This is a genomic window from Burkholderia sp. RF4-BP95 (genome assembly GCF_001521985.1).
Lineage (GTDB): Bacteria > Pseudomonadota > Gammaproteobacteria > Burkholderiales > Burkholderiaceae > Burkholderia > Burkholderia diffusa.
Genome location: NZ_LOSX01000072.1, coordinates 1 through 57,671, shown reverse-complemented (window position 1 = coordinate 57,671; position 57,671 = coordinate 1). Strand labels below are relative to the sequence as shown.

Annotated in this window: 51 protein-coding genes (1 of these 51 running past the window's edge); 36 read left to right on the top strand and 15 right to left on the bottom strand. The window is 66.3% G+C overall.

Translation table 11 applies throughout. From position 1 onward, the window contains the following. The 6 genes from cls to dapC all read right to left on the bottom strand — a co-directional run. Nucleotides 1-1,269 carry the 5' portion of a cardiolipin synthase gene (gene cls, locus WS46_RS24270; RefSeq protein ID WP_059692003.1) on the bottom strand. Its footprint begins 171 nt before the window's first position, so 1,269 of the gene's 1,440 nt are visible here — the first part of the coding sequence; the start codon lies at nt 1,267-1,269; its stop codon lies off the left edge, out of view. A gap of 113 nt (nt 1,270-1,382) precedes the next feature. Further along, on the bottom strand, nt 1,383-2,291 hold the full coding sequence (gene prmB, locus WS46_RS24265) for a 50S ribosomal protein L3 N(5)-glutamine methyltransferase (RefSeq protein ID WP_059692002.1): 909 nt from the start codon (nt 2,289-2,291) through the stop codon (nt 1,383-1,385). An 11-nt stretch (nt 2,292-2,302) separates the two neighbouring features. Then, complete coding sequence (gene dapE, locus WS46_RS24260) at nt 2,303-3,442, bottom strand: succinyl-diaminopimelate desuccinylase (protein ID WP_059529300.1); 1,140 nt, start codon at nt 3,440-3,442, stop codon at nt 2,303-2,305. A gap of 88 nt (nt 3,443-3,530) precedes the next feature. After that, the gene (locus WS46_RS24255) at nt 3,531-3,899 is read right to left on the bottom strand and encodes an ArsC family reductase (RefSeq protein ID WP_044847939.1); all 369 of its coding nucleotides are present in this window, start codon (nt 3,897-3,899) and stop codon (nt 3,531-3,533) included. Beyond that, nucleotides 3,899-4,726 (bottom strand): 2,3,4,5-tetrahydropyridine-2,6-dicarboxylate N-succinyltransferase, encoded by an 828-nt coding sequence (gene dapD / locus WS46_RS24250; RefSeq protein ID WP_006478479.1) that lies wholly within the window; start codon nt 4,724-4,726, stop codon nt 3,899-3,901. Before dapD ends, WS46_RS24255 begins: the two co-directional genes overlap by 1 nt. A gap of 45 nt (nt 4,727-4,771) precedes the next feature. Beyond that, nucleotides 4,772-6,004, bottom strand: a complete 1,233-nt coding sequence (gene dapC, locus WS46_RS24245; protein WP_059529303.1) for a succinyldiaminopimelate transaminase — start codon at nt 6,002-6,004, stop codon at nt 4,772-4,774. A gap of 159 nt (nt 6,005-6,163) precedes the next feature. Between dapC and WS46_RS24240 the strand changes: the two genes are divergently transcribed. The 5 genes from WS46_RS24240 (at nt 6,164) to def (ending at nt 14,917) form a co-directional block, all read left to right on the top strand. Beyond that, on the top strand, nt 6,164-7,105 hold the full coding sequence (locus WS46_RS24240) for a DMT family transporter (RefSeq protein ID WP_059692001.1): 942 nt from the start codon (nt 6,164-6,166) through the stop codon (nt 7,103-7,105). Nucleotides 7,106-7,244: 139 nt separating this feature from the next. After that, nucleotides 7,245-10,757 carry a chromosome segregation protein SMC gene (smc, locus tag WS46_RS24235; protein WP_059692000.1) on the top strand — a complete coding sequence of 1,171 codons (3,513 nt, stop codon included), beginning with the start codon at nt 7,245-7,247 and terminating at the stop codon, nt 10,755-10,757. An 85-nt stretch (nt 10,758-10,842) separates the two neighbouring features. Beyond that, on the top strand, nt 10,843-12,138 hold the full coding sequence (locus WS46_RS24230; RefSeq protein ID WP_059529311.1) for a cell division protein ZipA C-terminal FtsZ-binding domain-containing protein: 1,296 nt from the start codon (nt 10,843-10,845) through the stop codon (nt 12,136-12,138). Between the two features lie 173 nt (nt 12,139-12,311). Then, nucleotides 12,312-14,387, top strand: a complete 2,076-nt coding sequence (gene ligA / locus WS46_RS24225) for an NAD-dependent DNA ligase LigA (protein ID WP_059529314.1) — start codon at nt 12,312-12,314, stop codon at nt 14,385-14,387. Then, nucleotides 14,384-14,917 (top strand): peptide deformylase, encoded by a 534-nt coding sequence (gene def / locus WS46_RS24220; RefSeq protein WP_059511077.1) that lies wholly within the window; start codon nt 14,384-14,386, stop codon nt 14,915-14,917. The genes ligA and def overlap by 4 nt, the downstream gene beginning before the upstream one ends. Nucleotides 14,918-15,015: 98 nt before the next feature. Here the strand turns inward: def and WS46_RS34450 are convergent, their stop codons facing one another. The 3 genes from WS46_RS34450 to map are packed head-to-tail and all read right to left on the bottom strand — an operon-like array spanning nt 15,016 to nt 20,367. Continuing rightward, complete coding sequence (locus WS46_RS34450) at nt 15,016-16,899, bottom strand: pseudouridine synthase (protein ID WP_082725390.1); 1,884 nt, start codon at nt 16,897-16,899, stop codon at nt 15,016-15,018. A gap of 16 nt (nt 16,900-16,915) precedes the next feature. Beyond that, entirely contained in the window at nt 16,916-19,492 is a 2,577-nt protein-coding gene (locus WS46_RS24210; protein ID WP_059691999.1) for a [protein-PII] uridylyltransferase, read from the bottom strand. Nucleotides 19,493-19,551: 59 nt separating this feature from the next. Continuing rightward, nucleotides 19,552-20,367, bottom strand: coding sequence for a type I methionyl aminopeptidase (map, locus tag WS46_RS24205; protein WP_012328760.1), 816 nt, complete (start codon nt 20,365-20,367; stop codon nt 19,552-19,554). 388 nt (nt 20,368-20,755) lie between these two features. Between map and rpsB the strand changes: the two genes are divergently transcribed. The 16 genes from rpsB (at nt 20,756) to WS46_RS24125 (ending at nt 36,422) form a co-directional block, all read left to right on the top strand. Continuing rightward, nucleotides 20,756-21,496, top strand: coding sequence for a 30S ribosomal protein S2 (gene rpsB / locus WS46_RS24200; protein WP_006483818.1), 741 nt, complete (start codon nt 20,756-20,758; stop codon nt 21,494-21,496). A 162-nt stretch (nt 21,497-21,658) separates the two neighbouring features. Next, nucleotides 21,659-22,540, top strand: coding sequence for a translation elongation factor Ts (gene tsf, locus WS46_RS24195; RefSeq protein WP_034188848.1), 882 nt, complete (start codon nt 21,659-21,661; stop codon nt 22,538-22,540). A gap of 156 nt (nt 22,541-22,696) precedes the next feature. Further along, a complete protein-coding gene (gene pyrH / locus WS46_RS24190) occupies nt 22,697-23,410 on the top strand; it encodes a UMP kinase (RefSeq protein WP_011885142.1) in 714 nt (237 codons plus the stop codon). Nucleotides 23,411-23,512: 102 nt separating this feature from the next. Continuing rightward, nucleotides 23,513-24,073: a ribosome recycling factor gene (gene frr / locus WS46_RS24185; protein WP_006752152.1), complete on the top strand. Its 561-nt coding sequence runs from the start codon at nt 23,513-23,515 to the stop codon at nt 24,071-24,073. 49 nt (nt 24,074-24,122) lie between these two features. Further along, the gene (gene uppS, locus WS46_RS24180; protein WP_006758563.1) at nt 24,123-24,905 is read left to right on the top strand and encodes a polyprenyl diphosphate synthase; all 783 of its coding nucleotides are present in this window, start codon (nt 24,123-24,125) and stop codon (nt 24,903-24,905) included. Then, complete coding sequence (locus tag WS46_RS24175; protein WP_059691998.1) at nt 24,899-25,720, top strand: phosphatidate cytidylyltransferase; 822 nt, start codon at nt 24,899-24,901, stop codon at nt 25,718-25,720. Before uppS ends, WS46_RS24175 begins: the two co-directional genes overlap by 7 nt. 15 nt (nt 25,721-25,735) lie before the next feature. After that, on the top strand, nt 25,736-26,932 hold the full coding sequence (locus WS46_RS24170) for a 1-deoxy-D-xylulose-5-phosphate reductoisomerase (RefSeq protein ID WP_059529323.1): 1,197 nt from the start codon (nt 25,736-25,738) through the stop codon (nt 26,930-26,932). An 11-nt stretch (nt 26,933-26,943) separates the two neighbouring features. Then, nucleotides 26,944-28,332, top strand: coding sequence for an RIP metalloprotease RseP (rseP, locus tag WS46_RS24165; protein ID WP_059529326.1), 1,389 nt, complete (start codon nt 26,944-26,946; stop codon nt 28,330-28,332). A gap of 64 nt (nt 28,333-28,396) precedes the next feature. Continuing rightward, a complete protein-coding gene (bamA, locus tag WS46_RS24160; protein ID WP_059691997.1) occupies nt 28,397-30,703 on the top strand; it encodes an outer membrane protein assembly factor BamA in 2,307 nt (768 codons plus the stop codon). Between the two features lie 64 nt (nt 30,704-30,767). After that, entirely contained in the window at nt 30,768-31,265 is a 498-nt protein-coding gene (locus tag WS46_RS24155; RefSeq protein WP_059529330.1) for an OmpH family outer membrane protein, read from the top strand. A gap of 16 nt (nt 31,266-31,281) precedes the next feature. Continuing rightward, complete coding sequence (lpxD, locus tag WS46_RS24150) at nt 31,282-32,376, top strand: UDP-3-O-(3-hydroxymyristoyl)glucosamine N-acyltransferase (protein WP_059691996.1); 1,095 nt, start codon at nt 31,282-31,284, stop codon at nt 32,374-32,376. A 129-nt stretch (nt 32,377-32,505) separates the two neighbouring features. Further along, a complete protein-coding gene (fabZ, locus tag WS46_RS24145) occupies nt 32,506-32,973 on the top strand; it encodes a 3-hydroxyacyl-ACP dehydratase FabZ (protein ID WP_006495559.1) in 468 nt (155 codons plus the stop codon). 67 nt (nt 32,974-33,040) lie between these two features. Further along, nucleotides 33,041-33,829, top strand: a complete 789-nt coding sequence (gene lpxA, locus WS46_RS24140; RefSeq protein WP_059529336.1) for an acyl-ACP--UDP-N-acetylglucosamine O-acyltransferase — start codon at nt 33,041-33,043, stop codon at nt 33,827-33,829. Nucleotides 33,830-33,832: 3 nt separating this feature from the next. After that, a complete protein-coding gene (gene lpxB, locus WS46_RS24135; RefSeq protein WP_059529340.1) occupies nt 33,833-35,002 on the top strand; it encodes a lipid-A-disaccharide synthase in 1,170 nt (389 codons plus the stop codon). After that, nucleotides 34,999-35,643: a ribonuclease HII gene (gene rnhB / locus WS46_RS24130; RefSeq protein WP_059691995.1), complete on the top strand. Its 645-nt coding sequence runs from the start codon at nt 34,999-35,001 to the stop codon at nt 35,641-35,643. The genes lpxB and rnhB overlap by 4 nt, the downstream gene beginning before the upstream one ends. Continuing rightward, nucleotides 35,640-36,422 carry an RNA methyltransferase gene (locus WS46_RS24125; RefSeq protein WP_059529345.1) on the top strand — a complete coding sequence of 261 codons (783 nt, stop codon included), beginning with the start codon at nt 35,640-35,642 and terminating at the stop codon, nt 36,420-36,422. Before rnhB ends, WS46_RS24125 begins: the two co-directional genes overlap by 4 nt. A gap of 120 nt (nt 36,423-36,542) precedes the next feature. On the opposite strand, the gene WS46_RS24120 is transcribed toward WS46_RS24125, so the two are convergent. Beyond that, the gene (locus WS46_RS24120; protein ID WP_059450011.1) at nt 36,543-37,358 is read right to left on the bottom strand and encodes a pyruvate, water dikinase regulatory protein; all 816 of its coding nucleotides are present in this window, start codon (nt 37,356-37,358) and stop codon (nt 36,543-36,545) included. A 376-nt stretch (nt 37,359-37,734) separates the two neighbouring features. Between WS46_RS24120 and ppsA the strand changes: the two genes are divergently transcribed. The 3 genes from ppsA (at nt 37,735) to WS46_RS24105 (ending at nt 41,756) form a co-directional block, all read left to right on the top strand. Further along, nucleotides 37,735-40,134, top strand: a complete 2,400-nt coding sequence (ppsA, locus tag WS46_RS24115; RefSeq protein ID WP_059529348.1) for a phosphoenolpyruvate synthase — start codon at nt 37,735-37,737, stop codon at nt 40,132-40,134. A gap of 218 nt (nt 40,135-40,352) precedes the next feature. Then, nucleotides 40,353-40,787, top strand: a complete 435-nt coding sequence (locus WS46_RS24110) for an NfeD family protein (protein ID WP_059691994.1) — start codon at nt 40,353-40,355, stop codon at nt 40,785-40,787. Nucleotides 40,788-40,820: 33 nt separating this feature from the next. Further along, entirely contained in the window at nt 40,821-41,756 is a 936-nt protein-coding gene (locus tag WS46_RS24105) for an SPFH domain-containing protein (protein WP_059529353.1), read from the top strand. 225 nt (nt 41,757-41,981) lie between these two features. Here WS46_RS24105 and smpB read toward each other — a convergent pair whose 3' ends face one another. After that, on the bottom strand, nt 41,982-42,428 hold the full coding sequence (gene smpB / locus WS46_RS24100; protein WP_050012888.1) for an SsrA-binding protein SmpB: 447 nt from the start codon (nt 42,426-42,428) through the stop codon (nt 41,982-41,984). A 98-nt stretch (nt 42,429-42,526) separates the two neighbouring features. On the opposite strand from smpB, the gene WS46_RS24095 reads away from it, so the two are divergent. Further along, on the top strand, nt 42,527-42,964 hold the full coding sequence (locus WS46_RS24095; protein ID WP_059529356.1) for a type II toxin-antitoxin system RatA family toxin: 438 nt from the start codon (nt 42,527-42,529) through the stop codon (nt 42,962-42,964). Between the two features lie 4 nt (nt 42,965-42,968). After that, nucleotides 42,969-43,292: an RnfH family protein gene (locus tag WS46_RS24090; protein WP_059691993.1), complete on the top strand. Its 324-nt coding sequence runs from the start codon at nt 42,969-42,971 to the stop codon at nt 43,290-43,292. A gap of 64 nt (nt 43,293-43,356) precedes the next feature. On the opposite strand, the gene WS46_RS24085 is transcribed toward WS46_RS24090, so the two are convergent. The 3 genes from WS46_RS24085 to WS46_RS24075 all read right to left on the bottom strand — a co-directional run bounded on the left by WS46_RS24085 (nt 43,357) and on the right by WS46_RS24075 (nt 46,457). Further along, nucleotides 43,357-44,340: a DMT family transporter gene (locus tag WS46_RS24085; protein ID WP_059691992.1), complete on the bottom strand. Its 984-nt coding sequence runs from the start codon at nt 44,338-44,340 to the stop codon at nt 43,357-43,359. Between the two features lie 182 nt (nt 44,341-44,522). Continuing rightward, nucleotides 44,523-45,206, bottom strand: coding sequence for a glutaminyl-peptide cyclotransferase (locus WS46_RS24080; RefSeq protein WP_059691991.1), 684 nt, complete (start codon nt 45,204-45,206; stop codon nt 44,523-44,525). Nucleotides 45,207-45,236: 30 nt separating this feature from the next. After that, a complete protein-coding gene (locus tag WS46_RS24075) occupies nt 45,237-46,457 on the bottom strand; it encodes a hypothetical protein (RefSeq protein WP_059691990.1) in 1,221 nt (406 codons plus the stop codon). 113 nt (nt 46,458-46,570) lie between these two features. Here WS46_RS24075 and WS46_RS24070 point away from each other — a divergent pair, with 113 nt between their 5' ends. From WS46_RS24070 to WS46_RS24045, 6 genes are all read left to right on the top strand, one after another. Then, entirely contained in the window at nt 46,571-47,335 is a 765-nt protein-coding gene (locus tag WS46_RS24070) for a DUF899 domain-containing protein (RefSeq protein ID WP_059691989.1), read from the top strand. A 30-nt stretch (nt 47,336-47,365) separates the two neighbouring features. Further along, on the top strand, nt 47,366-48,193 hold the full coding sequence (locus WS46_RS24065) for a DUF2182 domain-containing protein (protein ID WP_059691988.1): 828 nt from the start codon (nt 47,366-47,368) through the stop codon (nt 48,191-48,193). A gap of 276 nt (nt 48,194-48,469) precedes the next feature. Next, nucleotides 48,470-49,930 carry an IMP dehydrogenase gene (gene guaB / locus WS46_RS24060; RefSeq protein WP_059464274.1) on the top strand — a complete coding sequence of 487 codons (1,461 nt, stop codon included), beginning with the start codon at nt 48,470-48,472 and terminating at the stop codon, nt 49,928-49,930. Nucleotides 49,931-49,936: 6 nt separating this feature from the next. After that, nucleotides 49,937-50,524 carry a hypothetical protein gene (locus tag WS46_RS24055; RefSeq protein WP_059691987.1) on the top strand — a complete coding sequence of 196 codons (588 nt, stop codon included), beginning with the start codon at nt 49,937-49,939 and terminating at the stop codon, nt 50,522-50,524. 107 nt (nt 50,525-50,631) lie between these two features. Further along, on the top strand, nt 50,632-52,251 hold the full coding sequence (gene guaA / locus WS46_RS24050; protein ID WP_059529378.1) for a glutamine-hydrolyzing GMP synthase: 1,620 nt from the start codon (nt 50,632-50,634) through the stop codon (nt 52,249-52,251). A gap of 310 nt (nt 52,252-52,561) precedes the next feature. Then, a complete protein-coding gene (locus WS46_RS24045; RefSeq protein ID WP_059691986.1) occupies nt 52,562-53,818 on the top strand; it encodes a tyrosine-type recombinase/integrase in 1,257 nt (418 codons plus the stop codon). A gap of 24 nt (nt 53,819-53,842) precedes the next feature. Here WS46_RS24045 and WS46_RS24040 read toward each other — a convergent pair whose 3' ends face one another. After that, the gene (locus WS46_RS24040) at nt 53,843-54,229 is read right to left on the bottom strand and encodes an AlpA family transcriptional regulator (protein WP_059691985.1); all 387 of its coding nucleotides are present in this window, start codon (nt 54,227-54,229) and stop codon (nt 53,843-53,845) included. Nucleotides 54,230-54,312: 83 nt separating this feature from the next. Here WS46_RS24040 and WS46_RS35610 point away from each other — a divergent pair, with 83 nt between their 5' ends. From WS46_RS35610 to WS46_RS24025, 4 genes are read left to right on the top strand one after another with little or no spacing between them, the layout of a single operon-like run. Beyond that, nucleotides 54,313-54,690, top strand: a complete 378-nt coding sequence (locus tag WS46_RS35610; RefSeq protein WP_156443177.1) for a hypothetical protein — start codon at nt 54,313-54,315, stop codon at nt 54,688-54,690. Further along, on the top strand, nt 54,687-56,024 hold the full coding sequence (locus WS46_RS24035; protein WP_059691984.1) for a YhcG family protein: 1,338 nt from the start codon (nt 54,687-54,689) through the stop codon (nt 56,022-56,024). Before WS46_RS35610 ends, WS46_RS24035 begins: the two co-directional genes overlap by 4 nt. A 50-nt stretch (nt 56,025-56,074) precedes the next feature. Continuing rightward, nucleotides 56,075-56,836, top strand: coding sequence for a TIGR02391 family protein (locus WS46_RS24030; RefSeq protein WP_257130049.1), 762 nt, complete (start codon nt 56,075-56,077; stop codon nt 56,834-56,836). A gap of 16 nt (nt 56,837-56,852) precedes the next feature. Then, nucleotides 56,853-57,428 (top strand): hypothetical protein, encoded by a 576-nt coding sequence (locus WS46_RS24025; protein ID WP_059691982.1) that lies wholly within the window; start codon nt 56,853-56,855, stop codon nt 57,426-57,428. Nucleotides 57,429-57,671 lie beyond the last annotated feature (243 nt).

Here is a 57,671-nt window from a genome sequence, read left to right as displayed (position 1 = left end):
GTTGAGTCGGAACGAGCGGTTGTCGAGATTCGCGCTGCCGATCGCGGCGGCGACGCGGTCGATCAGCACGACCTTCTGGTGCAGGAAGCCGGGCCGGTAGCGGAACACCTTGACGCCCGCGTCGACGAGATCGCGCGCATAGAGCCTGGACGCCTCGAACACGACGTAGTGGTCGCGTCGGCTCGGGATCAAGATGCGCACGTCGACGCCGCGCATCACCGCGAGCTTCAGCGCGGCGATCACCGCTTCGTCGGGTACGAGATACGGCGTCGTGATCCAGATCCGTTCGCGCGCGGCGTTGATCGCCTCGACGAAGAACAGCGAGCCGGTTTCCTGTTTGTCGGCCGGCCCCATCGGCACGGCGAGGCAATGCATCGCGTCGTCGGGCAGCGCCTCCGGCGGTGTGGCGAGCGCCGGCAGCGTCTGCGTGGCCCAGTGCCAGTCTTCGGCGAACACGTACTGAATGCTGGCCACCACCGGGCCGCGGATCTCGATATGGGTGTCGCGCCACGGCGACAGGCGCCGGTTCGCGCCGAGATATTCGACGCCGACGTTGAGGCCGCCGACGAACGCGCAATTGCCGTCGACGACGACGATCTTGCGATGGTTGCGGAAGTTGAGCTGGAAGCGGTTGACGAACTTGCGGTGGGTCGCGAACGGATGGACCTCGACGCCGCCGCGGCGCAGCGTGTCGACGTAGCTGTGCGGCAGGTCGAAGCTGCCGATGCTGTCGTACAGCAGGTAGCAGCGCACGCCGGCCGCCGCGCGGGCGAGCAGCGCGTCGCTCAGCATCTGGCCGAGCGCGTCGTCGCGCACGATGAAGAACTGGACGATTACGTAGTCGCGCGCGGTGTCGATCGCCGACAGGATCGCCGAGAAGGTCGCGTCGCCGTTCACGAGCGTGCGCACCGCATTGCCGCCGACGAACGGCATTCCGCCCAGCCGCGTAAGCGCGAGCACGGCGGCCCGGCCGATCGCGTCGGCGGCCGGCCCGTCGGTTGCGTTCGCATCGGGCCACGGCGCGCGCGGCGTGTGCGTGCGCAGCGCTTCCATCTCGTGGCGCCGCGCGTCGACGTAGCCGGAGAACTTGCTGCGGCCGAGGAACAGATAGGGAATGAGCGTCAGGTATGGCATCGCGGCGAGCGATACCGCCCACGCGATCGCGCCTTGCGACGTGCGCGTGTTCAAGATCGCGTGACACGCCGCGATGATCCCGAGCACATGGATGGCCAGGATCAGGGTGCCGAGGTGTAACCAGTCGAGGGTCATGGGCGCGTGACGGACTCCTGAAGTCGTGCGGCGCGACAGCCGCTTACGCGCATCTTACCCAACCGTGCGGGACAGCGGTGTGCCGTACCGCACGGTTGGGTCGTGGGGTGCCGTCAGGCCTTGCGCGGCAGGTCCGACGCCTGGATCAGGAACACGGCGTCGTCGCCCGCGCTGGTGGGCAGCCACGTGAGCTCGAGGCCGCCGAACGCGGCTTCGACGTGCTCGCGCTCGTTGCCGATCTCGACGACGAGCACGCCGTCGTCGTGCAGCCACTTGTGCGCTTGCCCGATGATGCGTCGCACGATGTCCATGCCGTCGTCGCCGCCTGCGAGCGCCATCTCCGGCTCGTGCCGGTATTCGGGCGGGAGGGCCGCCATCGACGTTGCGTTCACGTACGGCGGATTCGTCAGGATCACGTCGTAGCGCGTGTCGGGCTCGGCGCGGAACGCGGGCAGCGGCGCGTAGAGGTCGCCGTGATGCAGCGTGATGCGATCGTCGAGACCATAGTCGTGCACGTTGATCCTGGCGACTTCGAGCGCCTTCTCGGACAGGTCGATCGCGTCGATCTCGGCATTCGGGAACGCGCTGGCCGCGAGAATCGCGAGGCAGCCGGAGCCGGTGCACAGCTCGAGCACCGCGCCGACCTGTTCGGGATCGGCGACATACGGCTGCAGGCCGTCGTCGAGCAGCTCGCCGATGAACGAGCGCGGCACGATCACGCGCTCGTCGACGTAGAAGCGGTGGCCGTGCATCCACGCTTCATGCGTGAGATAGGCGGCCGGCACGCGGTCGGTTGCGCGTCGTTCGATCACCGCGAGCACTGCCGCGATTTCGTCGGGCAGCAGGCGAGCATCGAGGAACGGCTCGAGCGTGTCGAGCGGCAGGTCGAGCGTGTGCAGCACGAGGTAGGCGGCTTCGTCGTACGCGTTGTCCGAGCCGTGGCCGAACGCGAGCTTCGCCTTCGAGAAGCGCGTGACCGCATAGCGCAGCAGGTCGCGAACGGTTGCAAAAGGTGTCGTCATGCGAGGCTCCGTCAGGCAATCAGTTGTTCGAGCACGCGGCGGTACACGTTCTTCAGCGGGTCGACGAAGCGCACGTCGATGTGTTCGTCGATCTTGTGGATGCTGCCGTTCGGCGGACCGAACTCGATCACCTGCGGGCAGATGCGCGCGATGAAGCGCCCGTCGGACGTGCCGCCCGTCGTCGACAGCTCGGTCGTGAGGCCGGTTTCGGCGCGGATCGCGTTCTCGAGCGCGTTCGACAGGTCGCCGCGCGGCGTGAGGAACGGCAGGCCGCTCACCGACCACTTCAGCGTGTACTCGAGGCCGTGCTTGTCGAGGATCGCATGCACGCGTGCCTGCAAGCCCTCGACGGTGCTCGCCGTCGAAAAGCGGAAGTTGAACATCAGGTCCGCGTGGCCGGGGATCACGTTGGTCGCGCCGGTGCCCGCATGCAGGTTCGACACCTGCCAGGTGGTCGGCGGGAAGTATTCGTTGCCTTCGTCCCATTGTTCGGCGGCGAGTTCGGCGAGCGCCGGCGCGAGCAGGTGGATCGGGTTCTTCGCGAGGTGCGGGTATGCAATGTGGCCCTGCACGCCCTTGACGATCAGTTCGCCCGACATCGAGCCACGGCGGCCGTTCTTCACGACGTCGCCGAGTTCGGCGGTCGACGTCGGTTCGCCGACGATGCAGTAGTCGAGGCGTTCGCCGCGCGCTTCGAGTAGCTCGACGACCTTCACGGTGCCGTCGGTGGCCGGTCCTTCCTCGTCGCTCGTGATCAGGAACGCGATCGCGCCGCGATGGCCGGGGTGGGCTGCGACGAATTCCTCGGACGCGACGACGAACGCCGCGAGCGATGTCTTCATGTCTGCCGCACCGCGGCCGTACAGCTTCCCGTCGCGATGCGCGGGAATGAACGGCGGCGAAGTCCACTGCTCGAGCGGGCCGGTCGGCACGACGTCGGTGTGGCCCGCGAACGCGAGCAGCTTGCCGTCGCGGCCGTCGGTGCCGCGCTTGACGGCCCACAGGTTGGTCACGCCGTGCGACGCGATGGTCTCGCATTCGAAGCCGAGCGCGGCGAGGCGCTCGGTCATGATCTGCTGGCAATGCTGGTCGTCGGGCGTGACGGACGCGCGGGCGATCAGCTGTTCGGTAAGGGCTAGGGTGGCGGACATGGTTCGGACCACTTTCGATAAAAAATGCCGGCGCGGTGGCCGGCAGCGATGGGGCGTCGTGCGCGGCGCGGGCGCAGCGCGGGCGGCCCTAGGCGGCAAACAGCGCCGCGTACTGATCGGCCACGAAACCGAGCGATTTCACGCGGCCGTTGACGACGAGCACGGGGCGCTTGATGACCGACGGCTTGTGGATCATCAGCGCGACCGCGCCGGACTTCGTTTCCGCGGCCGCCTTCATGGCGTCGTCCAGGCCGCGCCACGTCGTGCCGCGCTTGTTCACGAGCGCGTCGAGCGACACGTCCTTCAGCCAGTCCTCGACGAGCGGTGCGCTGACGCCGAGCTTCTTGAAGTCGTGGAACTCGAACTCGACGCCGTGATCGTCGAGCCACACGCGGGCCTTCTTCACGGTGTCGCAGTTCGGAATGCCGTAGACGACCACGGTGCGCGGCTTGGCCATCAGTCGCCTCGCAGCAGCTCGTTCAGGCCGACCTTCGCGCGGGTCTTCGCGTCGACCTTCTTCACGATCACCGCGCAGTACAGGCTGTGCGAGCCGTCCTTCGACGGCAGGTTGCCGGCGACGACGACCGAGCCGGCCGGGATGCGGCCGTAGCTGACTTCACCCGTTTCGCGATCGTAGATCTTCGTGCTCTGGCCGAGGTACACGCCCATCGAGATCACCGAGTTCTCCTCGACGATCACGCCTTCGACGACTTCCGAGCGCGCGCCGATGAAGCAGTTGTCTTCGATGATGACGGGGTTCGCCTGCAGCGGCTCGAGCACGCCGCCGATGCCGACGCCGCCCGACAGGTGCACGTTCTTGCCGATCTGCGCGCACGAGCCGACCGTGGCCCACGTGTCGACCATCGTGCCTTCGTCGACGTATGCGCCGATGTTGGTGTACGACGGCATCAGCACGACGTTCTTCGCGATGAACGAGCCGCGGCGCGCGATGGCCGGCGGCACGACGCGGAAGCCGCCCGCGGCGAAGTCTTCGGCCGTGTAGTTCGCGAACTTCGACGGCACCTTGTCGTAGAACTGCGAGTAGCCGCCGGCCGGCATCGGTGCGTTGTCCTCCAGGCGGAACGACAGCAGCACGGCCTTCTTCAGCCACTGGTGCACGGTCCAGTTGCCGTCGATCTTCTCGGCGACGCGCAGTGCACCCTTGTCGAGTTGCTCGATCGCGTGAGCGACGGCTTCGCGGACGTCGGCGGGCGCGGCCTTCGGCGACAGCTCGGCGCGGTTTTCCCAGGCGGTATCGATGATTTGCTGAAGTTGTTGCGACATGTTCGTTTTCGCAGGAGATGAATGGAATTGATCGGGATGGACGTCCTACCGCGCGAGAGCCCGGCAGAAATCGACGATGCGTTGCGCGCCCTCGACGCATTCGGGGGTGCCCGCGACGAGCGCGATCCGGATGAAATCGCGGCCCGGATTCGTGCCGTGCGCATCGCGCGCCAGGTACGAGCCGGGCAGAACCGTCACATTATAGTCGGCGTACAGGCGGCGGGCGAACTCGGTATCCGACAGGCCGGTGCGCGCGACATTGGCCCACAGGTAGAACGCGGCGTCGGGCAGCTTCACGTCGATCACGTCGGCCAGCATCGGCGTGACCGTGCTGAACTTCTGCAGGTACAGCGCGCGGTTCTCGCGCACGTGCGCCTCGTCGTTCCACGCGGCGATGCTCGCGTGTTGCCAGACCGGCGACAGCGCGGCGCCGTGGTACGTGCGGTAGAGCAGGAATTTCTTCAGCAGCGCGGCGTCGCCGGCGACGAAGCCCGAGCGCATGCCCGGCACGTTCGAGCGCTTCGACAGGCTCGACAGCATCACGAGCCGCTCGAAGCCGCGACCGAGGCGGTGCGCGGCCTCGAGGCCGCCGAGCGGCGGCGCCGCTTCGTCGAAGTAGATCTCCGAATAGCACTCGTCGGATGCGATCACGAAGCCGTGGCGGTCGGACAGCGCGAACAGCTCGCGCCAGTCGTCGAGCGTCAGCACGGCGCCCGTCGGGTTGCCCGGCGAACACACGTACAGCAGCTGGGTGCGCGCCCAGACTTCATCGGGCACGGCCGCGTAGTCGCACGCGAAGTTGCGCGCCGGGTCGCTGTTCGCGAAATAGGGTTCGGCACCGGCCAGGAGCGCCGCGCCTTCGTAAATTTGATAGAACGGATTCGGACAGAGTACGATCGCCTTCTCGCCGTCCGCGGTCGGGCGCGCGTCGATCACCGTCTGCGCGAGCGAGAACAGCGCCTCGCGCGACCCCGACACGGGCAGCACCTGCGTGGCCGGGTCGATCGCCGGCAGCCCGTAGCGGCGCTCCAGCCAGTGCGCGATCGACGTGCGCAGCGCGTCCGAGCCGGCCGTGGCCGGATATGACGCGAGGCCGTCGAGCGAAGCCACCACGGCGTCGCGGATCAGCGCCGGAGTCGGGTGCTTGGGCTCGCCGATGCCGAAGCTGATCGGTTTCAGGCCGGCGGAGGGCGTCACGTCCTTGAACAGGGCGCGCAGCTTTTCGAAGGGATAGGGCTGGAGCGAGTCGAGTCGAGGGTTCACGGGCGAAGCGGCCATCGCGGCCGGTTGGAGCGAAAGGGGCGGCGCGGGTGCCGCACGGCTGCGAGCGGGCGCCGACGGCGCGCGGGTCGCAACGGACGATTATAGCGTGATGCAATGCGGTCACGGCCCGCCGGAACGGCGGCCGGGCCGGTCGAATAAAGGGTATCGAAACAAATGAACAACGCGGTACGCGGCAGCCTGCCGACGCTGGCCATCCTGATCGGCGCGTCGGTATGGGGCCTGATCTGGTATCCGCTGCGGATCCTCGCGTCGCTCGGGCTCACCGGCACGCTGGCGAGCGCGCTGACGAGCGCGGTCGCTTTCCTGTTCGTGGTGGTCGTGCGGCACCGCACGATCGCCACGCTGCGCTGGCACTGGGTGTTGCCGGGCATCGCGATCACGGCGGGCGTGACGAACCTGGGCTTCGTGTGGGGCACGATCCACGGCGAAGTGCTGCGCGTGATGCTGCTGTTCTATCTGACGCCTGCCTGGACCGCGATCTACGCGCATTTCCTGCTGCGCGAGCGGCTGACCTGGGCCGGCGTGGGGCTTGCGGCGCTGTCGATCGGCGGCGCGATGCTGATGCTGTGGTCGCCGAAGCTCGGCATGCCGCTGCCGGCCAATCCGGCGGAATGGGCGGGGCTCGCGGCCGGCCTGAGTTTCGCGATGAGCAACGTGCTCGTGATCAAGGCGAGCCGCGAGCTGCCGGACATGCGCGCCGAAATGCGCACGGCGACGCTGTTCGGCGGCGCGGCGGTGTTCGGCGCGATCGCATCGCTGTTCGAGGGGCTGCCGGCCACGCCGGCGGCCGGCCAGCTCGGCGTCGCCGCGCTGATCGTCGCCGCGATCGGCGTGACGATGGCGGCGAACAACCTGCTCGTGCAATATGGCCTCGCGCGCGTGCCGGCGAATCGCGCGTCGATCATCATGCTGTTCGAGATCGTGATCACCGCGCTGTCCGCGTGGGTGTTCGCGAACGAACTGCCGACGGCGCGCGAATGGGCGGGCGGCGCATGCATCGTGCTGGCGACGCTGCTGTCGAGCCGGGTCCATCGTGCCGCGCCGGCATCGGGCAAACCCGGCGACGGGCGGGACGGCGCACGCGCGATGGTATGATGGAAGCCGTTTGCGGGGCCCAACGCTGGATGCGCGCGGCCCCGCTTTTGAATTCCGGGGCGCATCGCGCGCACGGGCCGTCCGGCCCCGCGCGTCGCGGCCCCGTCCGTTTCACACCTTCTTCACATCCGATACCGCCGTGCGTCTGAGCTCGATCAAACTCGCTGGCTTCAAATCCTTTGTCGATCCCACGCATTTCCAGGTTCCGGGCCAGCTTGTCGGCGTGGTGGGCCCGAACGGGTGCGGCAAGTCCAACATCATCGATGCCGTGCGCTGGGTGCTCGGCGAGTCGCGCGCGTCCGAGCTGCGCGGCGAGTCGATGCAGGACGTGATCTTCAACGGCTCGACCGCACGCAAGCCCGGCAGCCGGGCCAGCGTCGAGCTGATCTTCGACAACTCCGACGGCCGCGCGGCCGGGCAGTGGGGCCAGTACGGCGAGATCGCCGTGAAGCGCGTGCTGACGCGCGACGGCACGTCGAGCTACTACATCAACAACCTGCCGGCGCGCCGCCGCGACATCCAGGACATCTTCCTCGGCACGGGCCTCGGCCCGCGCGCGTACGCGATCATCGGCCAGGGCATGATCGCGCGGATCATCGAGGCGAAGCCGGAAGAGCTGCGCGTGTTCCTCGAGGAAGCCGCCGGCGTGTCGAAGTACAAGGAGCGCCGCCGCGAGACGGAGAACCGCTTGCACGACACGCGCGAGAACCTGACGCGCGTCGAGGACATCGTCCGCGAGCTCGGCGCGAACCTCGAGAAGCTCGAGGCGCAGGCCGTCGTCGCGACCAAATACAAGGAACTCGTCGCCGACGGCGAGGAGAAGCAGCGCCTGTTGTGGCTGCTGCGCAAGAACGAGGCCGCGAGCGAGCAGCAGAAGCAGCAGCGCGCGATCGAGCAGGCGCAGATCGACCTCGAGGCGCAGACGGCAAAGCTGCGCGAGGTCGAGTCGCAGCTCGAGACGTTGCGGGTCGCGCATTATTCGGCGAGCGACGCGATGCAGGGCGCGCAGGGTGCGCTCTACGAGGCGAACGCCGAAGTGAGCCGCCTCGAGGCCGAGATCAAGTTCATCGTCGAATCGCGCAATCGCGTGCAGGCGCAGATCGCCGCGCTGAACGCGCAGCGCGAGCAATGGCGCGCGCAGGCCGAGAAGGCGCAGGACGAGCTCGAGGAAGCGGAAGAAGCGCGGGCGATGGCCGACGAGAAGGCCGCGCTCGCTGAAGACAACGCGGCCGCGAAACACGACGCGCTCCCGGCGCTCGAGGCGAAATGGCGCGATGCGCAGGCGCAGCTCAACGACGAACGCGCGCGGATCGCGCAGACCGAACAGTCGTTGAAGCTCGAGGCCGCACACCAGCGCAATGCCGACCAGCAGCTCCAGCAGCTTCAGCAGCGCCACGAACGCCTGAAGTCCGAGGCGGGCGGGCTCGACGCACCGGACGAAGCGCAGCTCGAGGAGTTGCGCATGCAGCTCGCCGAGCAGGAAGAGATCCTCGCCGAAGCCCAGGCACGCCTGACCGATGCGCAGGACGCGCTGCCGCGCCTCGACGGCGAACGCCGTGCCGCGCAGGAGCGCGTACAGGCCGAAAGCGCGCAGATCCACCAGCTCGAGGCGCGGCTCGCCGCGCTCAAGCAGCTGCAGGAGAACGTGCAGACCGAAGGCAAGATCCAGCCGTGGCTCGACAAGCACGAGCTCGGCGCGCTGCCGCGTCTCTGGAAGAAGCTGCACGTCGAGGCGGGCTGGGAAGCGGCGCTCGAGGCCGTGCTGCGCGAGCGTCTGGCTGCGCTCGAAGTGTCGAATCTCGACTGGGTGAAGGCGTTCGCGACCGACGCGCCGCCCGCGAAGCTCGCGTTCTACGCGCCGCCCGCGGCCGGTGAGCCGCCGGCCGCCGCGGCCGGGCTGCGCCCGGTGCTGTCGCTCGTACGCATCGACGATGCGGGCATCCGTGCGGTGCTGAACGACTGGCTCGGCAACGTGTACGTCGCCGACGACGTCGCGCAGGCGCTCGCGACGCGCGCGCAACTGCCGCCAGGCGGCGCGTTCGTCGTCAAGGCCGGCCACATCGTCACGCGTGTCGGCGTGCAGCTGTACGCGGCCGATTCGGAGCAGGCCGGGATGCTGGCTCGCCAGCAGGAAATCGAGAACCTGACGCGCCAGGTGCGCGCGCAGGCGCTGCTCGCCGACGAGGCCCGCACCGCCGCCGTGCGGGCGGAGGCCGCGCACACGCAGGCCACGCAGGCGCTCGGCGACGTGCGCGCGCAGGCCGAGCGCGCGACGCAGCGGGTGCACGCACTGCAGATGGACGTGCTGAAACTCGCACAGGCGCATGAGCGCTACACGCAGCGCAGCACGCAGATCCGCGAGGAGCTCGAGGAAATCGGCGCGCAGATCGACGAGCAGCGCGCGCTGCGCGCGGAATCGGAAGCGAACTTCGAGCGTTTCGACGGCGAACTCGCGGAACTGCAGGCGCGCTTCGAGGACAACCAGCTCGCATTCGAGGCGCTCGACGAATCGCTGACGCAGGCGCGCCAGGAAGCGCGCGACCTCGAGCGCGGCGCGAACGACGCACGCTTCGCCGCGCGCAACGCGGTCACGCGGATCGACGAGCTCAAGCGCAGCATCCAGGTCGCGCACGAGCAGAGCGAGCGCGTCGCCGCGTCGCTGGAAGACGCGCGCGCCGAACTCGAAACGATCAACGAGCAGACTGCGCACACGGGGCTGCAGGACGCGCTCGAAATTCGCGCGGTGAAGGAAGAGGCGTTGCAGGCCGCGCGGATCGAGCTCGACGACCTGACGGCAAAGCTGCGCGCTTCGGACGAGCAGCGTCTCGTCGCCGAGCGTTCGCTGCAGCCGTTGCGCGACCGCATCACCGAGCTGCAGCTGAAGGAGCAGGCCGCGCGCCTGTCCGTCGAGCAGTTTGCCGAGCAGCTCGCGGCGGCCGAGGTCGACGAGCAAGCGCTGCGCGAGAAGCTGACCCCGGACCTGAAACCGTCGTACCTGCAGGGCGAGGTCACGCGCCTGAACAACGCGATCAACGCGCTGGGTCCGGTCAACATGGCCGCGCTCGACGAGCTGAAGGCCGCGAGCGAGCGCAAGGTGTTCCTCGATGCGCAGTCGGCCGACCTGACCGACGCGATCACGACGCTCGAGGATGCGATCCACAAGATCGACCAGGAAACCCGCACGCTGCTGCAGGGCACGTTCGACGAGGTCAACCGTCACTTCAGCGACCTGTTCCCGCGCCTGTTCGGCGGCGGCCAGGCGAAGCTGATCATGACGGGCGACGAGATCCTCGACGCGGGCGTGCAGGTGATGGCGCAGCCGCCGGGCAAGAAGAACGCGACCATCCACCTGCTGTCGGGCGGCGAAAAGGCGCTGACCGCCACCGCGCTGGTGTTCGCGATGTTCCAGCTGAACCCGGCGCCGTTCTGTCTGCTCGACGAGGTCGACGCGCCGCTCGACGACGCGAACACCGAGCGTTTCGCGAATCTCGTGCGCGCGATGTCCGACAAGACGCAGTTCCTCTTCATCTCGCACAACAAGATCGCGATGGAGATGGCGCAGCAGCTGATCGGCGTGACGATGCAGGAGCAGGGCGTGTCGCGGATCGTCGCGGTGGACATGGAAACCGCCGCGGGTTTTGCCCAGAATTGACGTTTGACGAAACCGGACCGCGTTCGCGCGGCGCATGGGCGCCCGTTCGCGAGTCCGACGAACAAGAATTGCTGATGGAGCGTGCATGGACGAGTTGACACTCGGATTGATCGGCGCGGGCGCCGTCGTGGTGGGCGGCGTCGTGGTCTACAACGCGTGGCAGGGCGCGAAGGTGCGGCGCAGGATGCCGCGCCCGATGCCGGAAGAGACGGCCGAGGCGATGAATCGCCCCGAGCGCGACGAAGAGCTGCCGTTCATCGAGCCGGTGCGCCAGCCCGTGCGCCGCGAATCCGCGGCGCCGGCACCGGCCGCCGCTGCCGCGAGCGCATCGGCCGACGCCGCGCGCGTCGAGCCGACCTTCGGTGGCGTGGCGCCTGCCGACACGCCGGCCGACCTGCAGGCCGAGGCCACCGGCGTCGACGCGCCGTCGGCGTCGGCCGAGTCGGCCGAGCAGGCCGTCGACGAAGGTGCGGTCGCCGCCACGCAGGAAGCACCGGCCGCCGATGCATCGAACGAACCGGCTGAACCCGTGCTGCCCGCCGCGACGACGATTTCGTCGGCGCCGCCCGCGATCGTCGACCGCCGGATCGACTGCATCGTGCCGATTCGCCTCGGCGCGCCGCTGCCGGGCGACAAGATCCTGCCGGTCGCGCAGCGGCTGCGCCGCGCGGGCAGCAAGCCCGTGCATATCGAGGGCAAGCCGGAAGGCGGCCAGTGGGAACTGCTGCAGAACGGCGTGCGCTATGAAGAGCTGCGTGCCGCGGCCCAGCTCGCGAACCGCAGCGGCGCGCTGAACGAACTCGAATTCTCCGAATTCGTGACGGGCGTCCAGCAGTTCGCCGACGCGATCGACGGCGCACCGGAATTCCCGGACATGATGGAGACGGTCGCGATGGCGCGCGAACTCGACGGCTTTGCCGCGCAGTGCGACGCGCAGTTGTCGATCAACGTGATGTCGGACGGCGCGCCGTGGTCGGCAAACTACGTGCAGGCCGTCGCTTCCCAGGACGGGCTGCTGCTGTCGCGCGACGGCACGCGCTTCGTGAAGCTCGATGCGAAGCAGAACCCCGTGTTCATGCTGCAGTTCGGCGACACGAACTTCCTGCGCGACGACCTGACCTACAAGGGCGGCAACATGATCACGCTCGTGCTCGACGTGCCGGTCGCCGAAGAGGACATCCTGCCGTTCCGGCTGATGTGCGACTACGCGAAGTCGCTGTCCGAGCGGATCGGTGCGCGGGTCGTCGACGATTCGCGCCGGCCGCTGCCGGAATCGACGCTCGTCGCGATCGACCAGCAACTCATGAAGCTGTACGCGAAGCTCGAGGAAGCGGGCATCCCGGCCGGTTCGCCGGTCACGCGCCGCCTCTTCAGTCAGTAACGCGTTTCACGGGCGACGGCCTGCGGTGCCGTCGCCCGTTGTCGTTGCAGCGCCGCAAACACATCGTCCGTGTGCACTGCAACGCGCCTGCGCGGCACGCATCGCGTGCCCCCGCCGCGGCGTCAAACTGAGATAATCGAACATCCGATTTTTCAGAGCGAATTGCCGCCAGCATGGCCCGAACCCAAGCCGAACCGCCAGCCAGCCACCCCGACGCGCGTGCCGCTTGGCTGCGCGATCAACTCGAGCGGGCGAATTACGCCTATTACGTGCTCGACCAGCCGGATCTGCCCGACGCCGAATACGACAGGCTCTTCGGCGAGCTGCAACAGCTCGAAACCGATCATCCCGAGCTCGTGACGCCCGATTCGCCGACGCAGCGCGTCGGCGGCGAAGTGGCGAGCGGTTTCACGCCGGTCGTCCATGACGCGCCGATGCTGTCGCTGAACAACGGCTTCGCCGACGAGGACATCGCCGCGTTCGACAAGCGCGTCGCCGATGCGCTCGGCAAGACGACCGATCTTGCCGGCTCGGTGACGGATCCCGTCGAATACGCATGCGAGCTGAAGTTCGACGGGCTCGCGATCTCGCTGCGCTACGAGCACGGCGTGTTCGTGCAGGCATCGACGCGCGGCGACGGCACGACCGGCGAGGACGTGACGGAGAACGTCCGCACGATCCGCTCGATCCCGCTGAAGCTGAAGGGCGCGCACGTGCCCGCCGTGCTCGACGTGCGCGGCGAGGTGCTGATGTTCAAGCGCGATTTCGCACGCCTGAACGAACGCCAGCGCGCGGCCGAGCAGCGCGAATTCGCGAATCCGCGCAATGCGGCGGCCGGCAGCCTGCGCCAGCTCGACCCGAAGATCACCGCGCAGCGTCCGTTGTCGTTCTTCTCGTACGGGATCGGCGTGCTCGACGGGATGCCGATGCCGGACACGCACAGCGCGCTGCTCGACTGGTACGAGTCGCTCGGCCTGCCGGTGAACCGCGAACGCGCGGTCGTGCTCGGCGCCGATGGCCTGCTCGGTTTTTTCCGCAAGGTCGGCGAGAAGCGTGAATCGCTGCCGTACGATATCGACGGCGTCGTCTACAAGGTCAACCGGCGCGACGAGCAGGACCGCCTCGGCTTCGTGTCGCGCGCGCCGCGCTTCGCGCTCGCGCACAAGTTCCCCGCGCAGGAAGCATTGACGAAGCTCGTCGCGATCGACGTGCAGGTCGGCCGCACGGGCGCGATCACGCCGGTCGCGCGGCTCGAACCGGTGTTCGTCGGCGGCGCGACGGTAACCAACGCAACGCTGCACAACGAGGACGAAGTGCGCCGCAAGGACATCCGGATCGGCGATACCGTGATCGTGCGGCGCGCGGGCGACGTGATTCCCGAAGTCGTCGGCGCGCTGCTCGATCGCCGGCCGGCCGATGCGGCCGAGTTCGTGATGCCGACCGAGTGCCCGGTATGCGGCTCGAAGATCGAGCGCCTGCCCGACGAGGCGATCGCGCGCTGCACGGGCGGCCTGTTTTGCCCGGCGCAGCGCAAGCAGGCGCTGTGGCACTTCGCGCAGCGCCGCGCGCTCGACATCGACGGGCTCGGCGAGAAGATCATCGATCAGCTCGTCGAGCTGAACCTCGTGCGCACGCCGGCCGACCTGTTCAATCTCGGTTTCGCGACGCTCGCGGAACTCGACCGGTTCGCCGAGAAGTCCGCACAGAATCTGCTCGACTCGCTCGAAAAGGCGAAGCACACGACCCTCGCGCGCTTCATCTACGGGCTCGGGATCCGCCATGTCGGCGAATCGACCGCGAAGGATCTCGCGAAGCATTTCGGGTCGCTGACGCCGATCATGGACGCGTCGATCGAGGAACTGCTCGAAGTGAACGACGTCGGTCCGATCGTGGCCGAGTCGCTGCACCAGTTCTTCGCGGAAGAGCACAACCGCACGGTGATCGAGCAGTTGCGCGCGCCCGGCAAGGTCACGTGGCCCGAAGGCCCGCCCGCGCCGAAGGCGCCGCAGGGCGTGCTCGCCGGCAAGACGGTCGTGCTGACGGGCACGCTGCCGACGCTCACGCGCGACGCGGCGAAGGAGATGCTCGAAGCGGCGGGCGCGAAAGTCGCGGGCTCGGTATCGAAGAAGACGGATTACGTGGTCGCGGGCGCTGACGCCGGCAGCAAGCTCGCGAAGGCCGAGGAACTCGGCATCCCCGTGCTGGACGAAGACGGACTGCACCAACTCCTGGAGGGCAACACGCCATGATTCGCGAGATCCTGAAGATGGGCGATCCGCGCCTGCTCGAAGTCGCCAAGCCGGTCGAGCGGTTCGATACCCCCGAACTGCACGAGATCGTCGCGGACATGTTCGAGACGATGCATCACGCGAACGGTGCGGGGCTTGCCGCGCCGCAAATCGGCGTCGGTCTGCAGATCATCATCTTCGGCTTCGGCAGCAACAACCGTTATCCGGACGCACCGCCCGTGCCCGAGACGGTGCTGATCAACCCGAAGCTCGAGTACATGCCGCCGGACATGGAAGAGGGTTGGGAGGGCTGCCTGTCGGTGCCGGGCATGCGCGGCGTCGTCAGCCGCTATGCGAAGGTGCGCTACAGCGGCTTCGATCAGTTCGGCGCGAAGCTCGACCGTGTCGCCGAAGGCTTCCACGCGCGGGTCGTCCAGCACGAATACGATCACCTGATCGGCAAGCTGTATCCGATGCGGATCACCGACTTCACGCGCTTTGGCTTCACCGAAGTGTTGTTTCCGGGGCTTGATCCGGCCGACGACGACTGACCGTCATGCGGCCGCGCGCGCCGTCGCCGTACCGAAACGAAAAAGCCCGCTCGCGCGGGCTTTTTGCATGGCGCGGCACGCACAGTGCGTGCCCGCCGTCAGAACGACTCGTCAGCCGACAGATAGCGCCATTGCCCTTGCGGCAACGCGCCGAGCATCACGCGGCCCATCCGCACGCGTTTCAGGCCGATCACTTCGAGGCCGACCAGTTCGCACATGCGGCGGATCTGGCGCTTCTTGCCTTCGCGCAGCACGAAACGCAGCTGTTCGCCGTTTTGCCAGCTCACCATCGCGGGCTTCAGCGGGACGCCGTCGAGCTCGAGACCGTGGCGCAGCTTCGCGAGCGATTCCGCGGGGAAGTGCTGGTCGATGTCGATCAGCCGTTCGCCGAAGCGCACGCGCACCAGGTATTCCTTGTCGATGTCCGACTGCTCGCCGATCAGTTGCTTCGCGATCCGGCCGTTCTGCGTCAGCACGAGCAGGCCGGTCGAATCGATGTCGAGCCGCCCGGCCGGCGCGAGCGCATGCAGATGCTGCGGCGAGAAGCGCAGTTGCGAGCGGTCGCCGCTCCACTGGTTCGCGCGCGTGATCAGTACCGATGCCGGCTCGTAGCCGTCTTCCGCCTGACCCGACACGTAGCCGACCGGCTTGTGCAGCAGGATCGTCACCTGCGCGGCCTGCGCGGCGCTCGCGCGTTCGTCGATCTCGATCTTCTGGTCCGGGCGGACCTTGGTGCCGAGCGTGTCGATGCGTTCGCCGTCGACGAGCACCCAGCCCTTTTCGATCCATTCGTCCGCTTCGCGGCGCGAGCACAGGCCGAGTTCGGACATGCGCTTCGACAGGCGCATCAGGCCCGTTTCGTCGCCGTGGTCGACGTCGGCGGCGCGGCGCTTGACCGGTTGCGCGGTCTTCAGCGCGGCGCCGGTCGAGCGGCGTTCGGTGCCGCTACGTTCGTTGTCGCGTGCGGGGCGCGCCGGACGGTCGGACGATGTGCGGCGTTCGCCGAAGCTGCGCTTTTCGCCTGCACCGGCTGCCTTGTCGCGGTAGGGTGCGCGTGCAGCGCCTTCGACGCCTGCGCGGCGCGGGCGCGCATCGTCGTCATTGCGACGGGCCGGGCGGTCGGATGTCGTGCGGCGTTCGCCGAAGCTGCGCTTTTCGCCTGCGCCGGCTGCTTTGTCGCGGTAGGGCGCACGTGCGCCGCCTTCAGCGCTTGCGCGGCGCGGGCGTGCATCGTCGTCGCTGCGGCGAGCCGGGCGGTCGGACGACGTACGGCGTTCGCCGAAGCTGCGCTTTTCGCCTGTGCCGGCTGCCTTGTCGCGGTAGGGCGCACGTGCGCCGCCTTCAGCGCTTGCGCGGCGCGGGCGCGTATCGTCGTCGCTGCGGCGAGCCGGGCGGTCGGAGGACGTACGGCGTTCGCCGAAGCTGCGCTTTTCGCCTGCGCCGCCTGCCTTGTCGCGGTAGGGCGCACGTGCGCCACCTTCAGCGCTTGCGCGGCGCGGGCGCGTATCGTCGTCGCTGCGGCGAGCCGGACGGTCGGACGACGTACGGCGTTCGCCGAAGCTGCGCTTTTCGCCTTCACCGGCTGCCTTGTCACGATAGGGCGCACGTGCACCGCCTTCGGTGCCCGCACGGCGCGGCCGCGCATCGGGCTTGCCGTCGGTGCCGCGATACGGACGGGCGTCGCCGCGTTCGGCGCGGCCGCCAGGCTTCGCGTCACTGCGATAGCCGCGCTCGGCGCTGCCGTCACGCGGCGCGCGCTTTGCCGGAGCGCGTTCCGCACCCGGGCCCTCCGCGCCGCGCGGCTTGAACGCACGCTCGCCGGCGGCAGCCGGTGCGGCGGCCTTCTTCGGGCGCGGCGGCTTGTCGGCCGCGGACGGCGCGGCGGGGCGCACCGCCTTGCGGGCGACGAGGCTGCCGGAGCGGACAGGTGCGCGGGTCGGCGACGCCGGCCGCGGATTCTTGACGGTCAATTTGGTGCGCATAAACGCTGGGATTCATTCAGACTGCGATCGCGCGCAGCAATTCGGTTTCGAGCTGGATCTGCAAGCGGTTGTCGGACAGGCCGGCACCGTCGAGCAGGAAGATGTCCTCGACGCGTTCGCCGAGCGTATTGATCCGCGCCGCGTGGACGCCGACCCGATGCTCGGCCAGGACGCGCGCGATCGAATAGAGAAGGCCCGGCCGGTCGTTGGCGGACACGGACAGGATGTAGTACTGACCGCGCTCGTCGGCCCGGAGGTCGACGCGCGGCGTAATCGGAAACGTCCGGGACAGCCGCGACAGGCGACCCTTGGACGGCTCAGGCAGTGACACGGTTTCGGCAAGGCGCGTCGCGAGTTGCTGTTCGACGAGATTCGCGATGTCGCGGTAGCGCACGTCGCGTTCGGTCTGCGTGACGATGAAGTTGTCGAGCGCATAGCCGTGCCGCGTCGTGCTGACGCGCGCATCGAGCACCGACAGCCCGTTGCGGTCGAAGTACGCGCAAATGCCCGCGAACAGGTCGGGGCGGTCCTTCACGTACACGAGCACTTGCAGCGCGTCGCCGATCGGCGACGGCCGCGCGCGGACGATCGCGGTTTCGGCGTTCACGTGCCGGTACAGCACGCGCGTCTGCCATGCGATGTCGGCCGCGTCGTGGCGCAGGAAAAAGCCGATGTCGAGCTGATCCCACAGCGCGCGGTGCGCGTCGTCGGGCACGGTCTCGAGGCGCAGCAGCGCGAGCGCCTGCTCCTGCCGCGACTTCAGTTCCGAATGCGCGTCGGGATTGGCGCCGCCGAGCACCGCCAGCGTGATCCGGTAGAGGTCTTCGAGAAGCTTGCCCTTCCACGTGTTCCACACCTTCGGGCTCGTGCCGCGGATATCGGCGACGGTCAGCAGGTAGAGCGCGGTGAGGTAGCGCTCGTTGCCGACGACTTCGGCGAAGCGCTTGATGACCTCCGGGTCGCTCGTGTCCTGCTTCTGCGCGACCTGGCTCATCGTCAGGTGATGCTGGACGAGCCACACGATCAGCGCCGCGTCATCGCCGGCGATCCCGTGCTCGCGACAGAAACGCCGCGCGTCGGCCATCCCGAGCGTCGAGTGATCGCCGCCGCGGCCCTTCGCGATGTCGTGGAACAACGCCGCGACATACAGCACCCACGGGCGCTCGAAATTGCCGATCAGCTGGCTGCAGAACGGGTACTCGTGCGCGTGCTCGGCCACCGCGAAGCGGCGAATGTTGCGCAACACCATCAGGATGTGCTGGTCGACCGTGTACACGTGGTAAAGGTCGTGCTGCATCTGGCCGACGATGCGGCGGAAATTCAGCAGATAGCGGCCGAGCACGCTCGTCTGGTTCATCAGCCGGAACGCATGCGTGATGCCTTCGGGCTGCTGCAGGATCTGCATGAACGTGCGGCGGTTCTGCGGATCGCGCCGCCACGTGTCGTTCATGATCTCGCGCGAGTTGTACAGCGCGCGCAGCGTGCGGGCGGACAGACCCTTCACGCCACGGGTCGCCTCGTACAGCAGGAACGCTTCGAGGATCGCGTCCGGATGGCGTTCGAATACGCCGTCGTCGACGATCTCGAGCATGCCCTGCTTCTCGACGAAGCGATCGGGCGACAGCACGCGCGTGATGCCGCTCGTCGCGGGAAACAGCTGCGCCTCGATGTTCTGGATCAGGATCGTCGCCAGCTGCGTGACCGCTTTCGCGGCCCAGTAGTAACGGCGCATCAGCTGCTCGCTTGCGCGCTTGGCCTGCGTCGGCTGGTAGCCGAAGCTCTCGGCGGCCTGCGTCTGCAGGTCGAACACGAGCATGTCCTGGCGGCGGCCGGCGATCACGTGCAGCCGCGCGCGCAGCGTCTTCAGGAATCCTTCGTTGCGGCGCAGCTCGCGCGCCTCGCGATCGGTGATGAGGCCGCGCGTGTCGAGCTCGCGCCAGCTGCTGCCGAAGCCGGCCGCGCGCGCGATCCACAAGATCGTCTGCAGGTCGCGCAACCCGCCCGGGCTTTCCTTCACGTTCGGTTCGAGGCTGTACGGCGTGTCCTGGAACTTCGCGTGGCGCTGGCGCATCTCGAGCACCTTCGCGGTGAAGAATGCGCGCGCGTCGAGCGCCTCGTGATACCGCACGGTGAAGCGCTCGAACAGCGCGGTGCTGCCGACGATGCGGCGCGCCTCGAGCAGCGAGGTCTGCACGGTGACGTCCTGCGATGCTTCCTCGATGCATTGGGCGACCGTGCGCACGCTGCTGCCGATCTCGAGGCCGAGATCCCATGCCATCCCGATGAAGCGCTCGATGCGTGCGTCGAGCGCCGCGTCGTGCGCATCGGGCAGCAGCACGAGGATGTCGACGTCGGAGTAGGGCGCGAGTTCGCCGCGCCCGTAACCGCCGACGGCGACGAGTGCGAGCGTCGCGGGCAGCCCGCAGTCGCCCCACACGCGCTTGAGCACGTCGTCGGTGAGTTTCGACAGTGCGTGCATCAGCGACGCGACGTTCGTCGCGCTGCGAAAGCGCTCGAGCATGTCGGCCTTGGCGGCCTTGAATTCGGCGCGCCGCGACAGCGCTTCGGGCGAGGGGGCGGCGTGAGCGCTCATGGGCGGGCCGTTCAGGTCAGCAGGTCAGGGGCGGGCGGGGCGGCCTGGCGCGGCGGCGCTCAGACCGCGGCGGCCGGTTGCGCGAACACCGGGCGCGCCGGCGTGCCGGCGGACACGGTCAGCACCTCGTAGCCCGTCTCGGTGACGAGCACCGTGTGCTCCCACTGTGCGGACAGGCTGCGGTCGCGCGTCTTGACCGTCCACTGGTCGGGCATCGTGCGGATATCGCGCTTGCCGGCGTTGATCATCGGCTCGATCGTGAAGATCATCCCGGCCTTCAGCTCGATGCCGGTGCCCGGACGGCCGTAGTGGACGACCTGCGGATCCTCGTGGAACACCGTGCCGATGCCGTGGCCGCAGTATTCGCGCACGACGCTGTAGCCCTGCGCTTCCGCATGCTTCTGGATCGCGTAGCCGATGTCGCCGAGGTGGGCGCCGGGCTTGACCTGGTCGATGCCGAGCCACATGCACTCGTAGGTGGTCTGTACGAGGCGCTTCGCGAGGATCGAGCCCTCGCCGACGATGAACATCCGGCTGGTGTCGCCGAAGTAGCCGTTCTTGATCACGGTGATGTCGATGTTCAGCGCGTCGCCGTTCTTGATCACCTTCTCGCCCGGAATGCCGTGGCAGATCACGTCGTTGACGGAGATGCAGGTGGCCTTCGGGTACGGCGGATAGCCGGGCGGCTGATAATTCAACGGCGCGGGGATCGTGCCCTGCTCGTTGAGCATGAATTCGTGACAGAGCCGGTCGAGTTCGGCGGTCGTGACGCCCGCGACGACGTGCGGCGTGATGAAGTCGAGCACTTCGCTCGCGAGACGGCAGGCGACGCGCATCTCGGCGATGTCGTGTTCGTTTTTGAGCGTAATAGCCATCGAGGTATGCCTGGAATGCGGTGAATTGACGGATTATCGCACCTTATGGCGGGCCTCGCAGCCCCTGCCGGCGGTGCCGATGCGGGTTTTCGCGGATTGTCCGGCCGACTGCCGCGCGGCAAGCGAAAGTGCCGGGCGACTTGAGAGCCGACAAATCGGCGTGCTATACTCTCTGGCTAAGTCGACATCCAAATGCCGAACATGCCCGTCATCGGGCGGTGCAGGGCGGCATGGCGATGAAAGGCTTGCGGCACGGGCATTTTCGCACGTGCCGAATCGCAAGCCGGCGCAACCAGGGTGCCGGCCGCGCGGAACGAGGGTCCTTCGGGGCGCGTTCGCGCGGCGGTACGGCAGCCGGCTTAAGACCCAACCCTCGTGGAGAATTTACATGGCAGTCACGATGCGCCAAATGCTGGAAGCGGGTGTCCACTTCGGTCACCAGACCCGTTTCTGGAACCCGAAGATGGCTCCGTTCATTTTCGGTCACCGCAACAAGATTCACATCATCAACCTCGAAAAGACGCTGCCGATGTTCACGGACGCACAGAAGTACGTGCGCCAGCTGGCAGCGAACCGCGGCACGATCCTGTTCGTCGGCACGAAGCGTCAGTCGCGTGACACGATCGCCCAGGAAGCGCAGCGCGCGGGCATGCCGTACGTCAACGCACGCTGGCTCGGCGGCATGATGACCAACTTCAAGACGCTGAAGGTTTCGATCAAGCGCCTGAAGGACATGGAAGCGGCAGTCGAGGCGGGCGAGCTCGAGAAGATGAGCAAGAAGGAAGCGCTGCTGTTCGAACGCGAAATCGCCAAGCTGCAGAAGTCGATCGGCGGCGTGAAGGACATGGGCGGCATTCCGGACGCAATCTTCGTCGTCGACGTCGGCTACCACAAGATTGCCGTGACGGAAGCGAACAAGCTGGGCGTGCCGGTCATCGCCGTGGTCGATACGAACCACTCGCCGGAAGGTGTGGATTACGTGATCCCGGGTAACGACGACTCGAGCAAGGCAGTCGCGCTGTACGCCGAAGGCGTGGCCGACGCGATCCTGGAAGGCCGTGCGAACGCGGTCAACGAAGTGGTCCAGGCAGCGCGTGGCGACGACGAGTACGTCGAGGAAAACGCGTAACTGGCCCCGAGCCGGCGCAAAAAGGGGGCTCTCAACAGGCCCCCTTTTTTTAAGCTTGTGCGCCGGACCTGATCGCGCCGAATCGGCGCGGGTCCGGAAACGATTTTCGGCCGTTCGCGTCCAAGCGGGCGGCGTTGTGAATACAGACTCAAGGAGCGAATGATGGCGGCAATTACCGCAAGCATGGTGGCAGAACTGCGCGCAAAGACCGACGCACCGATGATGGAGTGCAAGAAGGCGCTGACGGAAGCCGACGGCGATCTGGCCAAGGCTGAAGAGCTGCTGCGCGTGAAGCTCGGCAACAAGGCGAGCAAGGCGGCATCGCGCGTGACGGCCGAAGGCGTCGTCGCATCGTTCGTCGGCGGCAACGCGGGCGCGCTGGTCGAATTGAACTGCGAAACCGACTTCGTCGCGAAGAACGACGACTTCCTCGCATTCTCGAAGACGGTCGCGGAACTCGTCGCGACGCAAAACCCGGCCGACGTGGCAGCGCTGTCGGCACTGCCGCTCGACGGCTCGACGGTCGACGCAGTGCGTCTGGCCCTGATCGGCAAGATCGGCGAGAACGTGTCGATCCGCCGTTTCGTCCGTTTCGAAACCGCGAACAAGATCGCAACGTACCTGCACGGCGCGCGTATCGGCGTGATCGTCGAGTACACGGGTGCGGAAGAGCAGGTCGGCAAGGACGTCGCGATGCACATCGCCGCGATGAAGCCGGTCGCGCTGTCGTCGGCCGACGTGCCGGCGGAACTGATCGAGACGGAGCGCCGTGTCGCCGAGCAGAAGGCTGCCGAATCGGGCAAGCCGGCTGAAATCGTCGCGAAGATGGTCGACGGCAGCGTCCAGAAGTACCTGAAGGAAGTGTCGCTGCTGAACCAGACGTTCGTGAAGAACGACAAGCAGACGATCGAGCAGATGCTGAAGGCAGCGAATGCGGCAGTGCAGAAGTTCGCGCTGTTCGTCGTCGGCGAAGGCATCGAGAAGCGTCAGGACGACTTCGCCGCCGAAGTGGCCGCGCAAGTCGCAGCAGCAAAGCAGCAGTAAGCAGTCAGGCAGTATCCGCGGCGGGCGTCCGCTCCGCCGCGGCCGGCGGCGCCGCCGGCCGGCCGGGAACCCCCGTCCGACCGTCGGCGCTTGCCCGAATCAGTATTTCGCCCCTACAGTTCGTGGTTGTCATCCTCTCGTCGCTCGGAAGCCCCTATGTCCAATGCCTATAAACGCGTCCTCCTCAAACTCTCCGGCGAAGCGCTGATGGGCGACGATGCCTTCGGCATCAATCGCGCGACGATCGAGCGGATGGTGGCGGATATCGCCGAAGTCGTGGGTCTCGGCACGCAGCTCGCGGTCGTGATCGGCGGCGGTAACATTTTCCGCGGTGTCGCGGGCGGTGCGGCCGGCATGGACCGCGCGACGGCCGACTACATGGGGATGCTGGCGACGATGATGAACGCGCTGGCGCTGCAGGACGCGATGCGTCACGCCGGCATCGTCGCGCGCGTGCAGTCTGCGCTGCGCATGGACCAGGTCGTCGAGCCGTACATCCGACCCCGCGCGATCCGCCAGCTCGAGGAAGGCAAGGTCGTGATCTTCGCGGCTGGCACGGGCAACCCGTTCTTCACGACGGACACGGCCGCCGCGCTGCGCGGTTCGGAAGTGGGCGCCGAGGTCGTATTGAAGGCGACCAAGGTCGATGGCGTATATTCTGCCGATCCGAAGAAGGATCCGTCGGCCACGCGCTACACGACGATCAGCTTCGACGAGGCGATCAGCCGCAATCTGCAGGTGATGGACGCGACGGCCTTCGCGCTGTGCCGCGACCAGAAGCTGCCGATCCGCGTGTTTTCGATCAACAAGCCGGGCGCGCTCAAGCGTATCGTGCTGGGCGAGGACGAAGGTACGCTCGTCCACGTGTAAACTCCCGCGGATGCGGGCAAGCGGCGTGGGTCGCCGGCCGCGGTGCGTGGCGCGCCGGGCGGGGCCCGCGTTCTTTGAAGGTTGGAAGGTTTGGAGGTTGAAATGAGTGTCGCTGATGTCAAGAAGGGCGTAGAGCAGAAGATGCAGCGCTCGATCGAAGCGTTCAAGAACGATCTGGCGAAGATCCGTACGGGCCGTGCGCATACCGGTCTGCTCGATCACGTGCAGGTCGACTACTACGGTTCGATGGTGCCGATCTCGCAGGTTGCGAACCTGACGCTCGTCGACGCACGCACGATCGGCGTGCAGCCGTGGGAAAAGAACATGGTCGCGAAGGTCGAGAAGGCCATCCGCGAAGCCGATCTCGGCCTGAACCCGGCGACGGCCGGCGACCTGATCCGCGTGCCGATGCCCGCGCTGACGGAAGAGCGCCGCCGCGAGCTGACCAAGGTTGTCAAGAGCGAAGGCGAAACGGCCAAGGTTGCGATCCGTAACCTGCGCCGCGACGCGAACGAAGCGCTCAAGAAGCTCGTGAAGGACAAGGAAATCTCGGAAGACGACGAGCGCCGTGCGAGCGACGACGTGCAGAAGCTGACCGACAAGCACGTTGCCGAAGTCGACAAGCTCGTGCAGAGCAAGGAAGCCGAGATCATGACGGTCTGACGACCGTCCTCGCGCGCCGCCTTCTTCCCGCATTACTGTCTCAACGGCCATGACCTATACCAGCTCTACCGTTCGCGTGCCTGACGTCGGCGCCGTGCCGCGTCATATCGCGATCATCATGGACGGCAACGGCCGTTGGGCGACCGAACGCCGCTTGCCGCGCGTCGCGGGGCACACCCGCGGCGTGGATGCCGTGCGGGCGGTGGTCGAAGGCTGCGCGCGCGCCGGCGTCGAATACCTGACGCTGTTCGCGTTCAGTTCGGAAAACTGGCGCCGGCCGAACGACGAAGTGTCGTTCCTGATGCGGCTGTTCATCACCGCGCTCGAGCGCGAGATCGGCAAGCTGCATGCGAACGGAATCCGCCTGCGGGTGGTGGGCGATCTCGAGCGCTTCGAGCCGCGCATCCGCGAACTGATCCGCCGTGCCGAAACCAAGACGGCGCGCAACACCCGTCTCACCCTGACGATCGCCGCGAACTACGGCGGCCGCTGGGATATCCTGCAGGCGACGAAGAAACTCGTCGAGCAGGCCGTGCGCGAGGGACGCGAGGTCGACGTGACCGAAGACGCGTTCGCGCCGCACCTGGCGATGGCCTATGCGCCGGAGCCCGATCTCTTCATCCGCACCGGCGGAGAGCAGCGCGTCAGCAATTTCCTGCTGTGGCAGCTCGCATACGCCGAATTCTATTTCACCGACAAATACTGGCCGGACTTCGACGGCGCGGCGCTGGCCGACGCGATCGCGTCGTATACCGAGCGCGAGCGCCGTTTCGGGCGCACCAGCGCGCAGCTCGAACCCCAATCGCAGAACGCCGATTCCCTTTCATGCTGAAGACCCGCGTGATCACGGCGGTCGTGATGCTGGCAGTGTTGCTGCCGGTGACGCTGTTCGCGCCGCTCGCCGCGTTCGGCGCGCTGATCGGCGTCGTGCTCGTGTTCGCCGCGTGGGAGTGGGCGCGCCTGCTCAAGCTCGGCGCGACCGGCTCGGTCGTCTACGCGATCGTCGCGGCGCTGGCGCTCGCGGCGACCGCGCCGCTCGGCGTCGAAGCCACTTCGTCCCGTCCCCTTTTCATGGCGGCCGGCGTGTTCTGGCTGCTGGTCGGCCCGTTCTCGCTGCGGCGCAAGCCGGAGCTCGCGGGCGGCGTGTGGCGGCCGTTCCTGCTCGCTGCCGGGCTCGTGGTGTTCGCAGCCTGCTGGCATGCGGTCGTCGCGGCGCGCGCGCAGGGCGTTGCGTTCGTGCTGTCGCTGCTTCTGGTCGTCTGGCTGGCCGATATCGGCGCATACTTCGCGGGCAAGGCCTTCGGAAAGCGTAAACTGGCCGTTACGATCAGTCCTGGCAAGAGCTGGGAAGGCGCGATCGGCGGCTGGCTCGTCGTGATGGTCGTCGCGGGTGTCGCGATGGCCGCGCACTGGTTCGAGCCGACCCTGTTTTCCGCATTCGCCGCGCGCTACGGGATGCCCGGTGCGTGGGCCGCGCTGACGCTGCTGGTCGTCTACAGCGTGATCGGCGACCTGTTCGAGTCGCTGCTCAAGCGTCAGGCGGGCGTGAAGGATTCGAGCGGCCTGCTGCCCGGTCACGGTGGCGTGCTCGACCGCGTCGACGCGCTGCTGCCGGTGCTGCCGCTCGCAATGCTGCTGCTTGGTTAAACCACTATTTCTGCTATGCAAAAACGTCTGACACTGCTCGGTTCCACGGGCTCGATCGGAGACAGCACGCTCGACGTGGTCGCCCGCCATCCCGAGCGTTTCTCGGTCTACGCGTTGACCGCGCACCGCAACGGCGACAAGCTCGTCGAGCAGTGCCTGCGCTTCGCACCCGAAATCGCGGTGGTCGGCGATGCGAGCACGGCCGCGCACGTCGAGGCGAAATTGCGCGCGGCGGGCAGCAAGACCACGGTGCTGTACGGGCCGCAGGCGCTCGTCGACGTGTCGAAGAGCGATGGCTGCGATACGGTCGTCGCCGCGATCGTCGGCGCGGCCGGCCTTGCGCCGAGCCTCGCGGCCGCGCGCGCCGGCAAGCGCATCCTGCTCGCGAACAAGGAATCGCTCGTGATGTCGGGCGCGATCTTCATGGACGCCGTGCGCGACCATGGCGCGATCCTGCTGCCGGTCGACAGCGAACACAACGCGATCTTCCAGTGCATGCCGCGCGACGAGAACGAGCACGGCGGGATCTCGAAGATCATCCTGACCGCGTCGGGCGGCCCGTTCCGCACGCGTGAGCCGGCCACGCTCGTCGACGTGACGCCGGACGAAGCATGCAAGCACCCGAACTGGGTGATGGGCCGCAAGATTTCCGTCGATTCCGCGACGATGATGAACAAGGGCCTCGAAGTCATCGAGGCGCACTGGATCTTCGGCCTGCCCGGCGACCGGATCGACGTGCTGATCCACCCGCAGAGCGTGATCCATTCGCTCGTGTCGTACCGCGACGGCTCGGTGCTCGCGCAGCTCGGCAACCCCGACATGCGCACGCCGATCGCGCACGCGCTCGCGTTCCCGGAGCGCGTCGACGCCGGTGTCGACCAGCTCGACCTCGCGCAGATCGCGCAGCTGTCGTTCGAGAAGCCCGACTACACGCGCTTCCCGTGCCTCGCGCTCGCGCTGAAGGCGCTTGAGGAGGGCGGTATCGCGAGCGCCGCGTTGAACGCGGCGAACGAAATCGCGGTCGAAGCATTTCTCGAGCGCCGGATCGGCTTCATGGCGATCGCGGCGACGGTCGATGCGGTGCTCAACGCACTGCCGAACCGTAACCCGAACGGGCTCGAAGACGTCCTTGCGGCGGACGCCGAGGCACGCCGCCTCGCCGCCGAGATCATTGCGAAAGCGCCTGCGCCACGCGTGGAGCGCGCTGTCTGAATGAGGTGCTCATGAACGTGCTGGTCGAACTGATCGCGTTTGCGGTGGCGATCGGGGTGCTGGTCGTCGTGCATGAGTACGGACATTATCGCGTCGCGCGCTGGTGCGGCGTGAAGGTGCTGCGTTTCTCGATCGGTTTCGGCCAGCCCGTCGCGCGCTGGGTCAGCCGCAGGACGGGCACCGAATGGACGCTCTCGGCGTTGCCGCTCGGCGGTTACGTGAAGATGCTCGACGAGCGCGAGCCGGGGGCGGGCGTCAAGCCCGAGGAACTCGATCAGGCGTTCAACCGGCAATCGGTGTTCAAGCGCATCGCAATCGTCGCCGCCGGCCCGATCGCGAACTTCCTGTTGGCAATCGTCCTGTTTTCCGTCGTATTCGCAACCGGTGTGACCGAGCCGGCCGCGGTGCTCGCGCCGCCGGCCGCCGGCACGGTGGCGGCCCACGCGGGCTTCGACGGCGGCGAGACGATCGTGTCGATCCGCGACGCGCGCGTAGGTGACGCGCAAGGTGGCGAGGCCGTGCCGGTGCGCTCGTGGTCGGACCTGCGCTGGAAGCTGCTGTCCGCCGCGTTCGATCATCGCGAGGTCGTGCTCGGCGCGCGCGACGGCGGCGCGTCGACGTTCGACTTCCGCGTCGACCTGCGCAATGTTCCCGAAAGCCAGCTCGACGACGATTTCATGATGCACCTGGGCTTCGAGACCGGCGGCGGCACGCTGTCGGTGGCGTCGGTGCAGCCCGGCAGCGCGGCCGAGCAGGCGGGCCTGAAGGCCGGCGACAAGCTGCTGGCGCTCGACGGCAATCCGATCGGCGGTGCATCGCGCTTCATCGACGCGGTGAAGCACCATGCGGGCCAGGCGGTCGAACTGCAGGTCGAGCGTGGCGGCGCCGCCCGGACGGTGTCGATCGTGCCGCAAGCGCAGCGCGACGATGAAACGGGGCAGCAGATCGGCCGCATCGGTGCGGCGCTGTCGATGCACACGCCGTCGGTCGACGTACGCTATGGGCCGATCGAGAGTCTGCGGCTCGGCGCGCACCGCACGTGGGACATCGCGGTTTATTCGCTGAAGATGTTCGGACGGATGATCACGGGCGATGCGTCGCTGAAGAATCTGTCCGGCCCGGTGACGATCGCCGACTACGCCGGCAAGAGCGCGCGGCTCGGTCCGTCGGCCTTCCTGTCGTTCCTCGCCCTTGTCAGCATTAGCCTCGGGGTGCTGAACTTGCTGCCGATTCCCGTTTTGGACGGGGGGCATCTGTTATATTATCTGGTTGAAGCCGCGACCGGGAAAGCCGTCTCGGAGCGCTGGCAGCTGATTCTGCAAAGAGCCGGGTTGATCTGCATCGTCGCGTTGTCGGCGATCGCGCTGTTCAACGACCTGGCTCGGTTAATCCATTTCTGAAGCGTCAGGCGGCGGCCAGTCGGCCGCCGCCTGATTTGATGCAGCTAAATATTGGGGATGCACGTTGTTCAAACCTCATCGCTTTGTACCTAAGACAGTTGCAGCGGCCGCGCTCGCCGCGCACGGCCTCGCGGCGCATGCAGCGGCACCGTTCGTGGTGCAAGACATCAAGATCGAGGGGTTGCAGCGCGTCGAAGCGGGTTCGGTGTTCGCCTACCTGCCGATCAAGCAGGGCGATACCTTCACCGACGACAAGGCATCCGAAGCAATCCGCGCGCTGTACGCCACGGGTTTCTTCAACGACGTGCGCATTGCCACCCAGGGCAACGTCGTGATCGTGCAGGTGCAGGAGCGTCCGGCCATCGCGTCGATCGATTTCACCGGCACGAAGGAATTCGACAAGGACAACCTGACGAAGGCGCTGCGCGCAGTGGGTCTGGCCGACGGCCGCTACTACGACAAGGCGCTCGTCGACAAGGCGGAGCAGGAGCTCAAGCGTCAGTACCTGACGCGCGGCTTCTATGCGGCCGAGGTCAAGACGACGGTCACGCCGGTCGACGCGAACCGCGTGTCGATCCTGTTCGCGGTCGCCGAAGGCCCGAGCGCGAAGATCCGCCAGATCAACTTCATCGGCAACAAGGCGTTCAGCACGAGCGCGCTGCGCGACGAGATGCAGCTGTCGACGCCGAACTGGTTCTCCTGGTACACGAAGAACGACCTGTACTCGAAGGAAAAGCTCACGGGCGACCTCGAGGCCGTGCGCTCGTACTACCTGAACCGCGGCTACCTCGAGTTCAACATCGAGTCGACCCAGGTGTCGATCTCGCCCGACAAGAAGGACATGTACCTGACGGTCACGCTGCACGAAGGCGAGCCGTACACGGTGTCGGGCATCAAGCTGTCGGGCAACCTGCTCGATCGCGAAGCCGAACTGAACAAGCTGATCAAGATCAAGCCGGGCGATCGCTTCTCGGCCGAAAAGCTGCAGCAAACGACGAAGTCGATCGTCGACAAGCTCGGCGAATACGGCTATGCGTTCGCGACCGTCAACGCGCAGCCGGACATCGACCAGGCAAACCACAAGGTGAACCTGAATCTCGTCGTCGATCCGAGCCGCCGCGTGTACGTGCGCCGCATCAACGTGGTCGGCAACACGCGTACGCGTGACGAAGTCGTGCGCCGCGAAATGCGCCAGCTCGAAAGCTCGTGGTTCGATTCGAACCGCCTCGCGCTGTCGAAGGACCGCGTGAACCGTCTCGGCTACTTCACCAACGTCGACGTGACGACGGTGCCCGTCGAAGGCACGAACGACCAGGTCGACGTGAACGTGAAGGTCGATGAAAAGCCGACCGGCGCGATCACGCTGGGCGCGGGCTTCTCGTCGACGGACAAGGTGGTGCTGTCGGCCGGCGTGTCGCAGGACAACGTGTTCGGCTCGGGCACGAGCCTGTCGGTGAACGTCAACACCGCGAAGAGCTACCGCACGCTGACCGTCACGCAGGTCGACCCGTACTTCACGGTCGACGGCATCAAGCGGATCACGGACGTCTACTACCGCACGTACCAGCCGCTCTACTATTCGACGAGCTCGAGCTTCCGGATCATCAGCGCGGGCGGCAACCTGAAGTTCGGCATTCCGTTCTCGGAAGTCGATACGGTCTACTTCGGCGCGGGCTTCGAGCAGAACCGTCTCGACGTCGACTCGAACACGCCGCAGAGCTACCAGGATTACGTGAACGAGTTCGGCCGCGTGTCGAACACGGTGCCGCTGACGGTCGCGTGGTCGCGCGACGCGCGTGACAGCGCGCTGATCCCGAGCCGCGGCTACTTCACGCAGGCGAACGTCGAATACGGCGTGCCGGTCGGCAAGATCCAGTACTACAAGGCCGACCTGCAGGCGCAGTACTACTATTCGTTCTCGCGCGGCTTCATCCTGGGCCTGAACCTGCAAGGTGGCTACGGCAACGGTATCGGCAACCCGTACCCGATCTTCAAGAACTACTACGCGGGCGGTATCGGCTCCGTGCGTGGCTACGAGCCGAGCTCGCTGGGCCCGCGCGACACGAAGACGAACGACCCGATCGGCGGTTCGAAGATGTTGGTCGGCAACATCGAGCTGACGTTCCCGCTGCCGGGTACCGGCTACGACCGCACGCTGCGCGTGTTCACGTTCCTCGACGGCGGTAACGTGTGGGGCAACGCGCCGGGCGGCACGAGTACCGGCGCGAACGGCCTGCGTTACGGCTACGGTGTGGGTCTCGCGTGGATCTCGCCGATCGGCCCGCTGAAGCTGAGCCTCGGCTTCCCGCTGCAGAAGCATGAAGGCGACCAGTACCAGAAATTCCAGTTCCAGATCGGGACGGCGTTCTGATCGAACGCATGACAACAGCAACGAGAGGGTAATTTTGCTAACCGGTAAGTTTTCGAAACGAGTGATGTGTGCGCTGACCGTTGCGCTGGCCTTGGGCGCGGCGACGGCACATGCTCAGGACGTCGCCCGCATCGCGGCGGTCAATTCGGATCGGATCCTGCGCGAGTCCGCGCCCGCCAAGGCGGCGCAGACGAAGCTCGAAGCCGAGTTCGCGAAGCGCGACAAGGATCTGCAGGACCTCGCCGCGCGTCTGAAGTCGATGTCCGATTCGCTGGACAAGAACGGCCCGTCGCTGTCGGCGGCCGATCGCGCACAGAAGCAGCGCGATCTCGCGCAGCTCGATACCGACTTCCAGCGCAAGCAGCGCGAGTTTCGCGAGGACCTGAACCAGCGCCGCAACGAGGAACTCGCGGCGGTGCTGGAGCGTGCGAACAAGGTCATCAAGCAGATCGCCGAGCAGCAGAATTACGACCTGATCGTGCAGGAAGCCGTGTACGTCAGCCCGCGCATCGACATCACCGACAAGGTGCTCAAGGCGCTCGCGTCCGGCTCGACGAACTGAACGGAGCAGACGACGAATGGCATTGACGCTTGAGGCACTCGTAAAGCGGTTCGGCGGCGAGATCGTCGGCGACGCCCAGTGCAAGGTGGGCGGCCTCGCGCCGCTCGACCAGGCAGGCCCTCAGCAACTCGCGTTTCTCGCGAATCCGAAGTACCTGTCGCAGGTCGAGACGACCCGCGCCGGCGCGGTGCTGATCGCGCCGAAGGATCTCGAAAAGCTGGGCGCGGCCGCTGATGGCCGGACGGCCGGCTCCCGCAATTTCATCGTGACGCCGAATCCGTACGCGTACTTCGCACGCGTCGCGCAGATGTTCATCGATCTCGCCACGCCGCCGCGCGCGGCCGGCGTGCATCCGAGCGCGACGATCGATCCGGCCGCGCAGGTGGCCGCGAGCGCGGTGATCGGTCCGCACGTGACGATCGAGGCCGGCGCGGTGATCGAGGACGGCGTGCAGCTCGACGCGAACGTGTTCGTGGGGCGCGGCACGACGATCGGCGCGGGTTCGCACCTGTATCCGAACGCATCGGTGTACCACGGCTGCAAGATCGGCCCGCGCGCGATCATTCATTCGGGTGCCGTGATCGGTTCCGACGGGTTCGGCTTCGCGCCGGATTTCGTCGGCGACGGCGAGGCGCGCACCGGCAGCTGGGTCAAGATTCCGCAGGTCGGCGGCGTGTCGGTCGGCCCGGACGTCGAGATCGGCGCGAACACGACGATCGATCGCGGCGCGATGGCGGACACCGTCATCGAGGAATGCGTGAAGATCGACAACCAGGTGCAGATCGCCCACAACTGCCGGATCGGCGCGTACACGGTGATCGCCGGCAAGGCGGGCATCGCGGGCAGCACGACGATCGGCCGCCACTGCATGATCGGCGGCGCGGCCGGGATCGCTGGCCACGTGACGCTTGGCGACTATGTCATCATCACCGCGAATTCGGGCGTGTCGAAGTCGCTGCCGAAGGCAGGCATCTACACGAGCGCGTTCCCGGCCGTCGACCACGGCGAATGGAACAAGAGCGCCGCGCTCGTGCGCAACCTCGACAAGCTGCGCGACCGCATCAAGGCGCTCGAAACCGCGCTGGCCGCCCAGGGCGGCACGGACGCCTGACCGCACCATGCGAGACCACGAACCGGGCACGGCCAACGCATCCGGCCCGGTTTGCCAGACTGGGCCGCGCGGCGGCCCGCTTCAGCCTTTGCATCACCACCGCGCAGCTTCTGCGTGAGACGAACCATCATGAGCACTGAAAAAATCAATCTCGACATCCACAAGATCCTCACGCTGCTGCCGCATCGCTACCCGATTCTGCTCGTCGATCGCGTGCTCGAACTCGAGCCGCACAAGGGAATCAAAGCGCTGAAGAACGTGTCGATCAACGAGCCGTTCTTCCAGGGGCACTTCCCGAAGCGGCCGGTGATGCCGGGTGTGCTGATCCTCGAGGCGCTCGCTCAGGCGGCCGCGCTGCTGACGTTCGCGGAAGAGCAGCCGAAGGATCCGGAGAACACGCTGTACTACTTCGTCGGCATCGACGGCGCACGCTTCAAGCGTGTGGTCGAACCGGGCGACCAGCTGATTCTGAACGTGACGTTCGAACGCTACATCCGCGGCATCTGGAAGTTCAAGGCGGTGGCGGAAGTGGACGGCAAGGTGGCGGCGGAAGCCGAATTGATGTGCACGGTCAAGACGGCCGACGCGGCGCCCTGAGCGACGCGGCACGCATGGGTAACATAACGCGAGCAACGCGACACATCACATCGAGAGGCAACGGCGCATGACCAGGATTCATCCTACCGCGATCGTCGAACCGGGTGCGCAGATCGACGAGTCCGTCGAGATCGGGCCGTACGCGATCGTCGGGCCGCACGTCACGATCGGCGCGCGTACGACGATCGGTTCGCACAGCGTGATCGAAGGTCACACGACGCTCGGCGAGGACAACCGCATCGGCCATTACGCGTCGGTCGGCGGCCGTCCGCAGGACATGAAGTACAAGGACGAGCCGACGAAGCTCGTGATCGGCAACCGCAACACGATCCGCGAATTCACGACGATCCACACCGGCACCGTGCAGGACGTCGGCGTGACGACGCTCGGCGACGACAACTGGATCATGGCCTATGTGCACATCGGTCATGACTGCCGCGTCGGCAACAACGTGATCCTGTCGAGCAACGCGCAGATGGCCGGTCACGTCGAGATCGGCGACTTTGCGATCGTCGGCGGGATGTCGGGCGTGCACCAGTTCGTGCGCATCGGTGCGCACTCGATGCTGGGCGGCGCCTCGGCGCTCGTGCAGGACGTGCCGCCGTTCGTGATCGCGGCCGGCAACAAGGCCGAACCGCACGGCATCAACGTCGAAGGCCTGCGCCGGCGCGGTTTCTCGCCCGACGCGATCTCGGCGCTGCGCAGCGCGTACCGCCTGCTGTACAAGAACGGGCTGTCGCTCGAGGAAGCGAAGGTGCAGTTGCGCGAATTGGCGGCCGCGGGCGGCGAAGGCGACGCAGCTGTTGGCGCGCTCGTCGCGTTCATCGACGCGTCCCAACGCGGCATCATCCGCTAAGCGATGTCGCTCCCGACCAATCAGCTCCGGCTCGCGATGGTGGCCGGCGAGCCGTCGGGCGATCTGCTCGCGGCGTCGCTGCTCGGCGGGCTTCAAGCGCGGCTGCCCGCGTCGACCCGCTACTACGGGATCGGCGGGCAGCGGATGCTCGCGCACGGCTTCGACTCGCACTGGCAGATGGACAAGCTGACGGTGCGCGGCTACGTCGAGGCGCTGGGCCAGATTCCCGAAATCCTTCGGATTCGCGGCGAACTGAAGCGCCAGCTGCTCGCGGAGCGGCCCGACGCATTCATCGGCGTCGACGCGCCCGATTTCAACTTCAACGTGGAGCAGGCCGCGCGCGACGCGGGCATCCCGTCGATCCACTTCGTGTGCCCGTCGATCTGGGCATGGCGCGGGGGGCGGATCAAGAAGATCGCGAAGTCCGTCGACCACATGCTGTGCCTGTTCCCGTTCGAACCGGCGATCCTCGACAAGGCGGGCGTCGCGTCGACGTATGTCGGCCACCCGCTGGCCGACGAGATTCCGCTCGAGCCCGACACGCATGGCGCGCGCATCGCGCTGGGTTTGCCCGCGGACGGCCCCGTGATCGCGGTGCTGCCGGGCAGCCGGCGCTCGGAGATCGGACTGATCGGCCCGACGTTCTTCGCAGCGATGGCGCTGATGCAGCAGCGCGAGCCCGGCGTGAGGTTCGTGATGCCGGCGGCGACGCCTGCACTGCGCGAACTGCTGCAGCCGCTCGTCGACGCGCATCCGCAGCTTGCGCTGACGATCACCGACGGCCGCTCGCAGGTCGCGATGACGGCCGCCGACGCGATCCTCGTGAAGAGCGGCACCGTCACGTTGGAAGCCGCGCTGTTGAAGAAGCCGATGGTGATCTCGTACAAGGTGCCCTGGCTGACGGGGCAGATCATGCGCCGGCAGGGCTACCTGCCGTACGTCGGCTTGCCGAACATTCTGGCGGGGCGCTTCGTCGTGCCCGAGCTGCTGCAGCATTTCGCGACGCCCGAGGCGCTCGCCGATGCGACGCTCACGCAGCTGCGCGACGATGCGAACCGTCGCACGCTGACCGAAGTGTTTACCGAAATGCATCTCTCGCTGCGGCAGAACACGGCCGCGAAAGCGGCCGAAGCGGTCGTGCGCGTACTCGAGCAACGCAAGGGGCGCGCATGACGGCTGCACGTGCACCACGCCGCCGCGCGTCGACCGACGTGCAGGGCGGCTTCGACTTCAGCCGGCCCGACGAGATCGTCTGCGGCGTCGACGAAGCGGGCCGCGGCCCGCTCGCGGGGCCGGTGGTCGCCGCCGCGGTGATCCTCGATCCCGCGCAGCCGATCGACGGGCTCGACGATTCGAAGGCGTTGTCCGCGAAGAAGCGCGACGCGCTGTACGAGCTGATCGTCGCGCGCTCGCGCGCGTATTGCGTCGCTTCGGCGAGCGTCGACGAGATCGATACGCTCAACATCCTGCACGCAACGATGCTCGCGATGAAGCGGGCCGTCGAAGGCCTGTCGGTGCTGCCGACGCTCGCACAGATCGACGGCAACCGCTGTCCGACGCTGACGGTGCGTGCCGAGGCGATCGTCAGCGGCGATGCGCTCGTGCCGAGCATTTCCGCCGCATCGATCCTCGCGAAGGTCACGCGCGACCGCATGCTCGTCGACCTGCACGAGCGCTTCCCGGTATATGGCTTCAACGTGCATGCGGGCTACGGTACCGAGAAACATCTTGCCGCGCTGCGCGAGCACGGCCCGTGCGAAGCCCATCGGCGCTCCTTCGCGCCGGTGCGTGCGGCACTTGACCTGATTCGATGAAAAGCATTACTTCCCGCGACAACCCGCTGTACAAGCGCCTGAAGGCGCTCGCGGGTTCGACGTCCCAGCAGCGGCGGGGCGGTCAGGCGCTGCTCGAGGGTTTCCACCTCGCCAGCGCGTATCTCGATACGGGCGCGACACCCGAGCTGTGCGTCGCGACCGAAGGTGCGCTCGCGCACGACGAAGCGCAGGCGATCATCGCGCGCGTCGACGCGCAGCGGGTCGTCACGCTGCCCGACGCATTGTTCGGGCAACTGTCGAACGTGGTCAGCGGCGTCGGTTTCCTGTTGCTCGTCGACCGGCCCGCGCAGCCGCTGCCGGAGCGCGTCACGCACACGTCTGTCGTGCTCGACGGCGTGCAGGACGCCGGCAACGTCGGTTCGATCTTGCGCAGCGCGGCGGCCGCCGGCGTGCGGCACGTATTCTGTGCGCCGGGCACGGCCTATGCGTGGTCGTCGAAGGTGCTGCGTTCGGCGATGGGCGCGCATTTCCTGCTGTCGATCCACGAGGACGTCGAGCCGGACGCGCTCGCCGCGCGTCTCGACGTGCCGGTCGCGCTGACCGATTCGCACGGCGCGCGGGCAGTCTACGACTGCGACCTGGCCGGGCCCGTCGCATGGGTGTTCGGCAACGAGGGCGCAGGCGTGTCGGCGTTCTGGCGCGACGCGGCCACGCATCGCGTAACGATCCCGCAGCCGGGCGGCATGGAGTCGCTGAACGTCGCGGCGGCGGCGGCGGTGTGTCTGTTCGAGCAGGTGCGGCAGCAGCGGCGCGCGTGACTGACGACGTGACGCACGGCGTTGTCCGCGCGCGTATCCCGACCATGAAAAAAAGGCCGCGTTCGACGCGGCCTTTCTGCTTCTGGCGGCGGCCTGGCGGCCGCGCCGGCGGGCAAGTCGTCAGTACGACTGCCGGTCGAGACGGATTTCCTGCAGGATCGTCGTCGCGATCTCCTCGATCGACTTGTGCGTCGACGACAGCCACTTGATCCCTTCGCGACGCATCATCGCCTCGGCCTCGTTGATCTCGTAGCGGCAGTTCTCCGGCGCCGCGTACTTGCTGCCCGGGCGGCGCTCGTTGCGAATCTCCGACAGGCGTTGCGGGTCGATCGACAGGCCGAACAGCTTGTCGCGATGCGGCGACAGCGCCGACGGCAGCTTGCCGCGCTCGAAGTCTTCCGGAATCAGCGGATAGTTGGCTGCCTTCACGCCGTACTGCATCGCGAGATACAGGCTGGTCGGCGTCTTGCCGCTGCGCGACACGCCGACCAGGATCACGTCGGCCTCCGACAGGTTGCGGTTCGACTGGCCGTCGTCGTGCGCGAGCGAGAAGTTGATCGCCTCGATCCGCGTCTTGTATTCCTCGGTGTCGGCGTTCTGGTGGCCGCGACCCATCGCGTGGCTCGACTTCAGCTCCAGTTCCTGCTCGAGCGGCTCGACGAAGCGCTGGAACATGTCCAGCACGAGCGCGTTCGAGCGCTTGACGATGTCGTTCGACTCGCTGTCGACGAGCGTCGTGAACACGATCGCGCGGCGACCGTCGTGCACTGCGGCTTCGTTGATCTTCTCGACGGTCGCAAAGGCCTTGTCGAGCGAGTCGACGAACGGCAAGCGCACGAGGCGGAATTTCTGGTCGAACTGGGAGAGGATCGAGTGCGCGAAGGTTTCGGCAGTGATCCCGGTGCCGTCGGAGACGATGAAAACGGTAGGCAGCATGAATCTGGGCGTCGAACGTGAAGGGCGGTTGCGCGGGCGGCTGGAGGTTCGCCTCCAGACGCAGTGACAAGGTCGCGCCACATCCGGCAGCCGGCACGGTAGAATAGCGGCAACCTGTTGGATAAGCAATTGCGGGGGCAGGGTGCGAACGGCACCCCGGGCTTGCCGCGATCGATCTAAAACTCCCGGCAAGTTCGGCGATTCGTCTGACTATATCGCCCTTCTGCCGGGATTTTTGCAAATCGGGTCGGAAGATTTTCCGCCGCTGCGATTGTTTCTCCAACAGGTTGCGCAAGACGCGCCGCGCCTTTTTGCAAGCGCCCGCGTCCGAGCCCACTTGCGCAATCGAGCATTTTTTTCACACTTAGGGGCTTGTATGACTAACGCAGCAAACGTCGCAAAGGACCAGGCGTATGTAATCCCGTTCGAGCAGTTGCGGATGACCGATGTGGAGATCGTGGGCGGCAAGAATGCGTCGCTCGGCGAGATGATCAGCCAGCTTTCCGAAGCAGGCGTTCGCGTACCCACCGGTTTCGCCACGACCGCGCTCGCATTCCGTGATTTCCTCAAGCACAACGATCTGACCGATCGCATCGCCAAGCGTCTCGAGTCGCTCGACATCGACGACGTGAAGGCGCTCGCCGAAGCCGGTGCCGAAATCCGCAAGTGGATCGTCGATGCGCCGCTGCAGGCACGTCTCGAGCAGGAAATCCGCGCACAGTTCGAAATCCTGAAGAACGGCTCGCCGGGCGAGCTGTCGTTCGCCGTGCGTTCGTCCGCGACCGCGGAAGACCTGCCCGACGCGTCGTTCGCCGGCCAGCAGGAGTCGTACCTGAACGTCGTCGGCATCGACGACGTGCTCGACCGCATGAAGCACGTGTTCGCGTCGCTGTACAACGACCGCGCGATCTCGTACCGCGTGCACAAGGGCTTCACGCACGCGGAAGTCGCGCTGTCGGCCGGCGTGCAGCGCATGGTCCGCTCGGACGTCGGCGCGGCCGGCGTGATGTTCACGATCGACACCGAATCGGGCTTCAAGGACGCCGTGTTCATCACGTCGAGCTATGGCCTGGGCGAAACCGTCGTGCAGGGCGCCGTGAACCCGGACGAGTTCTACGTGTTCAAGACGACGCTCGCGCAGGACAAGTACCCGATCATCCGCCGCTCGATCGGCTCGAAGCTGATCAAGATGGAATTCACGCAGCCGGGCGAGCCGGGCCGCGTGAAGACGGTCGACGTGCCGCACGAGCAGCGCAACCGCTACTCGATCACCGACGAAGACGTGATCGAGCTGGCGAAGTACGCGGTCATCATCGAGAAGCACTACCAGCGTCCGATGGACATCGAGTGGGGCAAGGACGGCCGCGACGGCAAGATCTTCATCCTGCAGGCGCGTCCGGAAACGGTGAAGAGCCAGGCGACCGGCAAGGCCGAGCAGCGCTTCAAGCTGAAGGGCCAGTCGCAGGTGCTGGCGACGGGTCGTGCGATCGGCCAGAAGATCGGCGCGGGCCCCGTGCGCGTGATCCAGGATCCGTCGGAAATGGAACGCGTGCAGCCGGGCGACGTGCTGGTGGCGGACATGACCGACCCGAACTGGGAGCCGGTGATGAAGCGTGCGGCGGCGATCGTCACGAACCGTGGCGGCCGGACCTGCCACGCGGCGATCATCGCGCGTGAGCTCGGCGTGCCGGCAGTCGTCGGCTGCGGCGACGCGACCGACATCCTGAAGGACGGCGCGCTCGTCACGGTGTCGTGCGCGGAAGGCGACGAAGGCAAGATCTACGACGGGCTGCTCGAGACGGAAGTCACGGAAGTGCAGCGCGGCGAACTGCCGGAAATCCCGGTCAAGATCATGATGAACGTCGGCAACCCGCAGCTCGCGTTCGACTTCTCGCAACTGCCGAACGGTGGTGTTGGCCTCGCGCGTCTCGAGTTCATCATCAACAACAACATCGGCGTGCACCCGAAGGCGATCCTCGAGTACCCGAACATCGACCAGGATCTGAAGAAGGCGGTCGAGAGCGTCGCGCGCGGCCACGCGTCGCCGCGCCAGTTCTACGTCGACAAGCTGACGGAAGGCGTCGCGACGATCGCCGCGGCGTTCTATCCGAAGCCCGTGATCGTGCGTCTGTCCGACTTCAAGTCGAACGAGTACAAGAAGCTGATCGGCGGTTCGCGCTACGAGCCGGACGAGGAAAACCCGATGCTGGGCTTCCGCGGCGCGTCGCGCTACATCGCCGAAGACTTCGCGCAGGCGTTCGAGATGGAGTGCCGTGCGCTGAAGCGCGTGCGCGACGAGATGGGCCTGACCAACGTCGAGATCATGGTGCCGTTCGTGCGGACCGTGAAGCAGGCGGAGCGCGTCGTCGGCCTGCTCGAGAAGTTCGGCCTGAAGCGTGGCGAGAACGGCCTGCGCCTCGTGATGATGTGTGAAGTTCCGACCAACGCGATCCTTGCCGAAGAGTTCCTCGAGCACTTCGACGGTTTCTCGATCGGTTCGAACGACCTCACGCAGCTCACGCTCGGCCTCGACCGCGACTCGGGCATGGAACTGCTGGCCGTCGACTTCGACGAACGCGACCCGGCCGTCAAGTTCCTGCTCAAGCGGGCGATCGATACCTGCCGCAAGATGGGCAAGTACGTCGGCATCTGCGGTCAGGGCCCGTCCGATCATCCGGACTTCGCGCAATGGCTGACCGACGAAGGCATCGTGTCGATCTCGCTGAACCCGGACACGATCATCGATACGTGGCAGGCGCTCGCCAACCGGAAGTAACGGTCGGTAATGGCCGTTCGGCGCAAGTGCGGTACCGCCGCGCTTGCGTTGAAGGCAAAATGCAAGGTTCGTGTTATAAACACCCCGGTAAGCACCGGGGTGTTTTTGTTTGTCGGTACGTAACGGGGTGACCCGGCCGACCCGGGCGTGCCGGTCGCGTCCGCTTGCGGCAGCGAAGAATATAGTGAGCGTACGGGACCGTTTTTCTGGAGACCACAATGATGTCGGGGCATCTGTTCTGGTGGGTCGCGGTGGGTGTGCTGGTCGTGGCCGAATTGCTCACGGGCACGTTCTACCTGCTGATGATTGCGCTCGGTTTTCTCGCGGGCGGATTGCTGCAACTGGCCGGTTTCGCGCCGCACGTGCAGTTTGGCGTGGCCGCCGTGGTCGCGATCATCGCGATGATCGTGCTGCGCCGCTCGGGGCTCGGGCGCAAGCAGAAGCGCGACACGTCGACGAATCCCGACGTCAATCTCGATATCGGCTCGACCGTCACGGTCGACGCGTGGCATGACGGCCACGCGCGCGTGCAATACCGCGGCGCCGACTGGGACGTCGAACTCGCGCACGGCGAGCGCGACGACGTGCGCGTGTATCAGGTACGCGCCGTGCGCGGCAACTGTCTCGTGGTCGTAGCGAAACCCGCGGGCTGATCGTCCGCTGATACAACAAGGAGAGAACATTTCATGGATTCGCTGATCATCTGGGTCGTCCTGCTCGTCATCGCCATTGTGATCGTGTCGAAGACGGTGAAGATCGTGCCGCAGCAGCATGCGTGGGTGCTCGAACGCTTCGGGCGCTATCACGCGACGCTGTCGCCCGGTCTCAATATCGTGCTGCCGTTCGTCGACCGGATCGCCTACCGGCACGTGCTGAAGGAAATTCCGCTCGACGTGCCGAGCCAGGTCTGCATCACGCGCGACAACACGCAACTGCAGGTCGACGGCGTGCTGTACTTCCAGGTGACCGATCCGATGAAGGCGTCGTACGGATCGAGCAACTTCGTGCTCGCGATCACGCAGCTCGCGCAGACGACGCTACGGTCGGTGGTCGGCAAGCTCGAGCTCGACAAGACCTTCGAGGAACGCGACTTCATCAACCACAACATCGTGTCGGCGCTCGACCAGGCTGCCGCGAACTGGGGTGTGAAAGTGCTGCGTTACGAGATCAAGGACCTGACGCCGCCGAAGGAAATCCTGCACGCGATGCAGGCACAAATCACCGCCGAGCGGGAAAAGCGCGCGCTGATCGCCGCATCCGAAGGCCGCAAGCAGGAGCAGATCAACCTCGCGTCGGGCGCGCGCGAGGCGGCGATCCAGAAGTCGGAAGGCGAGCGGCAGGCCGCGATCAACCAGGCGCAGGGCGAGGCGGCCGCGATTCTCGCGGTGGCAGAGGCGAACGCGCAGGCCATCCAGAAGATCGCGAACGCGATCCAGTCGCAGGGCGGGATGGATGCCGTGAACCTGAAGGTCGCCGAGCAGTACGTCGGTGCCTTCTCGAACCTCGCGAAACAGGGCAATACGCTGATCGTGCCGGCGAACCTGTCGGATCTCGGCACCGCGATCGCGTCGGCGCTGACGATCGTCAAGAACGCGACGCCAGCCGCGGTCGGAAAGGGTTGAGCGCACGCGCGGCTCGGTGAGCCGTCCGGCCGTTGCGTGCGGCCGGCATGCGGCGAAACGTCGCGCCATGGAATCGCGATCCTGCTCGCATGACGATAAGCGGCGCAGGGTTTCATCAGGAACCGTGCGCGGCTGCTCGATCGTCGCATCGACGCATCGCGGCTCACAAAAGCACACGGCCCGCTTCGAGCGGGCCGTGTCGTTTGCGATGCGGGATGTTGCGCGTCAGGTACCGGCGCGCATGATGCGGGCCTTTTCGCGCTCCCAGTCGCGTTTCTTCTCGGTTTCGCGCTTGTCGTGCAGCTTCTTGCCCTTCGCGAGCGCGATGTCGCATTTCACGCGACCGCCCTTGTAGTGGAAGTTCAGCGGCACGAGCGTGTAGCCGCGCTGCTCGACCTTGCCGATCAGTTTCTTGATTTCGTCGCGATGCAGCAGCAGCTTGCGCGTGCGGACCGGATCGGGCTTGATGTGCGTCGAGGCTTCGGGCAGCGGGCTGATGTGGGTGCCGATCAGGAAGATCTCGGCGTTCTTGACCACGACGTAGCCTTCCTTGATCTGGCCGCGCCCGGCGCGCAGCGCCTTGACTTCCCAGCCCTCGAGCACGAGCCCCGCCTCGTAGCGTTCCTCGATGTGATAATCGAAGTGCGCTTTCCTGTTGTCGATGATGCTCATGAAAGGATCGGGCCAACTCGTTTAAAATCACGATTTTAGCAAAGCGGGGCGGGAATCGCCCGGCTTGCGTTCTTACCTCGAGCGATGCCGCGCGATTTATGGCAGATGTCCAGAAAACCGTATTGATCCGTCATTCGGCGGAACAGATGTTCGACCTCGTCACCGACGTGGCCGATTACCCCAATTTCCTGCCCTGGTGCGGCGGCGTCGAGATTCGCCGTCAGGACGACAGCGGGATGGAAGCGCGCATCGACATCAACTTCAAGGGCATCAAGCAGCATTTCGCGACGCGCAACACGCAGCAGCGCCCGACACGGATCGACATGGAGTTCGCGGACGGCCCGTTCCGGAAGTTCACGGGTTCGTGGCGCTTCATCCCGCTGCGCTCCGATGCATGCAAGATCGAATTTGCGCTGCACTACGAGTTCTCGAGCATCCTGCTCGAGAAGATCATCGGGCCGGTGTTCAGCCATATCGCGAACACGTTCGTCGATTCGTTCGTCAAGCGCGCCGACCAGCGCTACGGGAAGGGGTGACGCGATGCTGTCGATCGAAGTCTGTTACGCGCTGCCGGATCGTCAGACGCTGATTCCGGTGTCGCTGCCCGAAGGCGCGACCGTGCGCGCGGCGATCGATGCGAGCGGCGTGCTCGCGCTGCACCCGGAAATCGACCTCGTGCACGCAAAAACCGGCGTGTTCGGCAAGCTCGCGCCGCTCGACGCGCCGCTTGCCGATCATGATCGTGTCGAGATCTACCGCCCGTTGATCGTCGATCCGAAGCTCGCGCGCCAGCGGCGCGTCGACAAGACCCGCCGCGAGGGCTCCATCGAGGGCCGCAAGTGGATGCACAAGGACGCGCGCTGACGCGTCGCGCCAGCATCGCTCCATTTCCTTTTGTCCCGATTCGTCAGACCAGGCTCGCACGCGCTCAGTGGGCCGTGATGTTCGCGTTCGCGGCTGCACGGCCGGGCGTGTCGCCGCTCGCATGCGTGTCGCCGTGCCGGCGCACCGACCCGTACACGCCCGCCAGCAGCAGCGCGAGCGCCGCGATCTCGAGCACGCGCGGCATCCGGTGGTCGTAGACGAATGCGTAGAGCATCGCGAACACGGTCTCGAACACGATCAGCTGGCCGGACAGCGTGAGCGGCAGCCGCTTCGATGCCGCGTTCCACAGTCCGTTGCCGAGCCACGACGCGCCGATCGCGAGCGCGAGGTTCAGCAGCCAGAACAGTTGCCAGCGCGATGCCGGGACTGCCGCCTGGACCGTGCCGGCCGGCAGCGCGAGGATCGCGAGCCAGCAGAGGCCGCCGATCAGGCCCGTCACGACACCCCACAGCACCGACCATTCGTTGCCGCCGAAATGATGGTGGCGCTGCAGGTAGCGCGTGTTCGCGACCGCGTACCAGGTCCAGCTCGCGAGCGCGCCGGTTGCGCACGCGATGCCGGCGAGCTTCTGGCCGAGCGTCGTCGCATGTGCGGCTTCCGATGTGAACAGGTCGACGTTGATGCAGACGATGCCGGCGATCACCAGTGCGAGCGGGGCGACGAGGCGCCGCAGCGGCATCGCGCCTTGGTCGCCGAGGCCGGCGAGCGTGACGGTCACGGGCAGCACGCCGACGATCAGCGAGCTGGGCGCGATGCCGATCAGATGCACGGCGCCGGACAGCAGCATGTAGTACGCGACGTTGCCGATCAGCGCGAGCTTCGCGAGCGCGACGATATCCTCGCGCGTAAGCCGCACGAGCAGCGAACGGGCAGCCGGCAGTGCCGCCGCCAGCGACACGAGGCCGTACATCGCGTAGCGGCCCGCGCTCAGCAGCAGCGGCGAGAAGTCGGTCATCAGCCGCGGCACGAGAAAGACCATCCCCCACAACGCGCCCGCAAGGACGCCATACACTACACCGCGCTGCATCGACTGCTCCGAACGAATGACTGACGAGCGCGCATCTTAACGACGGCGGCGCGACAGCGTCTTGTTCATTTCTGCACTCGCGGAGCGGGCGAAATTCGGGATCGGCCGGGAGCGCCATCGCGATTCGTTCCGGCGTTGACCGGAGATGGCGGCGGGCCGGGTGGCCCGTCGATGATCGGCCATCAGCGCTCGACCGGCTCGGATGCCGCCGCACCGTCGCCCTCCGCGCGTGCTCGCGCAGGGCGCCGCACGGCGCGCAGCTTGCCGCTGTTGCCGCCGCCGCAGTAGAAGAGGTCGCGACCGTCGGATTCCACCCCCGACACGCCGACACCGGGCGGCATGTCGACCTGTTCGAGCACCTGGCCGGTGCGCGGGTCGATCCGCCGCAGCGCGCTCTCGTCCGCTTCCCAGGTGCCGTGCCACAGCTCGCCGTCGACCCACGTCACGCCGGTGACGAAGCGGTTCGACTCGATCGTGCGCAGCACGGCGCCCGATTGCGGATCCACCTGATGAATCTTGCGCTCGCGATACTGGCCGACCCACAGCGTACCTTCGGCCCACGCGAGCCCCGAATCCGCGCCGCCGCCGGGCGCGGGGATCGTCGCGAGCACGCGGCCCGAATCGGGATCGATCTTCTCGATGCGGTCCTCGACGATCTGGAACAGATGACGCCCGTCGAACGCGGTGCCTGCGTGCGCGGCGACGTCGAGTGCGCGCACGGTCGTGCCGCGTTCCGGGTCGAGCGCGTTCAGCTTGTCGCCGGACGCGAACCAGACGCGCTGTCCGTCGAACGTGACGCCGTGCACGCCGTCGACGCCCGGAAACGGGCCGTATTCGCGGAGGATGTCTGCGGTGGAGCGTTTCATGTCTGTCACCTCGTCGTTGGTGTGCCCATCCTAGTCGCCCGGCAGCGGTGCGGGGAGTAACAAGGTCGTCGCGAATCCGGGTAGCGGCGGCGTCATCCAGCGGCGCGCGCGACCGCGGCCGAGCGCCTGCACCTTGTCCGCTTCGGCGAGCGCATCGAGCGCGCGCTGCACGGTGCGCTGGCTCGCGCCAAGCGCGAGCGCCAGCGCGGAGCTCGACCATGCCTCGCCGTCCGCGAGCAGCGCGAGCACGGCCGCATGGCGATCGTCGACCGGACGCGCGAGCACGACGGTCTCGCGTGGGCCGAGCGGCTCGAGCGCGAAGCCGCGCGGCGTCGCGGTGACGTTCGCGAGCGGGCGCAGCATCGCGCGCAAGCGGCCGATCTCGACGCGCAGGCGTGCGCGATGCGATTCGTCCGCGTGTCTCGCGCGAAACGCCGCGGCGACGAGCGCGTTTCTCGACACGTCGCCGGGCCACGCCTCGCCCAGCGCGCGGGCGAGCACGAACAGCACCGGGCGGCGCGTGAGCGACACGGTCGTGCGTGCGTCGCGCACGGCGTGGCGGCATGCATCGACGACCAGCGCATTCGATTCCAGCAGCGCCTCGACCTCGTCGAGCAGCACGAGCCGCGACGCACCGCGCGCGATGAGCCGCGCGGCCGGCGTATCCAGCATGCGTGCGGCCGTCTCGACTTCGGCCGTCAGCGCGGCGATGCCGGCGTCCCGTGCGGCCGCGCGGGCACGGGCGAGTGCCGTGCGCGCGAAGTGCGGGCGGATGCGGCGCATCGCGATGCCGGCCGCGATCAGTTCGTGGGCCGCGCGCGATGCGGCCGGCAGTGGTGCGGGATCGAGGTTCGCGAGCTGCCGTTCGGCTTCGTCGACGTGCCCGATCAGCAGCAGTCGGCGCACGCCGAGATAGCGCGCATGCGCGGCGTTCGCGCGGTCGCCGTGTGCGTCGAGCGTCGCGCAGGCGGCTTCGAGGGCGCGCGACGGCCAGCCGAGGTCGCGGGACGCCAGCGCGATTTCGGCTTCCGCGACGACGCAGCGCGCCCGCGCGAGCGCTTCCTTCGCGCCGAACGCGCGTGCCGCGCCGCGCACGAGCGCCCGCGCGCGCTCGAAATCGCCGAGCTGCGCCATCGCGATGCCGCGCAACGCGAGCGCGGGCGCGTCGCCGCGCAGTGCGACGCGGTTCAGCGCGCCGAGCGGGTCGCCCGCCGCGAGCGCCCGCGCGGCGGCCGTGATCAGCGAATCCATCCGAATCCCGACACAGTTGTCACTCCCTCCGGTCCGATGCCCGGCCCTAATCTAGCACCACGCACACGGCAGAGGCGCCGTGCCCGGATATCCATCGAAAGGAGGAACCTGCAATGACGAACCATCTCACCGGAACGCGCGCCGAATGGCTGACTGCGCGCCGCGCGCTGCTCGATGCGGAAAAGGCGTTGACGCGGCAAAGCGACGAACTCGCGCGGCGGCGCCAGGCGCTGCCGTGGGTGCGCGTCGACAAGGCCTACCGGTTCGACACCGAGGACGGCCCGGCGACGCTCGACGACCTGTTCGGCGGCCGTTCGCAACTGCTCGTCTATCACTTCATGTTCGGCCCCGACTACAAGGCCGGCTGCCCGTCGTGCTCGGCGCTCGCCGACGGTTTCGACGGTTTTGCGGTCCACCTCGCGAACCACGACGTGACGCTCGCGGCGGTGTCGCGCGCGCCGCTCGCGAAGCTGCTCGCGTACCGGCAGCGGATGGGCTGGCACTTTCCGTGGGCGTCGTCCGACGGCGGCGAGTTCAATTTCGACTTCAACGTGTCGTTCACCGAAACGCAGCAACGCACCGGCGACGTCGAATACAACTATGCGCGGGCCGGTCACGCGATGGACATGGACCCGCCGCCGGCGGCCGTCGCCCAGTTCGCGGCGACCTGCGGCACCGACGCCGCCACGTATGCGCGCGACCGGCCCGGGATGAGTGCGTTCGTGCGCGAGGATGGCGTCGTCTATCACACGTATTCGACGTACGCACGCGGGCTCGACGGGCTGTGGGGGATGTATCAGTGGCTCGATCGTGCGCCGCGCGGGCGCAACGAGACGGGCGTGTGGTGGCGCCGCCATGACGAGTACGCGCGCGGCTGAGCGCGGGCCGGCGAGCGGCGGGAGCGGGCAATGAGCGCCACGACGAAACCGGCTGCGCCCGGCGCGCCGGGCGGTGGCCGGCGGGCATTCGGCGCCGCGCTCGTCGCGGTATTTGGCGCCGGCGTCTGGGCGACGCTCGCGCAGCACGCATCGATGGACGCGATGGGCGGCATGCCGATGGCGGGCGGCTGGACGTTGTCGGCTGGATGGCTCCGGCCGTGCGGATGGGAGGCAGGGCGCGCGTTCGCCGCGTTCGCAGGCATGTGGGGCGCGATGACGGTGACGATGATGCTGCCGGTGCTGGCGCCGGTGCTCTGGCGATACCGGCGGAGCCTCGGCCTGTCGGGCGAGACGCGCGCGGCATGGTTGGTCGCGGTCGCGGGCGCCGGTTATTTCTCCGCGTGGATGGCGCTCGGCGCGCTGGTGTTTCCAGGCGGCACCGCGCTGGCGGCGGTCGCCGCGCGGTTGCCCGCGCTCGCCGTCGCGATGCCGTTCGCGTCCGGCACGGTCGTGCTCGGCGCGGGCGTGCTGCAGTTGTCCGGCTGGAAGGCGCGCCGGCTCGCTTGCTGCCGGCATGCACCGGACGACGCATGTGCGCGGCGGGCCGGAGCCGCGGCCGCGGTTGCTTGGTGGTACGGCGTGCGAACCGCGCTACGTTGCGGCGCCTGCTGCGGGAACCTGATGGCCGTTGCCCTGGCAGCCGGCATGATGGATCTACGCGTGATGGCCGTCGTGACCGGGGCGATCGCCGCCGAGCGGCTGGCGCCGGGCGGCGAACGCGTTGCCCGGATCGTCGGCGGCGGCGCGATCGGTGTCGGCGTGGCGATGATTGCGCGCGCCGCGGCCGGGCTGGTCTAGTGCCGCCCGGGGCCGCAGGGATGTGCCGAGCGGGGCTGGCCGAGGCCCCGCCGGCAGGGCCGCCGTCGCGCGGCCACGACGTGCGATCGGCCCGATTCCGGCCGCCTGCGCGAATGGGGCGATGCGGGGGTGAAACGAAAGGCGATCGAAAACGAACCGAACGGCGATCCGAACGATTCGGCCCCCAAACGCTTGAAAACGCCTAACCCGTTGTTCGTGTTGTGAAAATTCGCAGCGCTTCGCGTATAATTCGCTTTTGCGCCCATAGGATTTGCCATGCGTCTGATCCAAAAAGCACTCACTTTCGATGATGTGCTCCTCGTTCCCGCCTTCTCCGACGTTCTCCCGCGCGACACCAGCCTGAAGACCAAGCTGACCCGCAACATCTCCCTGAACATGCCGCTCGTGTCCGCCGCGATGGACACGGTCACCGAAGGTCGCCTCGCGATCGCGATGGCGCAGCAGGGTGGTGTGGGCATCGTCCACAAGAACCTCACGCCGGCCGAGCAGGCCCGCGAGGTCGCGAAGGTCAAGCGTTTCGAATCGGGCGTCGTGCGCGACCCGATCACGGTTCCGCCGCAGATGAAGGTGCGCGACGTGATCGCGCTGTCGCGTCAGCATGGCATCTCGGGCTTCCCGGTCGTGGAAGGCCCGCAACTCGTCGGCATCGTCACGAACCGCGACCTGCGTTTCGAATCGCGCCTCGACGAACCGGTCAAGTCGATCATGACGCCGCGCGAGCGCCTCGTCACGGTCAAGGAAGGCACGCCGCTCGCCGAAGCGAAGGCGCTGATGCACAGCCACCGCCTCGAGCGCGTGCTGGTCGTCAACGACGCGTTCGAACTGCGCGGCCTGATGACCGTCAAGGACATCACCAAGCAGACCGAACACCCGGATGCGTGCAAGGACGAACACGGCAAGCTGCGCGCAGGCGCGGCGGTCGGCGTCGGCCCGGACAACGAAGAGCGCGTCGAGCTGCTGGTGCAGGCCGGCGTCGACGTGATCGTCGTCGATACCGCGCACGGCCACAGCAAGGGCGTGCTCGAGCGCGTGCGCTGGGTCAAGCAGAACTTCCCGCACGTCGAGGTGATCGGCGGCAACATCGCGACGGCAGCCGCCGCGAAGGCGCTCGTCGAATACGGCGCGGACGCGGTCAAGGTCGGCATCGGCCCGGGCTCGATCTGCACGACGCGGATCGTCGCGGGCGTCGGCGTGCCGCAGATCAGCGCGATCGCGAACGTCGCGGAAGCGCTGAAGGGCACCGGCGTGCCGTGCATCGCCGACGGCGGCGTGCGTTTCTCGGGCGACGTGTCGAAGGCCCTCGCGGCCGGCGCGAACGCGGTGATGATGGGCAGCATGTTCGCGGGCACCGAAGAGGCGCCGGGCGACGTGTTCCTGTATCAGGGTCGCCAGTACAAGTCGTACCGCGGCATGGGTTCGGTCGGCGCGATGAAGGACGGCGCGGCAGACCGCTACTTCCAGGACAACTCGGCGAATATCGACAAGCTCGTGCCGGAAGGCATCGAAGGCCGCGTCGCATACAAGGGTTCGGTCAACGCGATCTTGTTCCAGCTGGTCGGCGGCGTGCGCGCGAGCATGGGCTACTGCGGCTGCCGCACGATCGACGAGCTGCACGACAAGGCCGAATTCGTCCAGATCACCGCGGCGGGCATGCGCGAGTCGCACGTGCATGACGTGCAGATCACGAAGGAAGCACCGAACTACCACGTGGACTGATCGCCGATGAAACCGTTGCTGCGAGCCGTGCTGATCGTCGATGCCGTGCTGCTGCTGGCGTTCGGCGTGCTGTTCGTGCTGACGCCCTGGCAGGCGCTGTTCAACGCGCTGCAGCTGGCGAACATCCAGCCGGCGATGCTCGGCCAGGCGTTCGGCATCGCGCTGCTCGGCCTCGCGTGGCTCGCGTTCCATGCGGCGGTCAACGGCGATCTCACGGCGCCCGTCGCGCGTACGGTCGGCCATGTGAACTGGCTGATCGGCGTGCTGGCGGTGGTGTGGTCGTTCGGCACCGGCAACGGTCCCGCGCTCGCGGCCGCCGGCCGCGTGCTGTCGACGATGGCCGGTGTCGCGCTGATCGTGCTCGGTGTCGGCGGCGTACGCCTCGCCTCGGCCGTGCGGCGGCGCGAGAAGGCGCAGGCGCTCGAGGCCCGGGACGCGCAGCGTCCGGCCGCACCGGCGCCGGCCTCCGCCCCGCAGCAACGGGTCGAACCGGTCGTCGGCCGTCCGGCGGCGCCGTCGGCAGCCACGCCGGCCGAATCCGACCGATTGTCAGGCAGCGTCGCGTTCGACGCCCGCCCGCCGTCGCAGGATTGACCGGCGATGCGTCGCGCGAGCCGCCTGCCGCCCGACGCCGTTGTCCATGCTATTGACGCAGCGCTTCATGCGCTGCTTTTCTTATTCTCTTCATCCTGTCCGCAGCCATGCACGACAAAATCCTGATTCTCGACTTCGGTTCGCAAGTCACCCAACTGATCGCGCGCCGCGTGCGCGAAGCGCACGTCTACTGCGAAATCCATCCGAACGACGTGTCCGACGACTTCGTCCGCGAGTTCGCGCCGAAGGCGGTGATCCTGTCGGGCAGCCATGCGAGCACGTACGAAGACCACCAGCTGCGTGCGCCGCAGGCCGTGTGGGATCTCGGTGTGCCGGTGCTCGGCATCTGCTACGGCATGCAGACGATGGCCGTGCAGCTCGGCGGCAAGGTCGAGTGGAGCGACCATCGCGAATTCGGCTACGCGGAAATGCGCGCGCACGGGCATACGCGCCTGTTCGACGGCATCGAGGATTTCAAGACGGCCGAAGGCCACGGGATGCTGAAGGTCTGGATGAGCCACGGCGACAAGGTTGCCGAGCTGCCGCCGGGCTTCGCGCTGATGGCGTCGACGCCGAGCTGCCCGATCGCCGGCATGGCCGACGAGGCGCGCGGCTACTACGCGGTGCAGTTCCACCCGGAAGTCACGCACACGGTGAAGGGCCGCCAGATCATCGAACGCTTCGTGCTGCAGATCGCCGGCGCGAAGCCCGACTGGATCATGAAGAATCACATCGAGGAAGCCGTTGCGAAGATCCGCGAGCAGGTCGGTGACGAGGAAGTGATTCTCGGCCTGTCGGGCGGGGTGGATTCGAGCGTCGCGGCGGCGCTGATCCATCGCGCGATCGGCGACCAGCTCACCTGCGTGTTCGTCGACCACGGCCTGCTGCGCCTGAACGAAGGCAAGATGGTGCTCGACATGTTCGAGGGCCGCCTGCATGCGAAGGTCGTGCACGTCGACGCGTCCGAGCAGTTCCTCGGCCATCTGGCCGGCGTGACCGATCCGGAAGCGAAGCGCAAGATCATCGGCCGCGAGTTCGTCGAAGTGTTCCAGGCGGAAGCGAAGAAGCTGTCGAAGGCGAAGTGGCTCGCACAGGGCACGATCTATCCGGACGTGGTCGAGTCGGGCGGCACGAAGACGAAGAAGGCGACGACGATCAAGAGCCACCACAACGTCGGCGGCCTGCCGGAAACGCTCGGCCTGAAGCTGCTCGAGCCGCTGCGCGACCTGTTCAAGGACGAAGTGCGCGAACTGGGCGTCGCGCTCGGCCTGCCGCCGGAGATGGTGTACCGCCATCCGTTCCCGGGCCCGGGCCTCGGCGTGCGGATTCTCGGCGAAGTGAAGCGCGAATACGCGGACCTGCTGCGTCGCGCGGATGCGATCTTCATCGAGGAACTGCGCGGCACGACCGCCACTGCGCAGGACGCGGCAGCGGGCCTGTGCGGCGAGGCCGACGTCGGCAAGACCTGGTACGACCTGACGAGCCAGGCGTTCGCGGTGTTCCTGCCGGTGAAGTCGGTCGGCGTGATGGGCGATGGCCGCACGTACGACTACGTGACGTCGCTGCGCGCGGTGCAGACCACCGACTTCATGACCGCGCACTGGGCGCACCTGCCGTACGCGCTGCTCGGCCGCGCGTCCAACCGGATCATCAACGAGGTGCGCGGGATCAACCGCGTGGTATACGACATCTCGGGCAAGCCGCCGGCGACGATCGAGTGGGAGTGAATTGACGTCCTTCGAGGACTATCGTCAGCCATCGAAAAACCGACGTAACGTATTGATTTAGAGAAAAATACGTCACGGCAGCTATCGGTGGCTATCGCCCGCCAACAGAAAAAGTTGACGGTAGAGCTGACGGTAAAAATCGAGGCGGGATTAAGACGCTCTCGTTCACTATTCAGACTTTTACCGTCTTTGACGGTAAAAGCCTTCTCAGGAAAGCTTGTTTTATGCGGCTTTCCGGGCATCAACAGGTCTCCAGGTCCTTGACGGTAAAGCCTGACGGTAAAGCCGTCAAAAGCCAGAGGAAACCTAGATGCTGACCGACGCTGCACTACGAAATCTGAAGCCTAAATCCAAGATTTATAAGGCTTCTGACCGGGACGGGATGTACGTGACGGTATCGCCCAGCGGTACTGTCACCTTCCGCTACGACTACCGCCTCAACGGACGCCGCGAGACGCTGACCCTCGGGCGCTACGGTCCCGGCGGCATCTCACTGGCGATGGCGCGCGAACTGCTCCTGGACGCGCGCAAAGCTGTGCTGAAGGGCATCTCGCCTGCGCTCGAAAAGCAACGCGAAAAACGCCGGGTGGTCGCCATCAAGACCTTCGGTACGGCGATGGAGACGTGGCTGGCCAATGCACGATTGGCAGACAGCACGCGTGCTATGCGCAAGCACATCATCGACCGGGACATCTTGCCGGTCTTCCAGAACCGCCTGCTGACCGAGATCCAGGCCGAAGACCTGCGAGCCTTGTGCAACAAGGTCAAGGAACGCGGGGCGCCCGCCACCGCGGTTCAGATTCGGGACATCGTGAAGCAGGTCTATGTCTATGCCATCGCACACGGCGAAAAGGTGGACAACCCCGCTGACAGCGTGGGAGCGGCCTCGATCGCCACCTTCGTTCCGAAGGATCGCGCCTTGTCGCCGCTGGAAATCCGACTGTTTGTACAACAGATGGAATCGGTTGCGACCTATCCGACCATTAAGCTGGCGCTGCGCCTGATTTTGCTGACGCTGGTGCGTAAGAGCGAACTGATTCAGGCTACTTGGGATGAGGTCGATTTCGAGAGCAAGACCTGGACGATTCCGAAGCAGCGGATGAAGGGGCGCAATCCGCACGTGGTCTATCTGTCGAGCCAAGCGCTCGACATCTTCGTGACGCTACACGCCTGCGCCGCCGGCTCAAGATTCGTTTTTCCCTCTCGTTACGACCCAGAGCGGTGCATGTCAAATGCAACCTTGAATCGGGTCACGCAGCTCGTGGCGGAGGCGGCAAAGACGAAAGGGTTGCCACTGCAACCGTTCACTGTCCATGACCTGCGACGTACCGGCTCGACGTTGCTGAACGAAATCGGCTTCAATCGCGACTGGATCGAGAAGTGCCTGGCGCACGAGGACGGGCATTCCTCGCGCTCGGTCTATAACAAGGCCGAATACGCGGAGCAACGGCGCCACATGCTGCAAGAGTGGGCCAACATGGTCGATGCTTGGGGCGGCGGGCAGGCCTATGTGCCGAAGCTGATGCCGGAGAACGTGGTGGTCCCGGCGTTGAGCGCGATGGCGTGATTGGACGAGAGCTGCTGTCCAGCTTCATTCCTCACTCGAACCCGCCCGAACAGGGCGGGTCTTTCGTAGGTAGACATCTGGCTTCGAGACGCTGCCGCGACGATCTTGCTTGCGTTGCTCGATCCACGCTTCCACTTCTGCCAAGTCCCACACAACGCAGCGCGGCGTCAGGTTGAAGCGGCGCGGGAACTCGCCGCGGCGCTCCATTTCGTAGATCGTCGTTTCCGCCAAGGGAACGATCTGCCGCAGTTCCTGGCGGCGGATGGTACGACGGTAGGGAAGGGGATTGCGCTTCGGGAACTGCGGCAACTCCTCGTAGGCTTCCGTGCCCGGCACAGGAAGATGCTGGCCGGTGTCGATGCCAGCTGCGCTGGATACTGCTTGCGGTAGGTGTTCCACATCGGACTCCATGAGTACACGCATGGAGGCATGGTGAGGTTCAATACCTATCGGGACAACTTGCTGTAGCGTGGTACGGCGAACTTGGAGCAATCTTGATCTCAATTGCTATGCCGAAAATCCGAAATGGCGTCGGGGCGCATGGCATCCGCCATCGCGCAGCAACCGACATCGCTAATGCCGGTGTTCCCATCAAGGTCGGAGAGTGGCGTGACTGCGACGAGACCGTCACCATGTTCACGACTCGTGTGCATACCGAGGATAATTCCGTGCGGGCGGCAGCCGGCAAGGTTGCTAATCAGCGGCGAGATACTGTCGACAGCCGAGCACCGGCCACACCAGCGACGGTAGTCCCTGCAACTGTGGACGGTGAGGGCAACTACCACCCATACCGGCACCGAAAGGAAAATGGTCGTAACGTGCCGCTAGGAAGCAAACGCACAAAATCTTCACCCAAGGAGGTGGCCGCATGAGCCCACGGTCGTCCAAGCCAGCATCGAGTCGTGCCAAGACTGCGAAATCGACTGCCGAGATCACAGTACAGAGCTACGCAGCCTTCGTCGGTGACCTGAAGAGCCGGATTTCCGAGGCCCGTCATCGCGCTAGCCTGTCGGTCAATCGCGAATTGATCCTGCTTTATTGGAGCATTGGCCGCGACATTTTGATTCGGCAGGAGCGGGAAGGGTGGGGTGCCAAGGTTATCGACCGACTGGCCGTCGATTTGGGCCAGGCATTCCCCGAAATGACTGGGCTTTCGGCCCGAAACCTCAAATATATGCGTGCCTTCGCCGATGCCTGGCCTGACGGCGAATTTGTGCAACAGGTCGTTGCACAATTGCCCTGGGGGCATAACGTCAGCCTTCTCGATACCGTCAAGGCGCCCGAGGAGCGCGCATGGTATGCACAGCAGGCCATCGAACACGGCTGGAGCCGTGCTGTCCTTATCCACCAGATAGAGAGCAAATTGTTCGCTCGCCAGGGCAACGCGCTCACGAACTTCTCGCGGACGTTGCCCGCTGAACAGTCCGAGCTTGCCCAGCAACTCCTCAAAGACCCCTATACCTTCGACTTTCTCGCCCTTGGTCCCGATATGCTGGAGCGCGATCTCGAACGTGGTCTGATTGAGCACTTGCGCGCGCTGATCCTCGAACTTGGCAAAGGCTTTGCCTTCGTTGGCAGCCAATACCATCTTGAAGTCGGCGGCCAGGACTATTACCTCGATCTTCTCTTCTATCACCTGCGATTGCGTTGCTTCGTCGTGATTGAGTTGAAGATCGAAGAGTTCAAGCCCGAGTTTGCCGGCAAGATGAACTTCTACCTCTCGGCCGTCGACGATCAGCTTAAGCACAAGGACGATCAGCCGACCATTGGCATCATCCTGTGCAAAGGGCGTAACGAAGTGATCGTCGAATATGCTTTACGCGATTCGAGCAAGCCGATGGGCGTTGCCCAGTACATGCTCTCCCCAGCACTGCCGCCGCAGTTGCAGCAGGCACTGCCAACCGCCGAGGAATTTGCACGCGAGTTTCCGCTGATGTCCGTTGTCAAGTTGCGAATTGAGATCGAGCGGATCTTACGGGATATCCTATCTGACAACGGCCTTGCTTCGGCGGCGCCCGCCGGCATTGGCAATATGCTGCGCGAATTGCATCAACGTGGCCTCGCACCGGCCAGTACTGAACGCTTTCTTGGAGCCCTTCGCGTCATGAATGCGGCCGTGCATGGCGTGGATGTAGACGCTGTGGGCGCGGAGCAGGCCGTGGAAATTGGCACGGCGTTCCTAACGGAACTTAGAGGCATGCGGTGACGACGCGAATTACCCCTTTCGACTCCCAGCACCTCCAAGCAGTCTGCCAAGTGCTGGCGGACACGGTGCATGGGCTCACGGGCACACAAATCGAGCGTTTGCTGCAGGAGATCAATGTCGCTGACGTATCACCAGGCATCACCAAATGGAAGCGATTATTCAATGCCTTGGCGGCAGCGCAGAACCAGCACCAGGTCGGCAACCACCTCATCATGTTCATCAATCGAGCGATGAATCCCGTGAGCTATGCCCGCGATACGGGAACGTTCGCTTGGCGGCGAGACGAACTCAATGTTGTGCTGGCCTTCTCTGGTTTTTACGTGCGCGAGGATGGCAAGGTTGGCCATGCCGACAAGGCAACGACCTTGGATGCGGCCCGCGCACGCGCCGGGCGACTCAAAGCTGCGCTGGAAAGCCGGACGGTTCATGAGGAAGTGTTGAGCTACTGCCGTGCCGAATTGCTCGACGAAAACTACTTCCATGCCGTCTTCGAGGCGACAAAAGGTGTCGCTGAGCGGATTCGTACGCTGTCGGGCCTGAACGGTGATGGCGCAGACCTGGTGAACAAGGCATTTGCGGGTCAGCAGCCCGTCTTGGTGTTAGGGCCGCTCATCACAGAGTCCGAGAAAAGCGAACAGAAAGGCTTTGCGAATCTTCTGATCGGCCTGTTCGGGGCCGTGCGCAATCCATTGGCCCATGCACCCAAGACGAACTGGCCCATGTCCGAGCAAGATGCACTCGACATTCTGACCCTGGTGTCGTTGATTCATCGCAAGCTGGATCGCACACAGAAGGCTATTCCATTACCGTAGTGAGGAAATCCCATCTATGGGTCTTCCACGTATCGAATTACCTGCGCGGCAAGAGCCGCTCTTGATGCCTTGGCCGGTGCAAGGCAATCCAGGTGGCTTCATTCAGTTCAACCACGCTGATCAATGGCGCATGTTCATCGCCAGCCTAGACATGGACGCTCGCATTCCAGATGTTGTGCGCCTGAAATACGCCCGAGCGCAGAAGCTCTATTTGCTTGGCTGGATCGACACCGACTTAATCAAGGCCGGCGAGCTGGTCGCTCTGACCACGCTGGAACTCGCGCTAATGGATCGCTATGGGACCAAGTTCAAGACACGAGAGCGGACGTTTGCCGCCGTGCTCAAGCATCTAGTGGAGGTCGACGGTTTGACTGACGCGCAAATACCTGTTGTCGCCCGCTGTGGCGGTAGTGCGATCGGTCAACTAGTCGGCACGGTGAAGCCGACATTAGCGCAACGCAGAAATGCGATGGCCCACGGTGACCCATTCGATGGGTTCCCGGTCGGTGGCCTTCTTGAATTGGTGCGCGACCTGATTACGTTCGCTTATCGCAGTTTCATCGCAGAATACCGCCAAGGAGTAACCGGCTAGGACGCTGGCTACTCCGTTTGGTTGTTTCATTGCTCGGGCCAGTTTTCCGGCACAAGCGCCGGGGCTTGGTCCACGGCTGTTCTACCAGAATCAAACAATCGAGTACCTCTCTCTAAAATTCACTGGCTGCTGCAACACGAGCACTAGGCCAATCATGGAGACCACCGTATGCGGTCTTTTAACGACGCCCATCAGAGGTTGGGAGTGGCAGGCATGCTCCATGGCATGAGGGCGGCATAGTCG

Coding starts and splice junctions, on each gene's coding strand:
- WS46_RS24255 (WP_044847939.1), bottom strand. CDS start 3,899: ATGGCCAAGCCGCGCACCGTGGTCGTCTACGGCATTCCGAACTGCGAC.
- smpB (WP_050012888.1), bottom strand. CDS start 42,428: ATGAGCATCATCGACAACAGGAAAGCGCACTTCGATTATCACATCGAG.
- WS46_RS24175 (WP_059691998.1), top strand. CDS start 24,899: ATGCTGAAGACCCGCGTGATCACGGCGGTCGTGATGCTGGCAGTGTTG.
- rnhB (WP_059691995.1), top strand. CDS start 34,999: ATGACGGCTGCACGTGCACCACGCCGCCGCGCGTCGACCGACGTGCAG.
- WS46_RS24045 (WP_059691986.1), top strand. CDS start 52,562: ATGCTGACCGACGCTGCACTACGAAATCTGAAGCCTAAATCCAAGATT.
- WS46_RS24125 (WP_059529345.1), top strand. CDS start 35,640: ATGAAAAGCATTACTTCCCGCGACAACCCGCTGTACAAGCGCCTGAAG.
- WS46_RS24080 (WP_059691991.1), bottom strand. CDS start 45,206: ATGAAACGCTCCACCGCAGACATCCTCCGCGAATACGGCCCGTTTCCG.
- WS46_RS24095 (WP_059529356.1), top strand. CDS start 42,527: ATGGCAGATGTCCAGAAAACCGTATTGATCCGTCATTCGGCGGAACAG.
- tsf (WP_034188848.1), top strand. CDS start 21,659: ATGGCGGCAATTACCGCAAGCATGGTGGCAGAACTGCGCGCAAAGACC.
- WS46_RS24210 (WP_059691999.1), bottom strand. CDS start 19,492: ATGAGCGCTCACGCCGCCCCCTCGCCCGAAGCGCTGTCGCGGCGCGCC.
- guaB (WP_059464274.1), top strand. CDS start 48,470: ATGCGTCTGATCCAAAAAGCACTCACTTTCGATGATGTGCTCCTCGTT.
- pyrH (WP_011885142.1), top strand. CDS start 22,697: ATGTCCAATGCCTATAAACGCGTCCTCCTCAAACTCTCCGGCGAAGCG.
- ppsA (WP_059529348.1), top strand. CDS start 37,735: ATGACTAACGCAGCAAACGTCGCAAAGGACCAGGCGTATGTAATCCCG.
- WS46_RS24070 (WP_059691989.1), top strand. CDS start 46,571: ATGACGAACCATCTCACCGGAACGCGCGCCGAATGGCTGACTGCGCGC.
- WS46_RS24085 (WP_059691992.1), bottom strand. CDS start 44,340: ATGCAGCGCGGTGTAGTGTATGGCGTCCTTGCGGGCGCGTTGTGGGGG.
- prmB (WP_059692002.1), bottom strand. CDS start 2,291: ATGACGACACCTTTTGCAACCGTTCGCGACCTGCTGCGCTATGCGGTC.
- WS46_RS24230 (WP_059529311.1), top strand. CDS start 10,843: ATGGACGAGTTGACACTCGGATTGATCGGCGCGGGCGCCGTCGTGGTG.
- WS46_RS24155 (WP_059529330.1), top strand. CDS start 30,768: ATGTGTGCGCTGACCGTTGCGCTGGCCTTGGGCGCGGCGACGGCACAT.
- rpsB (WP_006483818.1), top strand. CDS start 20,756: ATGGCAGTCACGATGCGCCAAATGCTGGAAGCGGGTGTCCACTTCGGT.
- rseP (WP_059529326.1), top strand. CDS start 26,944: ATGAACGTGCTGGTCGAACTGATCGCGTTTGCGGTGGCGATCGGGGTG.
- WS46_RS24040 (WP_059691985.1), bottom strand. CDS start 54,229: ATGGAGTCCGATGTGGAACACCTACCGCAAGCAGTATCCAGCGCAGCT.
- frr (WP_006752152.1), top strand. CDS start 23,513: ATGAGTGTCGCTGATGTCAAGAAGGGCGTAGAGCAGAAGATGCAGCGC.
- dapD (WP_006478479.1), bottom strand. CDS start 4,726: ATGTCGCAACAACTTCAGCAAATCATCGATACCGCCTGGGAAAACCGC.
- guaA (WP_059529378.1), top strand. CDS start 50,632: ATGCACGACAAAATCCTGATTCTCGACTTCGGTTCGCAAGTCACCCAA.
- def (WP_059511077.1), top strand. CDS start 14,384: ATGATTCGCGAGATCCTGAAGATGGGCGATCCGCGCCTGCTCGAAGTC.
- lpxB (WP_059529340.1), top strand. CDS start 33,833: ATGTCGCTCCCGACCAATCAGCTCCGGCTCGCGATGGTGGCCGGCGAG.
- WS46_RS24105 (WP_059529353.1), top strand. CDS start 40,821: ATGGATTCGCTGATCATCTGGGTCGTCCTGCTCGTCATCGCCATTGTG.
- WS46_RS24025 (WP_059691982.1), top strand. CDS start 56,853: ATGGGTCTTCCACGTATCGAATTACCTGCGCGGCAAGAGCCGCTCTTG.
- WS46_RS24110 (WP_059691994.1), top strand. CDS start 40,353: ATGATGTCGGGGCATCTGTTCTGGTGGGTCGCGGTGGGTGTGCTGGTC.
- lpxA (WP_059529336.1), top strand. CDS start 33,041: ATGACCAGGATTCATCCTACCGCGATCGTCGAACCGGGTGCGCAGATC.
- WS46_RS24120 (WP_059450011.1), bottom strand. CDS start 37,358: ATGCTGCCTACCGTTTTCATCGTCTCCGACGGCACCGGGATCACTGCC.
- WS46_RS24055 (WP_059691987.1), top strand. CDS start 49,937: ATGAAACCGTTGCTGCGAGCCGTGCTGATCGTCGATGCCGTGCTGCTG.
- WS46_RS24090 (WP_059691993.1), top strand. CDS start 42,969: ATGCTGTCGATCGAAGTCTGTTACGCGCTGCCGGATCGTCAGACGCTG.
- WS46_RS24240 (WP_059692001.1), top strand. CDS start 6,164: ATGAACAACGCGGTACGCGGCAGCCTGCCGACGCTGGCCATCCTGATC.
- WS46_RS34450 (WP_082725390.1), bottom strand. CDS start 16,899: ATGCGCACCAAATTGACCGTCAAGAATCCGCGGCCGGCGTCGCCGACC.
- WS46_RS24065 (WP_059691988.1), top strand. CDS start 47,366: ATGAGCGCCACGACGAAACCGGCTGCGCCCGGCGCGCCGGGCGGTGGC.
- WS46_RS24035 (WP_059691984.1), top strand. CDS start 54,687: ATGAGCCCACGGTCGTCCAAGCCAGCATCGAGTCGTGCCAAGACTGCG.
- dapC (WP_059529303.1), bottom strand. CDS start 6,004: ATGGCCGCTTCGCCCGTGAACCCTCGACTCGACTCGCTCCAGCCCTAT.
- uppS (WP_006758563.1), top strand. CDS start 24,123: ATGACCTATACCAGCTCTACCGTTCGCGTGCCTGACGTCGGCGCCGTG.
- WS46_RS24170 (WP_059529323.1), top strand. CDS start 25,736: ATGCAAAAACGTCTGACACTGCTCGGTTCCACGGGCTCGATCGGAGAC.
- fabZ (WP_006495559.1), top strand. CDS start 32,506: ATGAGCACTGAAAAAATCAATCTCGACATCCACAAGATCCTCACGCTG.
- ligA (WP_059529314.1), top strand. CDS start 12,312: ATGGCCCGAACCCAAGCCGAACCGCCAGCCAGCCACCCCGACGCGCGT.
- map (WP_012328760.1), bottom strand. CDS start 20,367: ATGGCTATTACGCTCAAAAACGAACACGACATCGCCGAGATGCGCGTC.
- dapE (WP_059529300.1), bottom strand. CDS start 3,442: ATGTCCGCCACCCTAGCCCTTACCGAACAGCTGATCGCCCGCGCGTCC.
- lpxD (WP_059691996.1), top strand. CDS start 31,282: ATGGCATTGACGCTTGAGGCACTCGTAAAGCGGTTCGGCGGCGAGATC.
- WS46_RS24075 (WP_059691990.1), bottom strand. CDS start 46,457: ATGGATTCGCTGATCACGGCCGCCGCGCGGGCGCTCGCGGCGGGCGAC.